General features: G+C 60.7%; 35 protein-coding genes and 2 pseudogenes (1 of these 37 running past the window's edge). 19 read left to right on the top strand and 18 right to left on the bottom strand.

The window, feature by feature from the left end; translation table 11 throughout:
* The 3 genes from ACP7BV_RS03100 to tssK form a co-directional block, all read right to left on the bottom strand.
* Positions 1 to 2,093: type VI secretion system Vgr family protein (locus tag ACP7BV_RS03100; protein WP_426101386.1), on the bottom strand; the 2,093-nt coding region annotated here is incomplete at its 3' end.
* Positions 2,093 to 2,857, bottom strand: coding sequence for a type IVB secretion system protein IcmH/DotU (gene icmH / locus ACP7BV_RS03095; protein WP_426101384.1), 765 nt, complete (start codon positions 2,855 to 2,857; stop codon positions 2,093 to 2,095). The genes icmH and ACP7BV_RS03100, both read right to left, overlap by 1 nt.
* A gap of 17 nt (positions 2,858 to 2,874) precedes the next feature.
* Positions 2,875 to 4,215: a type VI secretion system baseplate subunit TssK gene (gene tssK, locus ACP7BV_RS03090; protein ID WP_426101382.1), complete on the bottom strand. Its 1,341-nt coding sequence runs from the start codon at positions 4,213 to 4,215 to the stop codon at positions 2,875 to 2,877.
* 229 nt (positions 4,216 to 4,444) lie between these two features.
* On the opposite strand from tssK, the gene ACP7BV_RS03085 reads away from it, so the two are divergent.
* The 9 genes from ACP7BV_RS03085 (at position 4,445) to ACP7BV_RS03045 (ending at position 14,863) form a co-directional block, all read left to right on the top strand.
* Positions 4,445 to 5,080, top strand: a complete 636-nt coding sequence (locus tag ACP7BV_RS03085; RefSeq protein ID WP_426101380.1) for a tetratricopeptide repeat protein — start codon at positions 4,445 to 4,447, stop codon at positions 5,078 to 5,080.
* 39 nt (positions 5,081 to 5,119) lie between these two features.
* Entirely contained in the window at positions 5,120 to 5,629 is a 510-nt protein-coding gene (gene tssB, locus ACP7BV_RS03080; RefSeq protein WP_426101378.1) for a type VI secretion system contractile sheath small subunit, read from the top strand.
* Positions 5,630 to 5,631: 2 nt separating this feature from the next.
* Entirely contained in the window at positions 5,632 to 7,116 is a 1,485-nt protein-coding gene (tssC, locus tag ACP7BV_RS03075; protein ID WP_426101376.1) for a type VI secretion system contractile sheath large subunit, read from the top strand.
* Between the two features lie 27 nt (positions 7,117 to 7,143).
* A complete protein-coding gene (locus ACP7BV_RS03070; protein ID WP_426101374.1) occupies positions 7,144 to 7,635 on the top strand; it encodes an Hcp family type VI secretion system effector in 492 nt (163 codons plus the stop codon).
* Positions 7,636 to 7,671: 36 nt separating this feature from the next.
* Positions 7,672 to 8,163: a type VI secretion system baseplate subunit TssE gene (tssE, locus tag ACP7BV_RS03065; protein WP_426101372.1), complete on the top strand. Its 492-nt coding sequence runs from the start codon at positions 7,672 to 7,674 to the stop codon at positions 8,161 to 8,163.
* Between the two features lie 2 nt (positions 8,164 to 8,165).
* Positions 8,166 to 10,010, top strand: a complete 1,845-nt coding sequence (gene tssF, locus ACP7BV_RS03060; protein ID WP_426101370.1) for a type VI secretion system baseplate subunit TssF — start codon at positions 8,166 to 8,168, stop codon at positions 10,008 to 10,010.
* Positions 9,974 to 11,059 carry a type VI secretion system baseplate subunit TssG gene (tssG, locus tag ACP7BV_RS03055; protein ID WP_426101368.1) on the top strand — a complete coding sequence of 362 codons (1,086 nt, stop codon included), beginning with the start codon at positions 9,974 to 9,976 and terminating at the stop codon, positions 11,057 to 11,059. The genes tssF and tssG overlap by 37 nt, the downstream gene beginning before the upstream one ends.
* 86 nt (positions 11,060 to 11,145) lie before the next feature.
* The gene (gene tssH, locus ACP7BV_RS03050; protein WP_426101366.1) at positions 11,146 to 13,809 is read left to right on the top strand and encodes a type VI secretion system ATPase TssH; all 2,664 of its coding nucleotides are present in this window, start codon (positions 11,146 to 11,148) and stop codon (positions 13,807 to 13,809) included.
* A gap of 73 nt (positions 13,810 to 13,882) precedes the next feature.
* Positions 13,883 to 14,863, top strand: a complete 981-nt coding sequence (locus ACP7BV_RS03045) for an alpha/beta hydrolase family esterase (protein ID WP_426101364.1) — start codon at positions 13,883 to 13,885, stop codon at positions 14,861 to 14,863.
* A gap of 79 nt (positions 14,864 to 14,942) precedes the next feature.
* On the opposite strand, the gene tssA is transcribed toward ACP7BV_RS03045, so the two are convergent.
* The 7 genes from tssA to ACP7BV_RS03010 are packed head-to-tail and all read right to left on the bottom strand — an operon-like array spanning position 14,943 to position 24,131.
* Positions 14,943 to 15,965, bottom strand: a complete 1,023-nt coding sequence (gene tssA / locus ACP7BV_RS03040; RefSeq protein WP_426101362.1) for a type VI secretion system protein TssA — start codon at positions 15,963 to 15,965, stop codon at positions 14,943 to 14,945.
* 27 nt (positions 15,966 to 15,992) lie between these two features.
* On the bottom strand, positions 15,993 to 16,763 hold the full coding sequence (locus tag ACP7BV_RS03035) for an OmpA family protein (protein ID WP_426101360.1): 771 nt from the start codon (positions 16,761 to 16,763) through the stop codon (positions 15,993 to 15,995).
* Between the two features lie 3 nt (positions 16,764 to 16,766).
* Entirely contained in the window at positions 16,767 to 17,753 is a 987-nt protein-coding gene (gene tagF, locus ACP7BV_RS03030) for a type VI secretion system-associated protein TagF (protein WP_426101358.1), read from the bottom strand.
* On the bottom strand, positions 17,753 to 21,589 hold the full coding sequence (gene tssM / locus ACP7BV_RS03025) for a type VI secretion system membrane subunit TssM (RefSeq protein WP_426101416.1): 3,837 nt from the start codon (positions 21,587 to 21,589) through the stop codon (positions 17,753 to 17,755). Before tssM ends, tagF begins: the two co-directional genes overlap by 1 nt.
* 29 nt (positions 21,590 to 21,618) lie before the next feature.
* Positions 21,619 to 23,004: a hypothetical protein gene (locus tag ACP7BV_RS03020; protein ID WP_426101356.1), complete on the bottom strand. Its 1,386-nt coding sequence runs from the start codon at positions 23,002 to 23,004 to the stop codon at positions 21,619 to 21,621.
* A gap of 45 nt (positions 23,005 to 23,049) precedes the next feature.
* A complete protein-coding gene (locus tag ACP7BV_RS03015; protein ID WP_426101354.1) occupies positions 23,050 to 23,313 on the bottom strand; it encodes a PAAR domain-containing protein in 264 nt (87 codons plus the stop codon).
* 17 nt (positions 23,314 to 23,330) lie between these two features.
* The gene (locus tag ACP7BV_RS03010) at positions 23,331 to 24,131 is read right to left on the bottom strand and encodes a M15 family metallopeptidase (protein ID WP_426101352.1); all 801 of its coding nucleotides are present in this window, start codon (positions 24,129 to 24,131) and stop codon (positions 23,331 to 23,333) included.
* Between the two features lie 284 nt (positions 24,132 to 24,415).
* On the opposite strand from ACP7BV_RS03010, the gene ACP7BV_RS03005 reads away from it, so the two are divergent.
* The 6 genes and pseudogenes from ACP7BV_RS03005 to ACP7BV_RS02980 all read left to right on the top strand — a co-directional run bounded on the left by ACP7BV_RS03005 (position 24,416) and on the right by ACP7BV_RS02980 (position 35,230).
* Positions 24,416 to 25,222: a hypothetical protein gene (locus tag ACP7BV_RS03005; RefSeq protein WP_426101350.1), complete on the top strand. Its 807-nt coding sequence runs from the start codon at positions 24,416 to 24,418 to the stop codon at positions 25,220 to 25,222.
* Between the two features lie 58 nt (positions 25,223 to 25,280).
* Positions 25,281 to 28,073 (top strand): annotated as a pseudogene (locus ACP7BV_RS03000) (type VI secretion system Vgr family protein); the annotation flags it as partial.
* A gap of 105 nt (positions 28,074 to 28,178) precedes the next feature.
* Positions 28,179 to 30,296 carry an HET-C-related protein gene (locus ACP7BV_RS02995; RefSeq protein WP_426101414.1) on the top strand — a complete coding sequence of 706 codons (2,118 nt, stop codon included), beginning with the start codon at positions 28,179 to 28,181 and terminating at the stop codon, positions 30,294 to 30,296.
* A gap of 849 nt (positions 30,297 to 31,145) precedes the next feature.
* Positions 31,146 to 31,775, top strand: a complete 630-nt coding sequence (locus ACP7BV_RS02990) for a hypothetical protein (RefSeq protein ID WP_426101348.1) — start codon at positions 31,146 to 31,148, stop codon at positions 31,773 to 31,775.
* A gap of 1,048 nt (positions 31,776 to 32,823) precedes the next feature.
* The gene (locus ACP7BV_RS02985) at positions 32,824 to 33,453 is read left to right on the top strand and encodes a hypothetical protein (protein ID WP_426101346.1); all 630 of its coding nucleotides are present in this window, start codon (positions 32,824 to 32,826) and stop codon (positions 33,451 to 33,453) included.
* A gap of 598 nt (positions 33,454 to 34,051) precedes the next feature.
* Complete coding sequence (locus tag ACP7BV_RS02980) at positions 34,052 to 35,230, top strand: hypothetical protein (protein ID WP_426101344.1); 1,179 nt, start codon at positions 34,052 to 34,054, stop codon at positions 35,228 to 35,230.
* 200 nt (positions 35,231 to 35,430) lie between these two features.
* On the opposite strand, the gene ACP7BV_RS02975 is transcribed toward ACP7BV_RS02980, so the two are convergent.
* From ACP7BV_RS02975 to ACP7BV_RS02965, 3 genes and pseudogenes are all read right to left on the bottom strand, one after another.
* Positions 35,431 to 36,282, bottom strand: a complete 852-nt coding sequence (locus ACP7BV_RS02975; protein ID WP_426101342.1) for a hypothetical protein — start codon at positions 36,280 to 36,282, stop codon at positions 35,431 to 35,433.
* A gap of 677 nt (positions 36,283 to 36,959) precedes the next feature.
* Positions 36,960 to 37,193, bottom strand: a pseudogene (locus ACP7BV_RS02970) (KGG domain-containing protein); the annotation flags it as partial.
* Positions 37,194 to 37,425: 232 nt separating this feature from the next.
* Positions 37,426 to 38,376, bottom strand: coding sequence for a DMT family transporter (locus tag ACP7BV_RS02965; RefSeq protein WP_426101340.1), 951 nt, complete (start codon positions 38,374 to 38,376; stop codon positions 37,426 to 37,428).
* 156 nt (positions 38,377 to 38,532) lie between these two features.
* Between ACP7BV_RS02965 and ACP7BV_RS02960 the strand changes: the two genes are divergently transcribed.
* From ACP7BV_RS02960 to ACP7BV_RS02950, 3 genes are all read left to right on the top strand, one after another.
* Complete coding sequence (locus ACP7BV_RS02960; RefSeq protein WP_426101338.1) at positions 38,533 to 39,771, top strand: ABC transporter substrate-binding protein; 1,239 nt, start codon at positions 38,533 to 38,535, stop codon at positions 39,769 to 39,771.
* Positions 39,772 to 39,847: 76 nt separating this feature from the next.
* Positions 39,848 to 40,873 carry a LacI family DNA-binding transcriptional regulator gene (locus ACP7BV_RS02955; RefSeq protein WP_426101336.1) on the top strand — a complete coding sequence of 342 codons (1,026 nt, stop codon included), beginning with the start codon at positions 39,848 to 39,850 and terminating at the stop codon, positions 40,871 to 40,873.
* Between the two features lie 98 nt (positions 40,874 to 40,971).
* Positions 40,972 to 42,339 (top strand): GH1 family beta-glucosidase, encoded by a 1,368-nt coding sequence (locus ACP7BV_RS02950; protein WP_426101334.1) that lies wholly within the window; start codon positions 40,972 to 40,974, stop codon positions 42,337 to 42,339.
* Positions 42,340 to 42,390: 51 nt separating this feature from the next.
* Here the strand turns inward: ACP7BV_RS02950 and ACP7BV_RS02945 are convergent, their stop codons facing one another.
* Together ACP7BV_RS02945 and ACP7BV_RS02940 are read right to left on the bottom strand one after the other, a co-directional pair.
* The gene (locus tag ACP7BV_RS02945) at positions 42,391 to 43,680 is read right to left on the bottom strand and encodes a hypothetical protein (protein ID WP_426101332.1); all 1,290 of its coding nucleotides are present in this window, start codon (positions 43,678 to 43,680) and stop codon (positions 42,391 to 42,393) included.
* A gap of 26 nt (positions 43,681 to 43,706) precedes the next feature.
* Complete coding sequence (locus ACP7BV_RS02940) at positions 43,707 to 46,124, bottom strand: catalase (RefSeq protein ID WP_426101330.1); 2,418 nt, start codon at positions 46,122 to 46,124, stop codon at positions 43,707 to 43,709.
* A gap of 193 nt (positions 46,125 to 46,317) precedes the next feature.
* Here ACP7BV_RS02940 and ACP7BV_RS02935 point away from each other — a divergent pair, with 193 nt between their 5' ends.
* Positions 46,318 to 46,806 (top strand): GNAT family N-acetyltransferase, encoded by a 489-nt coding sequence (locus ACP7BV_RS02935; RefSeq protein WP_426101328.1) that lies wholly within the window; start codon positions 46,318 to 46,320, stop codon positions 46,804 to 46,806.
* 6 nt (positions 46,807 to 46,812) lie between these two features.
* Here ACP7BV_RS02935 and ACP7BV_RS02930 read toward each other — a convergent pair whose 3' ends face one another.
* The 3 genes from ACP7BV_RS02930 to ACP7BV_RS02920 all read right to left on the bottom strand — a co-directional run.
* The gene (locus ACP7BV_RS02930) at positions 46,813 to 47,193 is read right to left on the bottom strand and encodes a hypothetical protein (RefSeq protein ID WP_426101326.1); all 381 of its coding nucleotides are present in this window, start codon (positions 47,191 to 47,193) and stop codon (positions 46,813 to 46,815) included.
* Between the two features lie 46 nt (positions 47,194 to 47,239).
* On the bottom strand, positions 47,240 to 47,995 hold the full coding sequence (locus ACP7BV_RS02925; protein ID WP_426101324.1) for a YoaK family protein: 756 nt from the start codon (positions 47,993 to 47,995) through the stop codon (positions 47,240 to 47,242).
* A 68-nt stretch (positions 47,996 to 48,063) separates the two neighbouring features.
* Positions 48,064 to 48,715: the final stretch of a L,D-transpeptidase family protein gene (locus tag ACP7BV_RS02920; protein WP_426101322.1), read on the bottom strand. It continues 1,004 nt past the right edge of the window; the window shows 652 of its 1,656 coding nt (coding positions 1,005-1,656); the start codon falls outside the window, past its right edge — the gene reads right to left on this strand; it ends in the stop codon at positions 48,064 to 48,066.

The following is a 48,715-nucleotide window of genomic DNA, read 5'->3' as shown; positions in this document are numbered from 1 at the left end:
TCGCTATCGAGTTCGCGCTCGCCCGGCTTGGCCTTGCTGGCATCTTGCCCGCCAACGGCGCCCTCATGCTTGCCCTTGGCCTTGGGATCAATCTGTTCGATAAAGGCTTCATGCGCCTTGGCCGCATCCTTGCTAAACAAGGCAGCCTGCTCGGTGGCCGTGTCGCCCAGCAGTTTGCCCAGATCGTGCGCGCTGTGGAACTGTGACAGCGCCTGCTCGGTATCAAGCTGGGTCGAGGTCACGCCGCTGCCTTGCTGCGGGCGCGCCGTGGTCGACAACAGCACGCCGTCGCCGCCGCGCACCACGCCCCAGGCGTCGGTGCGCAGCTCAAAGCCGCTGCCGCGGTACGCGCCGCGCTGGGCGGAGGAGGGCTGCTGGGCGATCAGGTAACCCAGATTGAGCTGGGTCGCCGCCGTGCTGGTTGCCAGCCGCGTGCGCACCTGGCCGGGCGTGTCGTCCAGCTGCCACTGATTGAACCCGGCGCCGTCAAAATTATGACTGTGGATACCAGACAGCACGCCCGCGTGGTTGGCGCCCGAATCGACGCCGGCCGCGAACGGCGGCGCGTCCGCGCCGGTATATAGTTGGGCCACCACCAGCGGGCGGTCCATGTCGCCTTCGATAAAGTCGACCAGCACTTCGGTGCCGATGCGCGGGGTGAACTGCGAACCCCAGTTGGGGCCCGCTAGCGCTTCGGCCACGCGCACCCAGGTGCCGGACGTTTCGTCGCCCGGCGCATTGCCCTTGCTGTCGGTGTTGTGGCCCATGCCGCCGGCGTTGGCGCCCTGGCCGCGCTGCCAGGCAAACTGCACCCGGACCTGATGGTCGCGCACTGTCGTTGAAATGGCGTCGCCCAGTCCCACCACCAGCGCCGTTTGGGGACCGAGCGCGGTGCTGGTGTGCGGGTCTGCCATCATGCGCGGCACGATCGCCACCACATCGCGCACGCAGGCAAAGGTATTGCGGTAGGTGCCCGCTTCGACGCCCGTATCGGCCGCACCTTTTACCTGCGACTGAAAATTATTGCGCGCTTCATGGCGGACCGAGAGGACAGTGAACGCGGCGTCCGGATAGCGCTCGTGCTGGCTCAGCGTAAAGGCGTGGCCGGCGGCCAGGCGGCGCACGGCGCCGGCGCCTTCGAACACCTTGTTTTCCAGTTCCAGGGCCTGCAGCATCAAGGCGCTGTGCGGGTCGGCCGCGCCGCTGTCGCTGGCAATGCGCTCGCCACTGCCGTCATAGATCGCCAGCGCAGGCAGTTCGCCAGCGTCAAGGCTGGACTGCTGTTCCGCTGCGGGGGCCACCAGCTGCAATGGATCCCAGCTGCTGATGCTGACCGCATTGGCCTGCATTTGGCGCCGCGCGCTGAATTTGTCGATTGCGTCGTCGGTGTCTGTCGCGCGCACGCCGTGAAAGCGGATGGTGTCGCCGCCGGGTGTGGCCGGCGCTTTCGCCTTGCTGTCGAAGATGACCAGCTTGTGCTTGGCTTGGCCGTCGCCGGCCGCGTCGTCGTCGCCTGCCTGGTCATGCTCGAAGCGCCAGTTCAAGCCCTCCGAGGCCAGCAGGCGCGTGATGAATTCCAGGTCGCTCTCGCGGTACTGGGTGCAGATTTCCCGCTGCGCCAACGCCTGCGTGACGTCGAATTCAAAGCGCACCTGCGGATAGTCGGCCAGCAGTTCTGTGATGATCTCTTGCGCGTTCTTGTCCTGGAAAATATAGCTGTCGCGGCGATGGCGCAGCAGCGAAAAGGCCGGCTCCAGGCGCAGGCGATAGCGCGCCACGCCGCCGTCGGCGCCGAGCCATGCGGCCTGCGTGCACAGGCCGTGCCACGCGCGCCGGCTGCCGTTTGGCTGCAGCAGGGAGATGGTGAGTTCCTCGCCAATGAACAGGTCAAGCTCAAGATCGGTCGACACGCTCAGCGCATCGACATCGAAGGCGAACAATTCGTTGACCGCTTCGCGGCCGCTGAATTTTTCGGCCATCAGCGATTCAGGCAAGGCTCGGTCCTGCGCGCTGGCCAGCGTGACCAGGCGTGCATGCTGGCTTAGCCCGGTCCCGAACAGGCCCAGGGCGGAGAATTCGGCCAAGCCGTCCATCAGGGCAGTGTGATGGTCAGGTTGGCAGCTTTCGGGGCCAGCTTGACGACGTCGTCATAAGCAATGAGCGTGTGCTCGGTACTGCGCGAGAGCGAAGCGCGCAGCCCGATATAACCCAGTATGCAAATGAGCCCGAACACCGAGCACAATACCCACAGCGGCAAGTCGCTGCGCAGCTTGTGGATGATCTGGTCCGGGCGGTCGGCGAAAGGCGCAAAACCGCCGCGCTTGCCCTTCATGCTGGCTATTTCGTCGCCCAGGCGCGCGGTGAGGTAGTTCAGCTTTTCGGTGCCCTCGATGATGTACTTGCCCTGAAAGCCGAGCAGCAGGCACATATGGAAAACTTCGAGCGCATGCAAATGGGCGCTGCCGCGCGCGCGCAGCGATTCAAGCCGGTTGAAAAAATTTTCACCGGCCAGTTGGTCGCCGAACAGGGTCAGTTGCAGCGGCCGGCGCGACCAGTCTTCGCGAATTGGAAACTGCGAGCGCAAAATGATCTCGTCAACGGCGGCGCAAAATGCATACTTCGATGCGTCGATGTCATCGGCCGATGCACCGTGCTTCTTGGCGCCGCGACCAAATTCGTCGAGGAACTGCGCCATCTTCTGCGCAAAATCCGCGTTGTCCTGCGGGCCGTTGCCGTTCTTGAGCATGAACAGTGCATAAAAACCGTCATACATCAGGTCGAGCAGCGTTTGCGGCGCGGCGCTTTGCGATGGCGCTTGCGGCGCGGCGCCGATCAGGGAGGGTGCGTTCGAGGTCATTGAAAATAATCCTTGGGTCAGGAAGTCACGGCAATCAGCTCAAGCGACAGTTCGCGCATGCCTGACGGGACATAGATCGAAATCGATTGCGCCTGCAGCATGCGTTCATACATCTGGCCTTTCGCTTCGATCGTGAAGTAGACGGTGTCGGGCCGCACCGGCACTGCGGCAGGCACCTGCGGCGCGTGCGACAGGCGCACGCCCGGCATGGCCGAGAGAACGAATTTTTCCACATCGTCCGGCGCGCCGATCTTGAAGCGCATCGGCACCACGTCCACCAGTTCAACGGCCGTCATGTCGGCCGACACGGCCACATAGAAGGCCGTCTTGTCGTCGATTTTACCGGAGTCGAGCATGCCGATGTAGTAGCTCGGCCTGACTTGCGTCAAGGCAATAGCGAAGTATTTGGACGAGATGACGGTGTCCAGCAGTTCGCGGATGATCAGGTGCAGCTTGGCAAAGCACGGTCCCGGATCGCTGTGCAGATAAGGCGGCAAATCGGTCAGTGTCCAGCTCTTGGAAAACGTCATCAGGCCGCCGGCTACGCCAAGCAGTTGTTCGTACAGGCGTTCTGGATGGAGTGCCGGATGGTGAAAGTAGTGCGCCAGCGATGCGTAAGCCGAGCTGGCCGTATGCAGCAGCCAGAATGACGACATGTCGCCGGAGCGAAATTCAATCACGTTCTTGCTCGGCTCGCGATGGTGGCCGTACAAGGCGCTGACCTTGGCCTGCAGCGCGTCGATCAGGCGGCGCAGTTGCAGGAACAGGATGGGCGCGCCGCGAATCGACATGCTGGGCGGGACGAACGCCGGATCGAGCTCGAAGCCGCCGGTGGCCACGCGGCGCAGGCGCAGCAGCGGGAAGTGCACGTACGAGTCGCGCGGCTCGAATTCCGACACCAGGCGCACGGTTTTCTTCAGATACGCCAGCTGGGCTTGCGCGGCCTGGGTGTACAGGTCGGGCGTGTCCATGTTCGCTTGCACGAAGCGGGCCGCGTTCATCGACTGGCCGGTTTGACCGAAATTGCCGCCGAAAGGCTTGAAGGCGGGCAGGGCGGCGTAAAACGTGACGGTCTGCTGCGACTGCAGCAGTTCCGACAGATCGACCGTGTCGGGCAGTTCGTCGGCGCCCGGCGCGTCGTACAGCTCGCCGTCCTGGAAACGCAGCGACAGTTCCATCACGCGCAGCGCATTGTTCGACAGCGCGTCGCGGTCCACCTGCAAGGTGTTCACGCCCCAGGCGTAGGGGTGAAGCGCCTTGACGCTTTCGTTCAGGCGGTGTTCGTGGTACTGGTCTTGCTGCTGAAAATGCTGGGGGCGCAGGAACAGGCCCTCGCCCCAAAGTACTTTGCTCGTCATGACGTTTGCATCCTTCTATTTGTCTCGGTGGCAAGTATGCCCGACGTTAATTACTGAAACAATAACATTTCCTGAAGAAATTAGCACTGAAAAAACGAAATCAATCGTGCGCAGTGAGAATTGGTGATTTTCAATTGATTGTATTAATCTTTGATTATGTGATAACGTGTCGCCAGAGTAAATATTTCAATTAAAACATTGTTTCTTTGTTACTGTTTCTGAGGACTGCATGACCACCCTGACTACCCTGTACCGTTTCCTGGGCAGCGCCGCGCTGATCGCCAGCCTGACTGCCTGTGCCACCAACACTGCCACCCCGTCCGCCGCCGCCGCGCCCAAGCTGCAGGACATGTTGACCAAAGCTTCCGAAGCGGCCAGCGCCGGCCAGAAAGAGCAGGCCATCACCCAGTGGAAGGCAACCGCCGCCGCCTACCCGACCGACAAGACCGCCTGGGGCCATATCGCCAAGGCGAAATTTGACGCGGCCCAATACGGTGAAGCCATCGTCAATGCCGAAGAAGTGCTGGTGCGCGACCCCAACGACAAGCAAGCGAGCAGCATCATCGCCACCAGCGGCCTGCGCCTGGCCACCCGCGCCTTGAGCAACCTGAGCCGCCAGAACGGTTTTACCGGTTCGCTGCAAAAGGAATCGATGGAACTGGCGCGCGTGCTGCGCGACAGCCTGGGCAACGATATTTTGTTCAGCCCGCCCCCAGACAAGATCACGATCAAGGATCCGAAGCCAAAGGCCAAGGTCGTCAGCGATGCGCCGGCCAAGGTCAAGCTCGCCGAGCCGCCGAAGGTCAAGGAAAAGCCAAAGGCCGACGACTGCAAGGCCGGCGACCCGTTTTGTGCGTTGAAGTAAACACCGTTTAACGATTCCATCCACCTAGAGGGGAAAATTATGTCCAAGTCAGAGAGTGTCCAGAAGCGCCTGCAAAAGGTTCGTCCACCACGCGTGCAGATGACGTACGACGTTGAAATCGGCGACGAGACCGCGAGCAAGGAACTGCCTTTCGTTACCGCCGTCGTCGGCGATTTCGGCGGCAATTCGGAAGTCGAGCAAAAGCGCCTGAAGGACCGCAGTTTCGTCGGCATCGACCGCGACAATTTTGATGAAGTGATGAAGGGCGTCGCCCCGCGCGCCGCCTACCAGGTGCAAAACACGCTGTCCGACGAAGGCGGAAAATTCGGCGTCGACCTGACCTTCAATTCGCTCGAAGATTTCCGTCCGGAGTCGATCGTGGCCCAGGTCGAGCCGCTGCGCAAACTGCTCGAAGCGCGCACCAAGCTGGCCGACCTGCGCAACAAACTGGCCGGCAACGACAAGCTCGAAGACTTGCTCAACGACGTCTTGCACAGCACCGAAAAAATGGCAGAACTCGGCCAGGCCACCACCAACAAGGAAGATTGATCATGTCCGCTCAAATGAACCAGGCCGCAGGTGCGGCGCCCGCAGCCGAGTCGGCACTGCTCGACCAGATCGTTGAACAGAGCAAGGTCGCCAAGTCGAGCGTCGAACATGAGCGCGCCAAGGATTTGATTTCCGAACTGGTGCACCAGGTCATGGACGGCACCGTTGTCGTTTCCGACAACTTGGCCGCCACCATCGACGCGCGCGTCGCTGAACTGGACCGCATGATTTCGGCGCAGCTGTCGGCCGTCATGCACGCCCCGGAATTCCAGAAATTGGAGAGCAGCTGGACTGGCCTGAACTACCTGGTGAAAAACACCGCGACCGGTCAGAACATGAAGATCAAGATGCTCAACGCGACCAAGAAGGAACTGGTCAAGGACTTCCAGAGCGCGCTTGAATTCGACCAGAGCACGATGTTCAAGAAGATCTACGAAGAAGAATTCGGCACCTTCGGCGGCGCCCCGTTCGGTACCATCCTGGGCGACTTCGAAATCAACCGCCAGCCCGAAGACATGTACTTCATCGAGCAGATGTCGCACGTGGCCGCCGCCGCGCACGCGCCGTTCATCTCGTCGGCGTCGCCCGAGCTGTTTGGCCTGGAGACCTACAGCGACCTTGGCAAGCCGCGCGACCTGTCGAAGGTCTTCGACACCGTCGAATACACCAAATGGAAGTCGTTCCGTGAATCGGAAGACTCGCGCTACGTCGGCCTCACGCTGCCGCGCTTTCTGGGCCGCCTGCCGTTCAACCCGGCCGATGGCGCCACCACCGAAGGCTTCAATTTTGTTGAAGACGTCGACGGCACCGACCACCACAAGTACCTGTGGTGCAACGCTGCCTACGCCTTCGGCACCAAGCTGACCGGCGCGTTCGAAGACTTCGGCTGGTGCGCGGCGATTCGCGGCGTTGAAGGCGGCGGCCTGGTCGAAGACCTGCCGACCCACACCTTCAAGACCGACGAAGGCGAAGTGGCGCTCAAGTGCCCGACCGAGATTGCCATCACCGACCGCCGCGAGAAGGAATTGTCGGACCTGGGCTTTATTTCGCTGGTCCACTGCAAGAACACCGACTACGCCGCCTTTTTCGGCGCCCAGTCGGCGCAAAAGGCCAAGAAATACCAGTCTGACGCGGCCAACGCCAACGCGGTTCTGTCGGCCCAGCTGCAGTATATTTTCGCCGTCTCGCGCATCGCCCACTACATGAAGGCGATGATGCGCGACAAGATCGGCAGCTTTGCCGCCGCCTCCAACGTCGAAGACTTCCTGAACCGCTGGCTGACCCAGTACGTTCTGCTCGACGACAACGCCAGCCAGGAACAGAAGGCCCAGTTCCCGCTGCGCGAAGCATCGGTGCAGGTGTCCGAAGTGCCTGGCCGTCCCGGCGTCTACCGCGCCGTCTCATTCCTGCGTCCGCATTTCCAGCTTGACGAGCTTTCCGTTTCACTCCGACTGGTCGCGGAGCTGCCTGCTTCGACCAAAAAGTAATATCCATAAACCACTGAAAGGAACACCATGGCAATTGACGTCTACCTCCAAATCGAGGGTATCAAAGGCGAATCGACCGACTCCACCCACAAGGACTGGATCGAGTGCAAATCGGTCAACTGGCACGTGCTGCAGCCTAAGTCGGCTACCGCATCGACCGGCGGCGGCCACACTGCCGAGCGTACCGAGCACAAAGATATCGTGATCGACAAACTGGCCGACCTGGCAACCCCTCTGCTGCTGCAGAACTGCTCGTCCGGCAAGACCATCCCTAAGGCAAAGCTGGAATTCCTGCGCGCCGACGGCAAGGGCGAGCGTATCAAGTACTTTGAAATCGAACTTGAGAACGTGTTGATCAGCAGCGTGGCGCCATCGGTGCAAGCTGGCGACATCCTGACCGAAGCACTGTCGTTGAAGTACTCGAAGGTCAAGTGGAAATACACGCAGCAAAAGGTCGGCGGCGGTTCGGGCGGCAACACGTCCGGCGGCTGGGACTTGGCAGCAAACAAGCTGGCTTAATCTAGTTGGCTTAACGAAGCAAGAAACGGGGTACCGATGAAGGGTTTTACGCCTGGACTATTTGACCGGCTGCTCGATGTGCCGGTCAGCGGTGCCACCAGCGGCTTGGTCGCGCGCATGAATATCGAGGACTTGAAGGACTCGGTAGCGCGCGATCTCGAGGCGCTGCTTAACACGCGCACAGTTATCCCGGAAGAGATCCTGAAGCGGTTCCCCGAATGTGGCCGTTCCATCGTCACCTACGGCCTGAATGATTTTGCAGGCCGTTCCCTTTCCAGCACGGACGACCGCGCCTATATTTGCCAGTGCCTGGAAAAGGCCATTGCGCGTCACGAGCCGCGCCTGCGCAACGTCAAAGCGTCGCTCGAACTGCGGGAAGATTCAGTCAATCGCTTGAATTTCGCCATTACCGCACTGATGGTCGTCAGCACGTCGCAAGAACCGGTCAATTTTGACGCGGTCCTGCAGCCATCTAGCTTGCATTACACAATCAGCAAGGCGCGCCGAACTGCGTCTGCGGGAGCCTGAGTTTGGAACAGTTATTACCGTATTACGAAAGGGAGCTTGGATTTTTGCGCCGCTATTCGCGCGAGTTTTCAGAACGCTACCCAAAGATCGCCGGCCGCCTGTTAATTGGCGGCGAGGTGTGCGAAGACCCGCACATCGAACGCATGATCGAGTCCTTCGCGCTGCTCAATTCCCGCATCGCCAAGCGCCTCGACGACGATTACCCCGAATTTACCGAAGCGCTGTTCGAAGTGCTGTACCCGCATTATCTGCGCCCGTTTCCATCGTGCTCGATCGCGCGCATGGACTTCAGTGGCGCAGCAAGCCAGCTCACCACCGCCAGCGTGATCCCGCGCTCAACCCAGCTCACCACACGCCCCGTGCGCGGCGCCGCATGCACGTTTCGCACCGCCTATCCGGTGACGGTGGCACCGGTGGCGCTGACCAATGCGTCGTTTTCAGCCATCATCGATACGCCCGAAGCGGTGCGCGCGCCGCAGGGCGCCACATCGAGCGTGAGCATCACCATCTCCAGCACCGCCGAACAGGTGTCGGTCTCGCAACTGGCCCTGGGCAAGCTGCGCGTATTCATCGACGGCGAGCCATCGTTTTGCGCGGCCCTGCGCGACGCACTGTTCATGCGCACCGTGGCCGCCTACGTCGAAGCGGACGACAACGGCCGCTGGGTCGCGCTTAACGCGATTCCGGTCAGCGTGGCCGGCTTCGAGGAAGACGAGTCGCTGATCGACTTTTCTGCTCGCTCGCACACGGCATACCGTCTGCTGACCGAATACTTTTGTTTCCCCGAAAAATTCAATTTTTTCGATCTCGACCTGACCAGCATGGGCAACGTCTTGCCGTCGGGGGCGCGCTCGATCACGCTGCACCTGGCGCTGTCGGGCATGCGCACCGATTCGAACAATGCGCGCATGCTCGGCACGCTGGGCACCAACAACGTGCTGCTTGGCTGCACGCCGGTGGTCAACCTGTTCCGCCAGCGCGGCGAACCGATCCGCCTGACGCACACCACGGCCAGCTACCCGGTGCTGGCCGACGCGCGCCGCGCTTTTGCCTACGAAGTGCAGTCGATCGACTCGGTCAAGCTGGTGCGCCAGACGCCGCAGGGTGAATCGATCGTCCAGTTCCGCCCCTTCTATTCGCTCAAGCACGGCCAGACGCCGGAAAAAAGCGGCCACTATTACGTGATGCGGCGCGACGAAACGCTGGGCGAGCGCAGCCCGGGCTTCGAAACGCAAATATCGATCGTCGACATCGACTTCGACCCGGCCGAGGTGGAAACCGACACCCTGAGCCTTGAATTGACCTGCACCAACCGCGACTTGCCGGCTTCACTCGCGTACGGCCTGCGCGGCGGCGACTTGTTCCTGGAAGGCGGCTCGAGCGTGCGCGCAATTACCTTCCTGCGCAAACCCACCCCGTCGCAGCGCTTCGAGCGCGGCCGCGGCGCGCACTGGCGCCTCATTTCTCACCTGTCGCTTAACCATTTGTCGCTGGCCGACGGCGGCCTTGACGCGTTTCGCGAAATGCTTACGCTGTACGACTTGCCGCGCTCACCCTCGTCGCAGCGCCAGATCGGCGGCATCGCCGCCATTGCCCACAAGGCGGCCAACGCCTGGCTGCCGGGGAACCCGTTCGCCTGCCTGGTGCGCGGCGTCGAAGTGCGCCTGACGATCGACGAGGAAGCGTTCGTCGGCAGCGGCATCCATGCCTTTGCCCACATCATCGAGCGCTTTCTGGGCTTGTACGTGCACGCCAACAGCTTTGCCCAGCTGGTCATGGTATCGAATAAAACCGGAGAAGAGTTATTGAAATGTACGCCACGAAGCGGCGATTTGAGCCTGCTGTAATCGAGCGCCTGTTCGAGGAACCGTACCGCTTCGAATACTTTCAAGCGGTGCGCATGCTCGAACTGTGGCTCAAGCGTCACGGCACCGCCCAGCAGGGCCTGGTGGCAAACTTCTTGCGCTTTCAGAATTCGACCTCGCTCAGTTTTCCGGCCAGCCAGCTCGAAGCCATCAAGACCGAACCGAAGAACCTGCCCAGCGACCCGCGTTCGCTGGGCGAGGCACTCAAGTCGCACACGCTCAAATACATCCGCGTCACGCCCGCCTTTATGGGCCTGTTGGGCGGGAACGGCGCGCTGCCGCTGCATTACACCGAGCGCATCGCCGCGCACGTGATGTACGAAAAGGACGAGGGCCCGCGCGCTTTTCTCGATACTTTTTCTAACCGCTCGCTCGCCTTGTTTTACGAGGCCTGGCGCAAGTACCGGCTTGAGCTCAAATACCAGCTCGACGGCAAGGATACGTTTTTGCCGCTGCTGCTCTCGCTGGCGGGCCTGGGCAACGAGTCGCTGCGCAAGCGCCTGACGGACGACGATGGCGGGGGCGTGCTGGACGAATCGATCGGCTACTTTGCCGCGTCGATGCGGCACCGGCCGGCGTCGGCGGTGCAGATCTCGCGCGTGCTGGGCGAGTATTTCGGCCAGCCGGTAAAAGCGGTGCAGTTCATCGGTTGCTGGTATGACGTGCCGCCAAGCCAGCAGACCATGCTGGGCGGCCTGAACGCCACGCTGGGCGCCGGCGCCATGTCCGGTTCGCGCGTCTGGCAGCGCGACTTGCGCATGCGCCTGGAGATCGGCCCGCTCGACCGCCAGAGTTTTGACGCTTTCCTGCCGGGCGGGAAAGCGGCGCGTGCGCTCAAGAGCATGCTGACGATGTTTACCGGCGTGACCATCGAGTATGAAATCCAGCTGGTGCTGCGCGCCGCCGACGTGCAGGGCGCCTCGCTGGCGGAACAGCGCAGCGGGGGCAGGCTGGGATGGGACAGTTTTCTGGTTACCGGTGCCCAGACCGTGGACCGCAGGGACGTCTGTTACGAAATTCACGCAGTCTGAGTGGCACAGTAAGTTGCACAATAAGTTGCACAACAAGCTAACAGTATTAGCTACCAATACAAGCACAACAAAAAGAGGAATCTTCAATGAGCATTAATCTGAAAACGCTGATCGGCAAACTGAACGACACCAGCCGCACCGCGGCCACGCGCGCGGCCAGCATCTGTGTCTCGCTCGGACAGTTTGAGGTGGACCTCGAACACCTGTTCCTGGCGCTGCTCGAGCAGCCCAAGAGCGACTTTGTGCTCATCGCGCGCAACATGGGCATCAGCGTGAGCATGCTGGAAGCGGACCTGCAGTCCGAAGTGCAGCGCCTCAAAGCGGGCAATTCACGCACGCCGGTGTTTTCGGCGCGCCTGCCCAAGTTGTTTGAAAACGCGTGGCTGATTGCTTCGCTCGACATCCAGGCCGGCCGCGTGGCTGAAATTCGCAGCGGTCACCTGCTGCAGGCCATGCTGACCGACCCGGAACTGGCGCAGCTGGCCTACCGCGGCTCCAAATTGTTTGACAAGTTCGACGTCGAGCAGATCAAGCACAAGCTCGACAAGGTCGCTGCCGGTTCCCAGGAAGAAGTGGCGAAAGCGGTCGTGGCCGACGTGGAAGAAGGCGGCGGCGCCGACCCGGTGGGCGAGATGGCCTCGCAAGGCGCTTCCAAGACGCCGGCGCTGGACCAGTTCACCACCAACCTCACCCAGCGCGCGCGCGACGGCAAGGTCGACCCGGTGATCGGGCGCGATACTGAAATCCGCCAGGCGATCGACATCCTGATGCGCCGCCGCCAGAACAACCCGATCCTCACCGGTGAAGCGGGCGTGGGTAAAACGGCCGTGGTGGAAGGCCTGGCGCTGCGCATCGCGCAAGACGACGTGCCGGACGTGCTCAAGGGCGTCGAGATCCACACGCTGGACATGGGCCTGCTGCAGGCCGGCGCCAGCGTCAAGGGCGAGTTTGAAAACCGCCTGAAAAACGTGATCGACGAAGTCAAGAAAAGTCCGCACGCGATCATCCTGTTCATCGATGAGGCGCACACCATGATTGGCGCGGGCGGCGCGGCCGGCCAGAACGATGCGGCCAATTTGCTCAAACCGGCACTGGCGCGCGGCGAATTGCGTACCATCGCCGCAACAACCTGGGGCGAATACAAAAAGTATTTTGAAAAAGATGCCGCGCTGGCGCGCCGCTTCCAGGTCATCAAGGTCGAAGAGCCGAGCGAAGAACTGGCCTGCGCCATGTTGCGCGGCATGGCCCCGCTGATGGAAAAACACTTTGGCGTACGCGTGTATGATGAAGCCATCACCGAAGCGGTCCGCCTGTCGCACCGTTACATCATGGGCCGCCAGCTGCCGGACAAGGCGATCAGCGTGCTCGATACCGCCTGCGCCAAGGTCGCACTGGGCCAGAACGCCACCCCGGCGCTGATTGAAAACCTCACCCGCAAGATCGAACGCATCGACGTCGAAGCAGGTTCGCTCGAGCGCGAGCAAACTTCCGGCGGCGCGCACGCCGCGCGCCTGAAGGACTTGGCCGCCGAACGCGCTGCCGCCTCCGAGCAGCACACGGTGCTGTCGGCGCGCTGGGAGCAGGAAAAGGCGTTGAGCGCAAAAATCATGGATGGACGGCGCACCCTGGAAGCAGGCGAGGGCGAGGGCGGCGGCGCCATGCAGGGCAAGGATATCCAGGCGATGGTGGCCGAACTGCGCACGCTGCAGGGCGAAACGCCAATGGTGCCGGTGCAGGTCGACGGCCACGTGGTGGCTGAAATTGTCGCCGGCTGGACCGGTATCCCGCTGGGCAAAATGGTCAAGGATGAAATCAAGACTGTCCTCAAGCTGAAAGACTTGTTGGAAGAGCGCGTGCTGGGGCAGTCGTATGCGATTGAAGCGGTTGCGCAGCGCGTGCGCACCTCGCGCGCCAACCTGGACGATCCCAACAAGCCGAAAGGCGTGTTCCTGTTCGTCGGCCCGTCCGGGACCGGCAAGACCGAAACGGCGTTGGCCCTGGCCGACGTGCTGTATGGCGGCGAGCGCAAACTGATCACGATTAACATGAGCGAATACCAGGAAGCGCACAGCGTGTCGGGCCTGAAAGGCTCGCCACCGGGTTACGTGGGCTATGGCGAAGGTGGCGTGCTGACCGAAGCGGTGCGCCGCAATCCCTACAGCGTGGTGCTGCTCGATGAAGTCGAGAAGGCCCACCCGGACGTGATGGAGCTGTTCTTCCAGGTGTTCGACAAGGGTGTGATGGATGACGCCGAAGGGCGCGAGATCGACTTCAAGAACACGATCATCATCTTGACGTCGAACATTGGCTCGAGCGCGCTGATGAATGCGTGCCTGAACAAGACGGCGGAAGAACTGCCGGCGCCCGAAGCGCTGGAAGAAATGCTGCGTCCACACTTGATGAAGCAGTTCAAGCCGGCGTTCCTGGGCCGCCTGAAAGTGATACCGTATTTTCCGATTACGGACGATGTGCTGGTCAAGATCATCAAGCTCAAACTGGGCAAGATTCAGGAGCGCATCGCGATCAACCACAAGGCGGAATTTAGCTACGACGAGGCGCTGGTGGAAGGCGTGCTGGCGCGCTGCACCGAAGTGGACTCGGGCGCGCGGAATGTGGACAACATCCTGAACGGGACGCTGTTGCCGGAAATTGCGGAGTCGGTGCTGGCCAAGATGGCGGAAGGGACCGTGATGTCGAAAATCAAGGTCAGCGCCAACAAGGAAGGCAAATTCAAGTACACCATCAAGTAACGGGAGTTGGCATGCGCTGTCGGCAGCGGCGCATGTCGTTCAATCCAAAACCGTATTTCACTGCGCCACACCGATGAGGGTTCGCACAAAAGCCGCCTTTCTGTTTGCCAGCCTGCTGGGCTGGCAAGCGGCGCACGCCGCGACCATTTCAAACCACGACCTTGTGCGTCCGGAAGGCGTGCGCCACTTCCGCGTCTTGCAACCGGATGGTTTGGCGCCGACTCTGCGCCCGGTCGTCATTCTCCTGCATGGCCATGGCGCCAGCGCGGCATGGATGCTGGGGCAGGAATCGTTTGGCGCCTTTCGCTCGCAGGACTGGGCCAAGCTGGCCGAGAGCAGGAAAGTGATGCTCATTGCACCCGACGGTACTAATGCGAGCAACGGCAAACAGGCTTGGAACGATTGCCGCGCCGATGCCACGACCAATGCACCGGTCGATGACGCCGGTTTCCTGTCCGTCCTGATCGATCGCGCAATTGCCGAGTTTGGCGCGGACCCGAGGCGCATCTATCTATTCGGTACGTCCAACGGTGGCCGCATGGCCTACAGGGCCGGCATCGAGCTTGGCCCCCGCTTGGCGGCCATCGGCGTGCAAAGTAGCCTGATGGCCGCGCGCAGCAGTTGCAAGGCGCCGACGCCTCCACTGCCGGTATTCATCACCCATGGGACTGCCGACAAGATTGCGCCGTACGGCGGCGCTGTGACCGCGTTCGGGCTGACGGGTCGTGGCAGCGGTCTTTCGGTCGATGAGTCGGTAGCCGTATGGCGCACGCTTGCCGCTCTGGCGGACGCACCGGTTAGCTATCGCTACCCGCACCTACAAGCGGGCGACCCGACCAGTGCTACGCGGCTGACCTGGGGCGCCGATCCGGCGCAGCTGCAAATGGAATTGCTGCGCATTGACGGTGGCGGGCACACCGGATCGTCACGGACGGAAGACCTTACCTGGCTGCTGCGCAAGCTGTTGGGGGAGATGAATCATGACGGGAATACGCCTGAAGCCGCGTGGCGTTTCTTTGAGCATAAGCGCGTTCAGGCTGTTAAGCCCCAGTAAGGCAGTTCGTTGAGAATACCAAGCCATCGCATTCTCAACAAACAGTGCTGACTCTGGCAAAAAACTGCCATCTAAGCGCTTACTCTTGCGGTTTAATTCCCAGCAGCTCTTCAATATGCGCCATCGACGCCGGGTCCTTGACCACCGAACGCAGGAACGCGGCCAGGTCCTGGTCGCCGGCGTCTGCCGCCTTGTCGGCAAAATACGACACCGGGCTATGCGGCTCGGTACGGCGGAAGAAATCGGCCACGGCGCGAAGCTGGCTCAGCGCCTGGAAACGGGTATGAATCGCACCGGGAGGGCCCATGTGAACACTCTGGCTGACATGCGCACTGCCATCGCCGTTTTCAGGCGAACCAGGGTTTTGCGTAACTGGTCCCTCAGTAACGGGCGAAACGGGGCCGGTAGCGGGCATCAGGCGCGCCATCGAATCGAGCGCGTCGCGCGCACTGGCAAAGCCGGGACTGTCCTGGCCCAGACGCTCGTCCGCCGCTTTTTCCAGCTTTTGCAGCGCTTCCATGCAGTACTGCGCGTCAGCCGCAAAGGCGGTGCGAAAGGGCGTCGAATTGGCGCGCTTGGCGTTCTCCAGATCCGTCAGCTTCATGTCGCCGTTCGGGTTCTTGCGCGCCGTTTCAAAGTCGATCGACGTGTACTTGCTGCTATTGCCGTCGGTGACAGGCATCTCGCGCAGCATTGCCGGCACGCGCGCCAAGATCCAGGCCAGGTTGCCGATGCGCTGGTCATGGTCGTCGCCATCGGACTCCGGATACAGTCCCAGGTCCCAGAATTTGTCGAGCAGCCCGGCAATCACCAGCAAGCCTTCGGCCAGGCCGCGCATGCGGTACTTCTTGGCGCCGGCTTCGGCCAGCCACACGGCCAGGCGCAAGTCCTTGCTCTTTTGCTGCAGCAGCATGGAGCACTTCTTGACGACGAAGTCCCAGTCGGCTTCCTTGATTTCGGTGACCCATTCGCCCTGGTCGAGCGAGGCGTCGTCAAACTTGCGGGCCTGCGTAATGGCGTCGAGTTCGGGCGAAAACGACAAATCGTCCCCGGCCGGCTTGTCGTCGCGGATGGGGTTTAACAGCTGGTCGGCTAAAAACATGGTGTCCTTGTATGCGTAAAGCGGCGCTTACTGCGCCAGGCGGAATTCAATGCGGCGGTTGCGCATGCGGCCCTCGACGCTGTCGTTGGGAGCGATCGGGCGGTCCGGCCCCTGGCCGGAAGCGGTCATCAAGTCGCTCTTGACGCCCATGCTGGCCAGATAGGACTTGACCGCTTCGGCGCGTGCCTGCGACAGGCCCTGGTTGGTGGCGCGCAGGCCGACGTTGTCGGTGTGGCCGATCAGCTCCATCTTGTGTTCCTTTTGCTTGCGCAGCAGGCCGAACATTTCGTCGAGGATGGCGCGCCCGGCCGGGGTCAGCGTCGCCTTGCCGCTCTCGAACTCGATGGTGTGCTTCTTGAGGAATTCATCGATCGCGTTCTGGTCGGCGCCGGCCGAGACGCGCAGGCCGTTGCTGATCGTGTAGGTGGAATTGAGGCTGGCCTGGGCGCCTTCACCGAGCTTCTGGCGCACCGCTTCCGTGCCCACTTCACCTTTCATGCTGACGGTGCTGCCGTCGATCTTCAGTTCGCCATGCGTGATCTGCTTGAGTTCGGGCGTGATCAGTTTGTCGACATAGGTATTCCAGTTCGGCGGCGCGGTGACGGCGCCGACGGTGATCTGGTCGACCACGATGTCGTTGCCGTACACGGCGCGCAGCTTGGCCAGTACGCTGGCCTTGCTGGCTTCGTCCGGCACGGTGCCGCTGACAAGCACCTGGCCGGGCTGCGGCGCGGCGTTCTGGGCCAGCGCGCCGCCGGCGATGGCGAACAATAAAACGAGGGTGGCTAATTGGCGCATATTTCAGTTTCCGATGAACGCCGCGCGCAGGGAGTCGAGCGCGGATTTGAGTGACAGGGTGGACTGGCTTAAGTAGGAGGACAGCTTTTTGATGGCGTAGTCGTCGTTGACCTGTTCTTCGACCCAATCGAGTTCGTCGAAGGTGATGTGGCGTTCGGCCGCGGCCACCGGGTCCATGATGGCGCTGAGCGTTTCGGCCGAAGCGCCGCTAAAGCCGAGCACCAGCACCGGTTTACCGCCGATGCGAGTGATGAACAGGGCCAGCTCGAAGTCGGCGCGCGCCAAAAACGGCGTGATCAGGTGCATCCAGAACGCGGCCACCAGGTTGCGGTACATGGGGTCGTTCGGCAACGGCAGCAGCAGGCTTTTTTCAAGCCGGCTCGAGCTGCTTGCCATCACCGGCTGCAGCAAAAAGCCCAGCGCGAGCAGCACCTGGCGCACCGAACCGGTAAAGTCGGACTGCGCCAGCATGGCGTCGAGCGAGCCGATGGTGTTCATGTCCAAGAAATCCTGGAACGCGGCGTCGTACGCCGTCGAGCGCAAATCGAGGTCGATGACATGGCTGGCAGCTGCCTGCAGCGGCGCGGTCGCGTCGTCGGCGCTGATGACGTTGTTGCTGAGCGATTCGAGCCGGTTCCACAGGCGGTTGAGCACCAGCGGCGCGTCGGGCACGAAGGTGCCCGGTTCGGCAATTTCCATCGTGCTCATCATCAGGAACGGGAAGCGGCGGCTCGACTGGTCGCTGCTGGCCACGATGTGGCCGGCGATCGCATGCCGGCGGCGCGGACCGATAAAGGCAAAATGCAGCGGCTGCACCGAGTCGTAATGGAGCTTCCAGCGCGCGTCGCTGCTCATCAGGTCCATCGCAAAGGCGAGCCAGTCGTCGAGCACCTTGATCAGGGCCGGATTGTCGCTGCCTTTGACGAAGTCGCCGCGGCTGGGAATTTTGCCGAAATAGCCGACCGCAGTCGGTGTTGGGGTACGGGTCATTACGCGCCTCCCTTCGCCGGTGCTGCGGTCGCGGTGGGCGCAGGCGCTACGCCAATGATCGACTCGGGCAGTTTCAGGTTCTTGAATCCTGGCGTGGTGGTGGCGGCCGCGCGCACCGGTGCACTCGGTTGTTGCGTGCCCATGATCTTCACGTTGGCCGAGACGGAAACGCCCGCGCTTTCCCATGTCAATTTAAAGGCGCCGCCGTCCAGGCGTTCGCGCTTGGCCGTTTCGATCATGCGTTTGAGACCAAAGGCACCGGCCTCGTTGAGCACCACCACGGTGCGCCCGTCAGGGGTAATGGCGGTAATGCGGCAGCCAGGCTGGCCTTGCGCATTCGGGAAGACCATGTGCACCCAGGGTTGCGGCTGGCCCTTCCAGCGCAGCGACTGGCCGTCGATTTCAAGCGTGAACTCGGTCGCGCCCGTGGCGCCCAGCGCCTGCAGGTCGAACATGGTCTGCCTTTCGGTGCTCGGAGCGGCGGCCGCCACGTTGGCGACGCCGGCCGCGCTCAGCGGCGCGATCCAGCCAGGGAAGGCGCTGAGCACTTGCGGCGCCAGCGTCAAGCCCATGTCGGCCCATTTTTTCGCTTCGATCTCGTCGCCGCGCCGAAACGCGAGCGGACCGACGGTGGTGGTGAAAAAGTTCGCGATCGCGCCCGACGGCCCGAAGATCAAACCGATTTCCTCGTTGCTCGCCTCGGAGCCGGCAGCCGACGAGAACGGGAACTTGGTGCCGACGCCCTTCTGGAACGGCTGCAACACCTGCGCGCGCCAGACCTTGTCCATTTCAATCTCGGTCGGCTTGATGATGACGGCGAACGACTGCATCAGCGGACGCACCAGGATCGGGCGGATCGCCAGTTTCTGGGAATCGGTCATCCCGGTCAGCATCTGTTCGTCGACGAACTTGAGCGCCTCGTGCAGTTCGGAGTCCTTGCCGTCGAGCGTTTGCTGCATCAGCAGCTTGGCGCCCGGACCCGGGTCGCCCTGGTTCTTGATGGTGTTAAAGCGGGTGCGCAGCTTGGACAGTTGGCCCATGTAGCCGCCCATCAGCGAGGCGCCCTGGTCGGACGCCACCACCATGCGCGCCACGCCGGCAAACTCGCGCCCCACGGGGCCGAGCGGCAGCGGCGCGCCGTTCGCCGCCTGCGGGTTGGCCGGGATGTTGACGTTCAGCTGCGCCGGTTTCTGGCGCAAGATGACTTCCTTGAACCAGCCCGCCACGCCGCGCTTGGCGCGCTGCAGACCGGCGCCAACCAGCGACGGATTGTCCCACGAGGTCTGTTCGTAGACGGTCGCGATCAACTTGTTGAGCGGCGAGGTTTGCGGGTCGCCCAGGCGGTTCATGGCGATGGCGGCGGCGTCAAAGCCTTGCAGCTCGCTGATCGTCACGCCCTGCACGAACATTTGCCACTGCTTGACGTAGTCGGCGGTGTACATGTCCATTAAGGCCTTCTGGATCTGCTCCGGGCTACCGCTGACGGTCAGGTCGTCGCTGGTGGCGGTCTTGAGGACCCAGTCGGCGCTTTGCAGCTCCTTGTTGGCCACTTCTCGGAAAGAATCCTGCACATACTGCAGCGCCTCGCGCGTAAAGCCGCCCGGGATGGCGTGGCTGCCCAGGATCAGTGTCTTGTCCTGGTCGCCCACGATGGAAGCGACCGTCATCGGCTTGAACAGCGTTGCCGCGCGCGCCTTGACGTCGGAGTAGGCGCGTTCGCGCGCCGGCATGCCGCGCACCACCTTGCGCAGGTTGTCGCGCGTGGTGTCGATCAGGGCCAGCTTGGGCTCTTTGATGGTCGGCCACGAGGTGTCGCTGGTCTGGGCGATGTAAAACGAGATGATGCGCTCGGCGTGGCGGATCATGTCTTCGCGCGACATGGCGCCGCGGTTGGCGTCCAGCCAGCCGCGCCAGAAGCGCGTGAGCTGGTCGTTCAGGTGGCCGCCTTCGGCGCGCGGCTTTTCGCTCAGCATCAGGTACGTCTTGAGCGCGTTGTAGGCGTCTTCGGCGCTGGTGGGCGAAGCGTCCTTGAACAGCATGCTGGTGGTGGGTGCGGCGATCAATGGCGACACGGCAGCGGCTGCGATGGCGGTGGGCGAACCGGCGGCGCCCGGCTCGGGCGGGCGCAGGGCGTCGGCGCCAAGCTTGGCGGTCGGTTGCAGCTGCGCCGCGTTGTTGTTGACTTCACCGAGGAAGGTCTCGAGCGACTGCGTGACCGGCTTTAACATCACCTCGCGCACGCCGGCAAAATATTCTTCGCGCAGTTTGCGTTCCAGCAGGTCGCCCTGGTACAGGCCCATCGACAGCGACAGTGGCCGGTCGTCGCGGAATTTTTCCAGCTGTTCGATACGGTCTTGCAGCACCTTGAGCGCTTCAAAGCGCGACTGCAAGTCGGTGCGCTGCTCTTGCAGCTTGACGGCTTGCTTCAGGTCCGCTTCGACGTTGGCAACCAGTTGGCGGTTGCTCATGTACGACCAGCTCCAGCCGCCCAGCGTCAAGCCCACCAGCGCGGTGGCGGCAAAGAAGGCGGCGTAGCGCAGGCGTGTCTTGTTCGGGCTTGCGTACTGCGCGACCAGGTCCTTGTCGGCGAAGATCACCTTGCGGAACAGGTTGAGCAAAAAGTAGCCGTGCTGATTGTGCGCGGCTTCGTGTTCAAGCGGCTGCAGCTTGATGTCGAAACGGTCCGCCACGCGCTTGGACGAGGCCGATACCGACTCGCCTTCCTGCAGCGCGCTGGTGAAGTAAAAGCCGCGGAACACCGGCTTGAACTGGAACGGGTTTTCCTCGAACAGCGTGGCGATGAAGGCGCGCAAAGGCGCTTTGATGGCCGAGAACTCAAGCGGGAACGTGAACACGCCTGGGGGCATGCGTTCGCGCCACTGCAGTGCCATATTGGCCTGGCTCATGTCTTTCAAGCCGTCGTACAGTTCGTCGAAACGCTTGTCGAACTGGTCGAGCACCTGCTGGTTGCTGGTCACCTGGCTGTAGGGCAGGGTGGCGCCCCAAGCGCGGTCGCGCTCACCGCGTTCGGCATCCTGGAAAAATTCATTGAAGCCGGTGATCAGGTCGGCCTTGGTGAACATCACGTAGACCGGCGCGTGCACTTCAAGCTTTTCCGTCAATTCCTGCACCCGCATGCGCAGGTTCTTGGCCAGGTTGATGGCAAACTCGGGACGGTTGCCGGTCAGTTCGGCCACGCTGACGGCGATGATGATGCCGTTGATCGGCGCCTTTTTGCGGTATTTCTTCAGCAGGCTCAGAAAACCGAGCCACTCGGCGCGGTCTTCGTCGGCCACCGAAAAGCGCCCTGCGGTATCGAGCAGGATGCCGTCGGTGGTGAAGAACCAGTCGCAGTTGCGGGTACCGCCAACGCCTTGCACGATTTTGCTGTCGGCGAAAGGGAACTGCAGGCCCGAGCTGGCGATTGCCGTGCTCTTGCCAGCGGCCGGGTTACCGATAACCATGTACCACGGCAGTTCGTACAGCGCGGCGTCGCCGGAGAGCTGGCCGAGCTTGGAACCCTTGATGGTGGCAATCGCGTCGAGCATGCGCTTCTTGATGACGTCATATTCCTGGCGCTGGGCCGGATTGGCGGGCGCATTATTGAACTGGGAGTCGAGCATGCCGCCCAGTGCGGCGGCATTCTTGGTGCGGCGCCGGCGGCGCCACAGCCAGACCATGATGCCGATGGCGAACGCAATGGCGAGCACGCCGAATGCATAGGACATCGGCACCTCGAGCAAGGCGGCGCCCAGCAGCAGGAGGGCGGCAAAGGCCAGCCAGCCGATTACGAGCAGGCTTGTGCGGGTTGTCAGAAACTGCCAGGTGGTTCGCATCATCGTTGGTAACTCGCTTGGGAAAACATTCAGGACAAAGCCGCTGCAGGCCGCACCAGGACGGCGCTGCGACGGTATGGATCTTCGTTGCTAATACAAAGTACGGGTGCTGCAAGTTCGATTGCGTGGTGATGCGCCACGGCCAGCGCGGTGACAAAGGGCACCGCGCCGCAGGTGCCGCAGGCGCCGCCCACGCGCACCACATCGGTGTCGGGGTCCAGGTGTGCCAGCGCGACCGCCGTCATGTCCATCAGTTCGAGCACGCGGCTGGTGCGGTGGCCCGTGTCGGCCACCAGCATGGCGACTTGTCCGGCTTCGGCCCCGCCGCTGGAGAGCACTTTTCCGGTCATCGTCACCAGCAGTTTGGCGTCCGCTTTTTTTGCTTCGTCGGCCGAATTGTGGCGCGGCGTGTCGGCCTCTAGGTCGAGCATGGCGTAGACGGCGCCGTCGATGGCCTGGACCTGGCGCAGGTCGGTCAGCAGCAGGCCGGCCGCGCCTTCGCCGGGGACCAGTCCTTGCGCACGGGTGGCGGTAAACAGCGTGTTGTTCGCTTCCCATTTGCTGATGCTGGCGTCGGCCAGAGCGGAGGCGCCGGCGACGAGCATGCCAACCACCGGCAGGCCACTCAGCATGCCCTGGTGCGCCAACCGGCCCAGCACCGCCGACGGGCTGGCGGCGCGCGGGTCGCCCGGCACTTCGGCTGCCAGCGCGATGCGCGCCAGCGGCCAGCCGCGCTGGCTGACCACGTGCTGCAGCCACAGGCCGCCGGCGCGGCGCTGTTCGAGCGTCCAGTCGGACGGCAGGATCGGCAGCAGGTGCAGCACGGGCGGCAAGCCTTCGGCCGGCATCAGGCTGCCGGCGGCGGCGCTGGCCAGTTCGCCCGCCACGGCCGTGGCCAGGACCAGGGCGCGCCACTGGGGCTCGTCAAAGTCGAGGTCAGGACCGCCTTTCTGGGTGAACCATTCTGTGACTTCTTCCTGCAAGCCGGCGTCGTCGGCTTCTTCGACCCGCGCCGTCATGACGGGAAAGCCGTGCTCGTCCACCAGTTTTGGGTCCAGCTCGGCGCGCGCCTTGTGCTCGAGGATGGCGCCGGACAGTTCGTCGGCGCGCGCGCCGTGGGCCGTGCGCAGGGATACCGCCACCAGGGCCAAAGGCGCTGCCTTGGGTGCTGGCGGGGCTGCCGGTTCGGCGCTGGCCGCAGCCGCCGCAGCGACGGGCGCGGCGGCAATCGCATCGATCAATTTGCGCCCGAGCCAGAACGCCAGCAGCAACGCCAGCGGCAGCATCACCAGATACAGCACCAGGTCCTGCGTGGCCGGCATGCGGTTGGTGGCGCGCCAAAACCAAATGGCGCCGCCCCAGCTCAAGCCAACGGCAAGCAGGACCAGCAAAGTGACCTTGATCCAGGTACGCATCAGGCAGGTACCTTACGGCGCTCAGGCGCAATGCCAGGCAGCGGCTCAGACATGGTCCACCGTCGCTTGCTGGCCGGCGATGAGCAGGGCGCCACAGGAGACCTTGTCGCCGTGGCGCGCGGCCGGCTTGCCGTCGACGATCATGGTCATGTCGCCGCTGGCAATGGTGCCGTTGCCATGGATCGGGCAACTGGTCTTGTCGCCCACGCGGGCGATGCCGATGCCGCCGCTGTCGCTGTGGGTCGACGCTTCGAGCACGCTGCCGCCGTGCGAAGTCTTGTCGCCTAATCTGATCAATGGTCCTGGCATGCTGCTCTCCGATTCAATTATTTATGTCGCTTCATTACGCCGGGCCGGCGCAATTCCGTGTGTCCAAAGTCCATCATCTTCCAGCGACCGCCCCAGGTCAGTCCGAATGATTCGGCCACCTGCCCGTACAGTTCGTAGCCGCGCATGGCCCACGGGTCCTTCTCGGTAATGACGATCTTGCCGTTGCGCAGGAACGCGCAGTCGGCCGCCAGGCCATACTGGTGCCAGCTCTGGAAGGCGGCCGCATTGGTCACGCTCGAACCCATCGCGGCCAGTTTGTTCTGGCGCTCCGGACTGCGGTAACCTTCCAGAATTGCCATATCGTAACCGTGTGTTTCTTTCATTACTTTAAATACTTGCAACAGTGTTTGCGTAAATACGGGGTCCATCTCGTCCCATTTCCGGCTTGCCGAGACCAGCATCGGGCGTTCCTGTTCCACTTCCACCGTGGCGAACACGGCCGGCGGGAGGGCGGGCGGCGGCACCAGTTGCTCGCCTTCGATCAAGGCCACCACCTGGCTGTTGGCCTCGTGCGTGCTGGTGCCGTAGCCACCCAAGGTCATGTCGAATCCCAACACGACGGCAAGCGACGGCGGGATCAGGATCAAGGCCACGCCGCCAAGGCAGAGTAAATAGTGCTGCCGTGCAAACGCCATGACATTGCGCAATGAATTGCGTCCCGACTGCTGTATCTTTACAACACCTTCACCCTGACGGCGCGCAAGCTTGCCCAAATTTTTGTGCGCGCGCAAGCCGACGCCGGCCAAAGTGGCCAGGAAAAATTCGCGTCCCGCAGGGAACAGGAATAGCCAGCTCACCAGGCACGCCAGGAAGAAATATGCTGCTACCGCAAGCAAGAACACGTGGACCTCTTCAATTCGTTTATGCGATACTGCGAAAATTGCCTATTAGTATAACTTGAAGTTCTGATAATCTTAAGTCCAATTGAATGTTAATTTGTGTTAGTTTTCGCACAGTTGAAATTCTACCAAGCGCATGGATTGTGTGGATAGCGTAAAGTTATGCAGAAATTAACAAGGAGCACATTTTGCAACATAGCGATGAACGTCCGCCGACCTCGGGTCGGCCCAGCCTACTTTCGATGGATCAACAGGCTGAAGCGGATCGCCACCGGATACTTAGCGGGCTTGACAGCAAGCCTGCCGGCACCACGGCCGGCGCCGGAAAGTCGCGGCGCGGCATGTACACCTGGCTGGCGGCCGGGGTCACCGTCTTGGCGCTGGGCGCCGGCAGCTCCCTGTGGCTGATGAGCGAAGGCGAGAAGGAAATCGTGGCGGCCGGCAGCGCGCCGCTGCCGGCCGCGGCGTCCTCTGATACGGCCACGACGAGTGAAGCGCCCATGCGGGGCACGGCAGTCGACGTGCCCGCAGCTGCCATTTTGACCGACGTGCCAGCGAGTGCCCCAAAGGCAGATACGGCGGCGAACAAGCAACAAGCCATTGACGAATTGACCAAAATGCTTGAGCACGGCATGCCCGCGTCGCAGGCGAAGGACGGTACGGCGAGCGCGTCGGCGGACGCTGCGCCGGCCGCTGTAACGCGCCCCGCCGCGCCTGCGCACGCCGTCAAGCCGGTGCGTCCGGTTGCGAAAGCGGTTCCGAAAAAGCCTGTGGTGCTCGCCCCCGCGTCGAACGTGACGCCGCGTCCGCGTCATGCGGCCGTAACGCCGCCGAAAAAGAAAGTCGAACCGAAAGCAGCGGTGCCGGTTGACAACGACGTGGCCCTGCTGGCGGCCCTGGTGGCGCACTCGAAAGCGACCCAGCCCAAGACCGGCACCGGCGTCGCGGCCAAGCTCCAGCAGTGCAAATCGCTCGATTCCGCGGCCGAGGCAAGCCAGTGCCGGGCGCGCATTTGTGCGGGTGCCAAGAGTGAAGCCGCATGCAAATAACGAACCCGGTACGCACATTTTTGCGCTGCCAACATCAAGAATGTGAATACGGACCACAATGACGACCCTGACCGAAAAAATTACCGCCGTGCTGTCGCAGTTTTCCAGTGCCAGCCGCCTGTACGCATTGACGGTGGGCGGCGGCGGCGATCATGGCTCCGGTGGTCTGCTGGTGGAGGCCTTTGCCGCCGACGACGCGGTGCAAGGCATTGGCGGGCGCGACGTGATTGTCGTTTCCACCGATGCCCACATTGCGCTGGCGCCTTTGCTGGGCCAGTCGGCCAGCCTGGAGGTGAGCCTGGCCGACGGCACCCGCACCAGCTTTGACGGCGACATCAGCGAAGTGGCCATGCTGGGTAGTGAAGGGGGGCTGGCGCGCTATCGCCTGCGCCTGTCGCCATGGTTGTGGCGCTTGAGCCAGGTGCGCAACAGCCGCGTGTGGCAAGACAAGTCCGTGATCGAGATCGTCGAAGACGTATTCTCGGCATACGGCGCGGTGGCCAAGTGGCGCTGGAGCGACGAGGCGGGCCCGTTCATGGCGGGCGCCGCCGAGCGCAGCTACTGCTGCCAGTACCGCGAGTCCGACCTCGACTTCGTGCGGCGCTTGCTGACCGAAGAAGGCCTGGCGTGGCGCTTTGAACAGGGCGACGACGGCGCCGGCGCGGTGCTGTTTGCCGACACCGCGCAACTGAGCGCGATTCCTGAAGACCCGAGCAGCAAGGCTGACGGCGGCATCCGCTTTCACAATGTGCGCGCCGGCGAAAAGCAGGATACGGTGCAGGCCTTGCGCTCGCAGCGCCAGATCAGCGCATCGCTCACCACGGTGCTCAGCTACGACTACAAGGCCAAGCAGGCGGTCAGCGCAAGCGTGCCGTCGCGCCTGCAAAACGGCAGCCAGATTCCCCAGCTTGAATCGTACGATGTGCCGGGCCAGTACGCTTACGCCAACTCGGCCCAGGCGCAGCGCTATGCCGAGTTGCAGATGCAGGGCAAGGAAGCGCGCGGCCACCTGTGGCGCGGGCGGTCCACGCTGCGCACGCTGCGCGCCGGCACCCGCTTGACGATCCTCGATGCACCGCTTAAGCAACTGGGCGAAGCGGCCCCGTTTGCCGTGCTGCGCGTGACCAGCGTGGGCGTAAACAATTTGCCGTCGCCGGCGCAGCAGGCCTTGGCCGAGCTGTTTGGACCGATACCGGAGCTGCTGCAAGAGATCGTGCGCGGCAAGGGGCCGGAGGAGTTTGCACTGGTGGTCGCGCAGGCGCGCAAGAGCGGTTATGCGAATTATTTTGAGGCAGTGGCGGCCGACGTGACGTGGCGCCCGCAACTTGAGGGCAGCGACGGGCGCGGCCACCATCGCCCGACGGCGCCGGGCGCGCAAAGCGCGATCGTGGTCGGACCCGATGGCCATGACCAGGCCAGTGGCGCCGACGAATTGTATTGCGACCGGCTGGGACGGGTGCGCATCCGCTTTCACTGGCAGGACAAGGGTGACGCCACTTGCTGGGTGCGCGTTGCGCAGCGCTCGGCCGGGGGCGGAATGGGGAGCCAGTTCCTGCCGCGTATCGGGCAGGAAGTGTTCGTCCAGTTCCTCGAGAACGATATTGACCGGCCGATCATTGTCGGCGCCTTGTACAACGGGCAGGGCGAAGGTGGTGTTGCGCCCACGCCTGGCGGTGCGGCCGAGGGTGACGACCAGTCGGCGCGCTTTGGTCCCGCGCACGACCATGCGCCTTCTGCGCAGGGCAATGTGGCCGGTGGTAACAGTCCGTTGTGGCACGGCGCATCTGCGGAGTCGAAAGGCCATCGCAACGGCGCCGCACAGTGGGGCGTGCGCAGCAAGGAGTTTGGCGCAAACGGCTACAACCAGTTGCTGTTTGACGACACCGATGCGCAGGGGCGCATCCAGCTCAAGAGCAGCCACGCGGGCAGTGAGCTCAATCTTGGGCATCTGGTGCACGGCGCGGATAACTATCGCGGCAGCTTTCGGGGCAGCGGAGCTGAACTGCGTACCGATGCTTACGGTGCGGTGCGGGCCGGGGCGGGGTTGTTGATTACGAGTTACAAGACGGCGCACGCTGCTGCCAGCCGTGATCCGGTGGGGGACAATGCGCCGGGGATTGCGATGCTCAAGCAAGCAGTGACGTTGGCCAAGACCTTCAGTGATGCGGCCGTGACGCACAAGACCGTAGGGCTCGCGTCGCACGCGGGTGCGGCCAAAGCTAACGTAAGCACGCTTGATATCAAAAGCGCGCCGTTAACAGCGTTGATGAAGTCGGTCTCGGGCATGGTGGCCGCAACTAGTCTGCGCGACGCCAAGGGCGACGCCGAGAAAAAAAATACCAAGCCTCGCGAGTCCACGCTTCCTCAATCGACGGACGCGATCATTGCGATTTCCGCACAGGCGGGTTTTGGCATAACGGCGGGGCAGAGCGTGCAGCTAGCCAACGGTGAAACTGTCACGTTGATGAGCGGGAGAGATACCCAGTACTTCTCCGGCGGCCAGATGCGTGTGCACAGCGGGCAGGCAATTGGCATGCTCGGCGGCGCAGTGGCAGCCGGTGAGGGCAATCTCGGTTTGCAGATGATTGCCGCCAGAGATGCTATCGACATCCAGGCGTTGGCTGATACCCTCACCGCGCAGGCGCGGGATGAGGTCAGTCTCGTGAGCGTCAATGCGCATGTCGACTGGGCCGCAGCCAAGAGCATCAGCTTGTCGACTGCGGGCGGCGCGAACATCACGATTGACGGTGGAAATATTACTGTGCAGTGCCCCGGGAAAATCACCATCCACGCAGGCAAAAAATCGTTCGATGGGCCTCAGAAATCGAGTTACAAGCTTCCTGTGTTGCCAGTTGTTGCGGTCGAACTCGCAGTGGCGCGAGTCCTGAAAAGCACCTTCGCCTTTGATCAGTTGACTGCGGCAGCGAAGAGGCTAAACAAAGCCGAATTTGTCGGGATGCTGGTCCACGTTTTTGGTTTCGATATCCCAGCACCGATCTATCTCAAGTTGCAAGATGGACTAAAAAAAGGAACGATACCTAATCCTAAGATCGTGCTGATGACCGGCGGGCATTACCCGGCCTCCTTCGACAACGAAACGCGCATCATCATGGCCCATCAAGTGGCAGCCGATCGTGCGGTGAAAGACAACGAAGAGTCGGGCGAACTCCTCATTGCGCTAATCCACGAATTTGGACACTATATTGACGTCGTATTGCGGGAGGATCTTGCGGACAAGGACGAGGACGGCAAATCGACAATCGCACGCGACTCCGAGAAGGAAGAGGGCGCTGCGTTCGCTTATGAAGTCGCGTTCTTTGATTACCAAAACACTCACGAAACTATCTATGCTTCGTATTCATCCCCTCAGTACAAGGGCCCGCTAAAGATAAACTATGCCGACATACGCCAGGAAATCAAGCGCGTTCAGGCTCAAGATGCCCAACGTCAAGATGGTGCCGAAGGCCGGGTATCATTCTTCGGGGCGGGGTATGGTGAGAATTACAAGGACCATCCGTTGACATCGTTTGGCCATCGGTCGATTGAGCTCGCTTTACGCGCAAGTCATACTAAATTTCGCAATGACATTCTGCTGAAAAGGATCTATTTTGGTAATTGGTTACGCGATTATTCGCAAGTGTTGGACCCGGCCATTGTACGCAAGGCCGGGGAGCCGCTGGAGTTCCCGAAACTTGCTAGTCGCGAAAACTTGACAGCATTGGTCAATATCATGGCGTTTATTGAATTCGTCGGAGAGGAATCACGCGAAGACATTAAGTTGTACGCGGTCACTCGCGAGCGCCTAGGGGTCTATAAACCGGTCGAACATATCGATAATCCGACGAGTGCGAAAAAATCGGCGCCGGATCCAAAGACAATTGATACGGATTTCGATCCACCGGCAAAACCTGAAAGCCTTACAATCGATCCGACGACTTCAATGAAGCGGTACATTTCTACGTCGCGCGACTACATGCGCAAAGAAATCAATACCGCAGTGGCCCTCGGCCCAACATCGGAAGGTTGTCGCCATCTGGGCGCAGGATTGCACGTACTTGAAGATTATTTCGCGCACAGTAATTTCGTCGAACTCTCTCTTCGCAAGCTTGGGCATACAAATGTGTTGGCTTGGACAGCTACAGCGCCATGTATCCACAAGATACCAATCGTAACAGGAATGTTCAATCCCGACGATGTTGTTGCAAGTACTGCGGGAACCATCGCAGATCTTCTATTCAAGGTCGATTGGGAGTATGATCCGAAAGACCCGACGGCACACACGCCGGCTGATAGAATTGTCCTAATCATGCTGCGCGAACATAATTATCATGAATGGGTAACATATTACCTGTGGTATATCGAAGGTCGCGCTTACGTTTACAATATGCGTGGAATGGAAACAAAAAGGAAGATTTTTCATTACACTTTTGGCTTGTTAATTAATATCCATAACTGGGTATTCTCGACACTCTTGCATACCGTCGGAAACAGCGTGGATGATTCACAGACATTACTAAAAGGTTATCCAGGCGAGCACAATTCCACTGATCCATCGCACTCCCAGCTTGCAAAAGACCATGATAATCATCCGTTCCACACGCTCGCCGCAGCATTGGCCAAACATGCGGTAGCAGATGTAGGCAATGTTCTGGGCGCTAACTGGTGGGACGGGCGCAAGGACGCCGATCCGGCGGCAAGGGCGGCCTCATATTTAGTGCACCCTTATGATTGCCACTGGCAAGATGAAATTGTTCGCGACTGGGCGCTTCGACACCCGGAGCAAATAAAGCAAGGTGGGGATCCAACTTTGTGGCATACGCTTAAGCGACAGCACGAGAAAGAAGTGCGGAAAAAAATCGAAACTATACGAAAGGATAGTGCTTCAACCTGGGATTACGTCAACAAGTACTATGAAGATCTGTTCGGCGAAACGAATAAAGTCTCGCCTAATTTTGGTAAGAGCAAAGTCCTTCCTGCTCCACCGAAGCCGACGACTCCTTTGAGATTTACGTCAGCACAGCCTAATGCAACTGTGCCTGCCGTAGCTAAAACAGCAGCACATGGAAAGCCATAATGGAACAGCAAGGGGTTTCTGATCTAATCTATTAAAAAGGCAGAAAAATGTCCACGAGTTATCTAAATCACCATGAAAGATGACGCGATTTATTTCTTAGATAAGAAGGTGCAACTGGGGGGGGGCTTTGGAGAGTTGGAGAGCTGCTATTTCGGCGCCCTCAAGGTGTACAAAGAACAAAGTCGGTACCATTATGTGCACTTGGGATAGCCTTGGGTTAGAAGTTGGTACCGAAGACACGCAAAAAACGGTGGGATTTGAGAATCTTTATATCTCTTTTCCAGACTTTTTGACTGATCCAAATACCGTGCATTACGCCGCGCTACCTCCCCAGTCGCGTTTCTCCGGGGAGCTCACATTCGATGGCGCTGTTATAAATCAAAACACCGGGTTCGATGAGGTACGTTCCAATCGCAATAGAAACGTTCGCTGCGGGACATTGGACTGTTCAACACCGCATGGAACATTCTCCGATAGGGTGCTGTTATTTTTTCACCTCAAGGGAACCAGGATGACCGATACGGTTGAAAGCATTAGTTTTTCATTAAGAGAACCACCCGACGGTTGACGTCGGCGAGTGCCCAACGGGCTGCAGACTAAGGTTGGCATGCCACTAGCCCTCCGCTTAGAATGGAAGCAAAACCAAATTTTTCAGCTGAGTGGCGTGCAAGAATCCGACGATATTGCCAAGATGGGCTTGTCCACCGCTGATTAATGTTTCCAATTGACATGCGCTCTGGATCACACCAATACGCAGACTGATCTGTAGCGCCTGCTGCCCAGGAATGGCAAGGATGGCGCCTCCGCTCTGATACTACATTAGCGAACCAACTTATTGACGAGGAAAAAATGTTAAAGAGTCATTTATTAGGAATCATGTTCTCCCTCATGCTGATGGGATGTGATGCCCAGAATCCTGTCGCCGCTATGGCGGATTCGCCAAAACCAACTACTGCTCGGGCTAGTATTGCCATCAGCATGAAAGATGACGGGATTTATTTTTCAGATAAGAAGGTGCGGTTGGGTGGTACCTTGGAGAGTTGGAAAGCTGCGATTTCGGCACCGTCGAGGTGTACAAACGCAAAGGTGGGGGCCGTGTTGTGCATATGGGATAGCCTTGGCCTAGAGGTTGGTACTGAAGACAAGCAGAAAACGGTGGAATTCGTAAATCTTTTTATCTCTCTTCCAGATGATTTCACGGACCCACATACCGTGCACTACTCCGGGCTACCTCCGCAGGCGCCATTCGCCGGAAAGCTGACATTCGACGGAATTGTTATCAACAAATACACTGGCTTTGATGAGATAAGGCCCAAGCTTAATCGGAATAGATATGTACACTGCGGTACACTTGATTGTTCTACTCCGCAGGGGAAATTTTCCGATGAGGTGCTTTTATTTTTTCACCTCAAAGGAACCAGGAAGACCGATGCGATCGAAAGTATCGGTTTTTCTTTAATAGACCATTCTGCCAAATGACGTTGGCGTTTGTACAAAGCGGCAGAATGCATCAGATATACCACGTGCGACCAGCACGGTAAATTGTAGATCGCAGTGGCGTAGCAGGCTGCATCGGATTGAGCGGCAGGTTTTTTAACTAGGTCATACGAAGTATTTGTAGGCGGAGAAATGTTAACGAATTATCTATTTGGAACTTTGTTTTCCCTCATACTGATGGGATGTGATGCCCAAAAGTCTCTTGCCGCGGTAGCGGAGTCACCAAACCGAAGTACTGCTCAGGCTGGTATTCCCATTAGCATGAAAGATGATACGATTTACTTCTCGGATAAGAAGGTTCAATTGGGCGGAACCTTGGAGAGCTGGAAGGCGGCGATTTCTACGCCGCCAAGGTGTACAAAAGCAAAGGTCGGTGCCATTTTGTGCATATGGGATAGCCTTGGCTTAGAGGTACCGAACAGACACAGAAGACGGTGAAATTCGTAAATCTTTTTATTTCACTTCCAGAAGATTTTACTGACCCAGATACCGTGCATTACGCCGGTCTACCTCCTCAGTCGCCTTTCTCCGGGAAGCTGACATCGACGGCGCTGTTATAGACTGAAACACCGGGTTCGATGAGATACGTACCAAGCTAAATCGCAATAGAAATGTTCGCTGCGGGACAATGGATTGTTCGACGCCGCATGGAACATTCTCCGACAGGGTGCTGCTATTTTTTCACCTCAAAGGAACCAGGAAGACCGATACGATTGAGAGTATTGGTTTTTCGTTAAGAAATCCGTCCGAGGAATAGCGTTGGAGGGCTGCAGAGTAAGATCATGCCGACTCTACCTCTAGGCTTGGACTGGACGCAAAGCTAAAATTCTTCAGCTCGCTAGTGAGCAATAATTCGACAATATTGCCAAGATTGGCTTGTCAAAGCTGATTAATGTTCCAACTTTGGCATGCGCCCGGGGTCCACGCGCGTACACAGGCTGATCCGCAGCACCCGCTGCATAGGAATAGCAAGGATTGCGCCGCCGGTCTGATACCACAGTAGGCCCCAACTTATTGATGAGGCAGAGATATGGCAAAGAGTCATCTATTTGGAATCATGTTCTCCCTCATACTGATGGGATGTGATGCCCAAAAGCCATTTTCCGCCGCCGCTGATTCGTCAGAATCAACTACTGCTCTTGCTGGTGTTTCCATTAACATAAAAGATGACGGGATTTATTTCTCAGATACGAAGGTGCAGTTGGGTGGTACCTTAGAGAGTTGGAAAGCTGCTATTTCGGCGCCTTCAAGGTGTACAAACGCCAAAGTCGGTACCATTTTGTGCACGTGGGATAGCCTTGGGTTAGAAGTTGGTACCGAAGACACGCAAAAAACGGTGGAATTTGTGAATCTTTATATCTCTATTCCAGAGTTTTTGACTGATCCACATACCGTGCATTACGCCGCGCTGCCGCCCCAGTCGTCTTTTTCCGGAAAGCTAACATTCGACGGCGCTGTTATAAACCCAAACACCGGGTTCGATGAGATACGTTCCAAGCTTAATCGCAATAGAAACGTCCGTTGCGGGACACTTGACTGTTCAACGCCGCATGGAACATTTTCCGATAAGGTGTTGTTATTTTTCCACCTCAAAGGAACCAGGAAGACGGATGCGATTGAAAGTATTGGTTTTTCGTTAAGAGACCAGTCCGATGAATGACTCCGGCAGGCTGCAGGGTGAGGTCTTCCCGACTCTACCTCGCGGCTTGGAACGGAAGCAAAGCGAAGATTTTTCAGCTTACTAGTTGGCAATAACCCCACAATATTGCCACGGTCAGCTCGTCCGTGGCTGATTAGTGTTCGTACTGCGGCATGCGCACTGGGTGAAAGGAACTCGGAAATTGCGGTAGTGAGGATGGATGGCGATTTTACGCGCGCTGATGGTGCGCAACGAGGCCGCAGCCTGTTCGGACTTACGCACATGAGCTGCGCAAGAATATTTAGCGTAAGCTTTTTGGTATTACTGGTTGGATCAGGCCAACGACGCATTTGCAGAGTGCCATTGACAAGCTTGGAGGTCCTCAGAGTTGGCAAGCAATTCAAAAGCAGGCGGATACCGATGCCAAGCTCCTATCCTGCTGCGATCCCCCACGTGGAAATATCTGACGCGCCGGCGCTGCAGCGCCTGGTAATTGACGGAAAACGAGCAGATCGTTCGAAGTATCCGAGGTGTGTAAATGGAAACTAATGATGCCGTAGGGGACGCCAAATTTCGGCCAAGCTTGGACTTGCGCTGTGCGGTTCTTAATGAGGCAACAATGAAAAAATTGATTCTTCCACTTTTTCTAATATGTGGGGCTTTCGTCGCCAGCAATGCGCAGTCCCGGCCGCTCTGTGAGCCGACCGCCGCCGCAGGTAACCCCACATGGACGCGCGTTTATGTAAAACCCGTGGACCTCAAAGCCGGAGGCACATTGCCCGGTCTTGACGGCTCTCGCGTTGTTGCCACCGATGCGTGGAGGCCGGCTCCAGGGGAAGGGCGTGGCAAAAGCTTGCCTTGGCAATCGCGGGTCAATTGGGACGCCTATCCTCAGCCGTTGGCAGACCTTACATCCTCCATCATCTATGTTGATGCGGACGACAAGGGCGTGAAATACCCTTGTCGAGTTGAGGCGAGAGACTTAACCGAAACGTCCCGGGAGCGTCGGGATAAAGCCGGACAGTTGGTCCGTCCTGGCGCTGCTGACGTTCGCGTGTACGAGCTCACGAAGATCTTCTATGACCAGCGTTCACGTATCGCGGGCGTGGCGCAATTCGTCCTCGATGACCGCCATTTGGCCCTCAAGCGTGAAAAAACGGAGTGTTTTCACTATAACCGAACGGATGGTTTTTTGGGCGCCGCACCTGCTAGCGCGGAGACATGTACCGCATCGTCCCCAGAGCAGATCGAGGAACGCTACGTGTACACAGAGGCCGGGAAACTATTGCGGAGGATTGACGTCGAGAAAAGCATGCCTGGATTGGATGGCAAGCCGTTTGTCGTAAAGCGGGCCGGTGTTGTCGTGTATGGCGAGACCGGTCAGCCTATTGCAGAATATGCCGAGACCGAAGAAAACAAACGCTACCGCCGTAGCCTTGCGGCGAATGATGATTTGACCAGATACGCCGGACTCAAGGTCATAGCGTCCGCAAATGAGATTGATACTGTAGCCGCCCAGGGCGGTACTCTGCTCGGTTTTTGGCAAATATACTCGCTGCCAACCAAGGTCGCCAATGCAAACGATGGTGTGTACGAGAGCAAATATTCGGTGGCAAGGGGGACCAGGACGCACATCACGTCGGCGGACAAGGCAAGGCTTTGGGCAGCTTTACAAAAGCAAGATCACGACCTGATGCTGGACGCTCAAGGAAAATTCTTGCTAGTACCCGAGGCGACGCCGGCAGTATGGAAAAAATGCATTAACTATCGCGTCAATACCGTCGAAACATGCCCTTGATTTAAGACCGCATCGGCAGTTTGAACTTGTGATGAAATCCCACCGTTTGCCTGGGGGCGCACTCTCGGGGGACGTCCATGCTTAACTGGCTATATGAAGGCCGATGGGCGAGCCGCGAACGTTTGAAGCATCATTGTCGTTGGGATAGCAGGCGCATTGATTCACGACCAAGTCCGGGTTCTACACACAGTCCGGCCGGCTCACTGACCCTTCAGGCGCTCCACGTCGCTGAGCGCTCCCGCCAAACCGAGTCTGTGGGCTTCCTTGTAATACGCAAGTGCTTGCTTAATTGCTCCTGCCCCGCCTTCGCGCTCCGCCATTTCGCCAAGATGGTGGTGCGCCAGGGCATTGCCTCCAGCAGCACCCTTGAGGAAAGCAACACGCGCCTCCTGGGTCTTGTTTTCAAGTAGCATGAGTGCGCCGTAATTGGTCATCGCATTGGCTGAGTTCGCATCCATGGCAATCGTGAGCCAATGGACTGCTTCTTTTAGTAAGGCGGCGCGGTCATATTTTCCGGGGGGCATGCCGTATTCCTTCTGCAACCGCAGGCAGTCAATCATCTGCACGTATTGTCGCCCAGCGCGCGATGCCGTCTCGGCGCTTTTGTCGATTGCGTAGGCTTGTGTAAAGTAATCAGCTGCCTCTTGGGACAACACCAGCGTGCCCTCGAGCTGATCGGGATAGCGGGGCCGCAGCGGCGAATATGCGCGACCGAGGTTAAACAGCGTCGGATTGTTGAAGCCCATCGACAACGCTTTCTTGAAGCTGGCAATGGCTTCCTTGCGATTATCCTGATCGAGCGCCATGATGCCCATGTTGTGCGCGGCCCTCGCAGAGCCCAGTGCCAGTGCCTTGTCGTACCACTCCTTCGCCTCGTACAAGTCGATCGGCACGCCGAGTCCCAGGTGCTGGGCTTTGCCAATCAGAAAGTTTGCCTCGGCATTGCCGGACGCTGCATCCTTATAGGCGCGCGCCTGAAAAGCAGGATAGTTTTTATCGAGCAGCAATTGTTCGAGCGGGGAGACAGGACCTGCTTGCGCATCAACATGCACTACCAATGCGAACAAACGGCAAAAGGGAGGCCAGGAGAGGGCGGAACGACATCGGGAACATCAGCATCCTTCATTGAAATTTCGGTGGGTAACGCTAAATTGCATGCTCGTGAGCGGAATTACACCAGGGACGGTTGCACTTCGCACGTTCACATTGCTACATCAGCACTTTATCCTAGAAGCCGCGCGCCAGGTTGGCTTTTAGGCAATTTTCTCAGCTGCCGATCCGTTTCCAAAACGACGTCAATATTTTTATATTGGATTGATTCCGATGCCGTTCGAGCTGCACAATGGGGTTAACGATTTCATCTCAAAAGCAAATAGCCCACACGAGGTGGGCTATTCTTGCTGCTCAAGCACCCTTGGGCGCCTGTAAAAGAGCCGGCATCACCCGGCCCCAGGAGGAAAGCTTACTTCGACTTCGAGCCCGATGAACCGCCAGACGACGACTGCGATCCGCCGGATTTGCCACCGGACGAGCTCTTGCTGTCGGAGTCGCTCTGCTTGTTGCCGCCCGAGCTTGAACGCGACGAGCCGCTATCCGAATCGCTTGCCTTGCTGCCGGACGATTTCGACGAGCCGCTGTCCGAATCGGACTGCTTCGACCCGGCCGAGCCACCCGACGAGCTGCGCGAGCCGCTGTTCGAATCGCTCTGCTGGCTGCCGCCGTGGCTCAGCTTGCCCGCTTCGCGCGCTTCTTCCGACGTGAATTCGTGGGCGTTGCCCGAAGCGTGTGCTGCACGGCCGCCTTCAGCGGCGATTTCGCGTTGCTTTTCAGGATCCATCGATGCGAAACCGCGGTTGCTGGTGTCGCCGCTCTGGTTGTTGCCGCCCTGGTTGCCGCCGCGATTGCCCGACTCTTTGTCCGACTGGTTATTGCCTTTGTTGTTACCGCCTTGATTGGTAGCCATTATCGTTCTCCTAGTATTTATGTTGAGTAGAGTTACTGGAACTAATCGTTTCAGCTTTTTCGCACCGTTGTGTGTTCGTTGCGAGAGACTTCATAGTAGGCGAGCGCGGCAGAATGTTAAGTCGGCGGATAGCCAGTGCGTATGTAGGATGAGATAACGTAGTTTGCTGCCTGTAGACCTACGAAATTAAAGGATGGAAATGATTGATTTTGGAAAGAATTTCATGGAGAAATTATGCCGCGACGGCAGGAGCATCCTCCATCGCATGCAACCGCACCGCCCAGACCACGCCGACGATCAACAGGCACACGGCCGCCAGCTCCAGCGGGCGCGGTGTCTGGTGCGCATGAATAAATCCGTACAGCAGCGCGAATAGCGTTTCAAACAAGATCAGTTGGCCGGACAGCGTGACCGGCACGCGGCGGCTGGCGATGTTCCACAAGTGGTTGCCGATCACCGATGCACCCAGCGCGAGCAGGGTGTTGGTGACCCAGAACACCGTCCAGTCGCGCCCGCTTGCAGCGGCGCCGGCACCGGTAATATCGCCATGAAAAACGGCCAAGCCCGCCAGTCCGATCAGCACCGCAATCGCACCGCTGGCCAGGCCGTACAAGGCCGACCATTCGGCGCTGGTGAACTGCGCATTGCGCTTGAGGAAGCGGGCGTTGTCGACGGTGTACCAGCTCCAGCACAGCAGCGCTCCGGTCGCGCACGCCAGTCCCAGCAGCGTGCGGCCCAGGTCGGCGTTGATTGCCCGCGCATGCTGGAATACATCAATGTTGATGCACGCAATGCCCGCCGCGACCACCAGCAGCGGCAGCGCCAGGCTGCGCAGCGCAACGGCGCCATGATCCTTGCGGCCCATCAGCGTCACGGCAATGGGCAGCACGCCGATGATGAGCGAGGTCGGCGCCACGCCCGCCAGCTTGACGCCCAGCGCGAGCAGCATGTAATAGACGATGTTGCCGGCCAGCGCGTGGCGCAGCAGGGCTGCATAATGGCTGCGCTCGAGCCGCCCGAACAAGCCGCGCAGGCGGGGCAGCATCAGACCCAGCGCCCCGTACGCCGTGTAGCGGCCCACGGCCAGTTCCACCGGCGAAAACGCGCTCTGCAGTTCCGGCACGATGAACACCATGCCCCACATGGCGCCCGCCACCAAACCGCACACTACACCTGTCCACATCGTCGCTGTTCCAAAGGGCAAGGGCAATAGTGTCGCACACGGCCTTGTCGCGCGCCGCGTTGACACTTAAAATCAAAAAATGCTATAGTCAAAGAGTTAAATTGGAAACCCTTCCAACCTTCAAGCAGGCATAGACCAGCTTACCCAGGAGACAAGATGTACAACGTATGTAAAGTCGCCGCCGTAGTCCTGCTGGCCTGCGCCGGCACGGGCGCGCGCGCCGCCGATCCCAAGCCCGACGTCATCCACTGGTGGACTTCCAGCAGCGAGGCGGCCGCCGTGCGCACCATCGCCGACGCCTACCGCAAGCAGGGCGGCGTCTGGAACGATGCGGCCATCGCCGGCGCCGACCAGGCGCGCGCCACCGCGATCAATCGCATCGTCGGCGGCAATCCACCGATGGCGGCGCAGTTCAACACCACCAAGCAGTTCACCGACCTGGTCGAGCAGGGCATGCTCAATAACGTCGACGACGTCGCCAAGCGGGAAGGGTGGGACAAGTTCCTGCCCGAGCCGATCCTGAACGTCATCCGCGTCAAGGGCCATTACTACGCGGTGCCGGTCAACATCCACATGCAGGCCTGGATCTGGTATTCGAAAGCCGCTTTCAAAAAGGCAGGCATCGCCAAAGAACCGGCCAGCGTCGATGAACTGTTCGCCGCACTCGACAAGATGAAGGCCGCCGGCATCGTGCCGCTCGCCCATGGCGGCCAGGCGTGGCAGGAAAACATCCTGTTCCTGGCGATGCTGGCCCATGTCGGCGGCACCGACCTGTACCTCAAGGTGCTACGCGAGCGCGACCCCGCCGCCATCAATTCGGAAGCCTTCAAGAAAGTGCTGAGCACTTACAAGCGCTTGCAGTCGTACGTCGACAGCGGCGCGCCGGGCCGCAACTGGAACGACGCCACCGCCATGGTCATCAGCGGCAAGGCCGGTTTCCAGATCATGGGCGATTGGGCCAAAGGTGAATTTTCAGCGGCCAAAATGACGGCGGGTAAAGAGTATGGCTGCGTCGCTGGCTTTAACGCCAGGTCGCCCTACCTGATCCAGGGCGACGCTTTCGTCTTCCCCAAGACGAGCAATCCGCAGCAGGTCAAGTACCAGAAGTTATTGGCCAGTACCATCGTCGCGCCCACAACCCAGGTCGCGTTCAACAAGCTCAAAGGCTCGATCCCGATCCGGGGCGACGTCGACGCTTCCAGCATGGATGAATGCGCGCGCACCGGCATCGCCATCATGAAGGACCGCGCGCGCCATGTCGGCATCGGCGAGGTCTATCTCACGCCGGACCAGAACGGCGCCATGCAAGACGTGCTGACGGCGTTCTGGAATACCAAAATGCCGGTCGAAAAAGCGCAAAAGGGGATCGCCGCAGCGCTCAGGAGCGAACAGTAAGCCAGGCGCGTACTTGTGGAGCATCGCCCGAATGCAGTATCCTTTGTCCTTCGATCATGGATGAATGAGCAAGCGCGTGGCGACTTTGAAAGATGTAGCATTGCTGGCCGGCGTGGGCTTGGGCACCGCGTCGCGCGTGGTCAGCGGCAAGGGTGCAGTCTCGCCCAAGACGCTGGCGCGCGTGCGCAAGGCAATCGAAGAACTCGACTTTCAGCCTTCCCACGCGGCGCGCTCGCTGATGTCCGGCACCTCGCAGATGATCGGCGTCTACATCCCCTTTTTAAGCGGGACTTTTTATACCCCCATTTTGCAGCTGGTCTATGCCGAACTGCGCGCCGCCGGCCTGAACATGGTGGTCGGCTTTGGCACCGGCAGCGTCGACGAACGCCGGCAGGCGGTGGAGGGCATTGATTTTCTCAATCAGCGCGGCTGCGACGGCGTGCTTGTGATAAGCAACGCGCTGCGCGAAGAAGACATCGCCGCGCTTGGCCCGCGCAAGGCGCGCCTGGTGCTGCTCAATCACTGCCTGCCGGGCATGGAGGAGCGCTGCTTCACGGTCGACCACAAGCTGGGCGGGCGCATGGCGGCCAGAGCGCTGCTGGACAAAAGACACCGCAGGATCGCCGTCATCGCCGGGCCCAAGTACGCCGCCGACAACGTCGAGCGCATCGACGGCTTCATGGACGAACTGGCGCAGGCCGGCATCGACACCGCCACCGTCTGGCTCGAGGAGAGCAACTTCGCGCCCGAGGGCGGCTGGGCCGCGGCCGACAAGCTGCTCAATTCCGGCTACGACTTTACCGCCGTGTTTTGCGCCAATGACGAAATGGCCGTCGGCGCGCTATCGTACTTTCAGCAGGCCGGCGTGGACGTGCCCGGCGCCGTCTCGGTGCTCGGCTACGACGACACCGACACCGCCAACTTCACCGCGCCGCGCCTCACATCCGTGCACATGCCCTGGACCGAGATGGCCCTGAACGGCTTGAACTGCCTGCTCAACCGCTGCTACGCCATGCACCGCCCGTTCACGCATGAGTACGCCGTCAGCGTCACCGCACGCGCCTCGCTGGCCAAGGCCAGGAGCACGCGCGCCACAAAATAAAAAACCGCCCGGTTCCGCTCGCGGGCGGTTTTTTTTGTGGTAAAGTGGAAGCGATTCCAATTTCTCGGCAGGCAACTTCCACCACCACGAACATGTCCATGACCAAACAACCTTCCGCACCGCACGGTTCCCTGTCGCGCGCCGATTTTGGCGCCGATTTTGTGTGGGGCTGCTCCACATCGGCATTCCAGATCGAAGGCGGCGCCAGCGCCGATGGACGCGTGCCATCGATCTGGGACACCTTCTGCCAGCAGCGCGGCGCCATCCGCGACGGCTCCGACGGCAGCGTCGCCTGCGACCATTTCAACCGCTGGCCCGAAGACATGGATCTTGGCCGCTCGCTCGGCTTGAACGCCTACCGCTTTTCGATTTCCTGGCCGCGCATCTTCAGCGCACGCGGCGCCGCCCCCAACGAGGCCGGACTCGATTTTTACTCGCGCCTGGTCGACGGCATGCTCGCGCGCGGCCTGGTGCCATGGGTCACGCTGTATCATTGGGACTTGCCGCAGTATCTGCAAGACGCGGGCGGCTGGACCAACCGCGACACCGTGGCCGCATTCGTCGAGTATGTCGACGTCGTCACCCGGCGCCTGGGCGACCGGGTCAAACACTGGATCACCCACAACGAGCCGTGGTGCACCGCCATTCACGGCAACCTCGATGGCATGCATGCGCCCGGCCTCAAGAGTTTGCCCACCGCGCTGCAGGTGTGCCACCACGTGCTGCTCTCGCACGGCTTGTCTGTCCCCGTCATCCGCGCCAATGTGCCGGGTGCCGCGGTCGGCATTGCCCTCAGCCTGCACCCGATCATGGCGGCCAGCGACTCTGCCGCCGACCAGCAAGCCGTCGCGCGCCATGACGCATTTCGCAACCGCTGGTTCCTGGACGCCCTGTATGGCCGCGGCTATCCAGTCGAGCCGCTGCAGATGATGGGCGCCGATGCACCCATCATCGCGCCCGGCGACCTGGCCGCGATCGCGGCGCCAACCGATTTTTTGGGCGTGAATTACTACTTCCCGGAAGTGGTCAAGGACGATGCCAACGCAGGCTTCTTGCGCACCTCCGTGGTCTTGCCCGAAGGGCGAGAGCGCACCGATTTTGGCTGGGAAGTGGCGCCCGAGGGCCTCACCGCGCTGCTGGCGCGCATCGCGCGCGACTACGCGCCGCCCGACATGTACGTGACCGAAAACGGCTCGTGCTATGACGACGTGGTGGGCGAGGACGGCAGCATCGACGACGGCAAACGCCGCGATTATCTGGTCCGGCACCTGGCGGCGGTGCGCCAGGCGCGCGACGACGGTGTGCCGGTAAAGGGTTATTTTGCCTGGAGCCTGCTGGATAACTTCGAATGGTCGGAAGGGTACTTGCGCCGTTTCGGTATTGCGTATGTCGACTTTGTCACCCAAAAGCGCACGCTCAAGGCAAGCGGCCAGTGGTACCGCGCGTTTTTGGGCGGCCAGGCATAGACGACGGGATCACGACAAAGCGGGGCAGCGTGCCACGACAGCTGCCCGCTTTTATACCCGGTACACCACCGCGAACCCGCCTCCCGGCGTTCTGAAATTGGTCGTCTGTCCCTGGTACACCCGCGCCGCCGTCCACTGCACTTTGCCGTCATAGCAATAGCAGCGGATGTCGAACTTGAGCTTCTCGGGCGCTTCGGCGGAACCCGCCATCCGCTGCGCCGGCGCCATGATCGCCTGCGCCACGTAGTCGCCGGCGAGAATATCCTGCCACGCGCGCTTGGTCAGCTTGTCGCCGCGATAGGCCGCGCGTCCGCCAAAGCCGGCGCTCGGCTTGAAGAACAAGCCGCGCCGCGCCGCCCACAGGCGCTCGGCCTGGTCGGCCTGCACCACTTCCGTGTGCGGAATGCCGGCCAGTAGCAGGGCGCGGGTAGCCTGCGGCACCCCCAGTTCCGTCAACTTGGCGTCGTCCGTCAGCAGCGCCAGATTGCGCTTGTCTGCATACAGCGCGTGCGCCTGCGGGTGCGGGGTGATCATGACCGCGTCAGCGAGGTAGGCGGCGCGCATGGCCGCGCTGTCGGGATGCTCCAGCGCGAAATCGGTCAGCCGGTTGTAGACCAGGTCCACGCTGCGGCCATCAATGTGCAGTCGCGTGCCATCCCATTGCAGGGCTGCGGGATCGGCGATGACGGCGTCAATGCCGCTGCGCGCGAAGAGCTGCTTGAACAGTAAAAATTCGGGATACAGGTACTGCGTCTCCGGCGCGGTGTCGACGATCGCGACCAGCCCGAGCGGCCCTTCTCGCCCCGCAAGGCGCCACTCTTGTAAAAACATGGCGATGATCTGCTGTTCGAAGCCGGCGCCGCCTTCGGATCCGTCCACGGCGCCTTGCGCGAGCGCGCCGCACGGGTCCTGTGCGCGTGCCAGGGCGGCGTTGAGCAGCGCGCCGCCCGCGTTGGTATTGATTTCAATGAGGCCGATGCGTTCGCCCTCCAGGTGGAAGTCGTAGCCAAAAAACACGCCACGCGCGCGCTGGGGGTGGCGGGCGATAGGCGCGGCCCCGGCCAGCACGTGCGCGCCGTACGAGGGCAGGGCGAGCACCGATTCCACCGCCCCGATCAACGCTTCCATCTGCAGCGCCTGCGCCGAGGACACATACACCGGCAGGGTCGAAAACAAATGCGGGCAGCGCTCGGCGATCAGCGCCGGCACGTCCGGCGTGCCGGGCGCCGAGCGCAAGGCCTGCGTCAAGGCGTCCAGTTGCAGGCCGCCGCAAAAGCAGTTACTGTTTAATTGTTCGGCCGCCTGGGCCGAACAATCCTCGTCACATGAAAGATTGGTCATGCGGACGATTCTAGCACCGCATGGCGCTACACTCGCGGCGGGTCGGTCTCCCTGGCGTACACCCGCTGCCCGGCCAGCACGTCCTTGAACATCTCCAGCCCGGCCGCGCTGTCGGCGCCATCGACGATGATCAGCCCCGGGTCATCCGTGTCGTCCGGCAGGTCGAGCGCCACGCCTGCGCTGACCAGGAGCTCCACGCCGCTGCCCACCGCCAGCAGGGGTTTGCCGTGCCGGTACTGCTCGCGCAGGAAATTGAGGACGTTGGCGTCCATGCCCAGGATGCCCGCCATTTCGCCGCCGTCCGGCACGATCAAGCCATCGTAGAGTACCGACGGCCCGGCCTCGAAGGTGATCTCGACGTCGAGCGGGCAGCCGTCGAGTGACGTAACGCGGCCCAGGCGCTGGCCCACCAGGCGCGGCACGGCGCCATCCTTGAGCAGGGAACCATACATGGCGCGCACCATGTCGCCATCGACTCCGTCGGCGACCAACAGCGCTACGCGCCGGGTACGGATGCCGCGCTGGCCCGGGCGGCTGAGCAGCGATAGCGACGGCGAGGGCGCATATTCGGGAATGGGCAGTGGCGTGGCGCGCGGCAAGGGCGCCGGCAACGGCATGCCCAGGCCTTCGGCAACCGCGCCTGCCAGCGCCAGGTCCACGTTGACCAGGCCGGCAAGCATGCGCTCGCGCACGGCGCGCACCTGCACCCGCGTGAGCTCAAAGCGGAATGCGTTGATGATGTGGCGCTGTTCGGGCGCGCTCTGGCTTTCCCAGAACAGGCGCGCTTGCCCGTAGTGCTCGCCAAACAGTTCGGGCTTGCCGCGCACTTTCGTTTCAGCCGGCACGGGCTGCGGAAAGGTGTTAAAGCCTGCCGTGCCGGCCTGGAACGGACAGCCGCCGGCCAGCGAATTGGGTTCGTAATTGACGCGTCCGCGGTTGATGGCTTGCCGATGAAAGCCCTCTCGCTGGTTATTATGCACTTGCGCAATAGGCGAGTTGATCGGTATTTCGTGGAAGTTGGGCCCGCCCAGGCGGCTGATCTGGGTGTCGATATACGAATGGTTGCGCCCTTGCAGCAACGGATCGTCCGTAAAATCAATGCCGGGCACCACGTGCGCAGTGCAAAACGCCACCTGTTCGGTTTCGGCAAAAAAATTATCGGGATTACGGTTCAGCACCAGCTTGCCAACAGGCAGCAGGGGCACCATTTCCTCGGGAATAAGCTTGGTCGCATCGAGAATGTCGAACGGGAAGCTGTCTGCCTGCGCCTGCGTGAAAATTTGCAGACCCAGCTCATACTCGGGAAATTGGCCTGATTCAATTGCTTCCCACAGGTCGCGGCGGTGAAAGTCCGGGTCCGCCCCGTTGATCTTGACCGCCTCGTCCCACACCACCGAATGGGTGCCCTGCAACGGCGTCCAATGAAACTTGCAAAAATGCGCCACGCCTTCCGCATTGACCAGCTTGAAGGTATGCACGCCGAAGCCTTGCATCATGCGATAGCTGCGAGGAATGGCGCGGTCCGACATGACCCACAACAGCATGTGCGTGATCTCGGGACTGAGCGAGGCAAAGTCCCAAAAGGTATTGTGGGCGCTGGACGCCTGCGGTATCGCGTGGTGGGGTTCGGGCTTAACAGAGTGCACCAGGTCCGGGAATTTCATGGCGTCCTGAATAAAGAACACGGGTATGTTATTGCCCACTAGGTCCCAGTTGCCTTCGTCGGTATAAAACTTGGTCGCAAAGCCGCGTACGTCGCGCGCCAGGTCGGCCGAACCCCTCTCGCCAACCACGGTTGAAAAGCGCACGAACACGGGCGTGCGTTTGCCGCATGCCGCGAACGGTGTGGCCCGGGTAAATTCGCACAAGTCCTGGTAGGACTCGAAATAGCCGTGCGCGGCCGAACCACGCGCGTGCACCACGCGTTCGGGAATGCGCTCATGGTCGAAGTGGGTGATTTTTTCGCGCAGGATGAAGTCTTCCATGGCCGTCGGCCCGCGCAGGCCGATCTTGAGCGAATCCTGGTTGTTACCCACCGGCACTCCCTGATTGGTGGTCAGGCGCTGGCCGGTGTCGTCGACCCGCACCCGGTCGAGCGGGCCGTTGAGCGGGTTCGCGCCCAGCTGGGGGTTGCCGTCGCCCACTTTGGGCGACGCCGTCGTTTCGGTACTGGTGCTGGCGGTGGCCAGCGGCGTGTCAGGGGCGTGGGTCTCGCCCTCGTGCGGCTCGCGCGCGGCGTCGCCGTATTCGAGTCCCTTGGTGCTGTTGTAAGGCATCTTGGCGGCGAGCGCGGCGTTGCCGACTACTTTTTCCAGCAACCGTTCGGCGGTCGGCTCGCCGCTGCCCACGCTGGCCGGAGGTTGACCGGTGGATGGGCCGGAAATGGTGCTCAGGACGGAGCCGGCGCCGTCAACCGGCGTGCCGTTGTTGTGACAATTAGCCATGCTGGACCTCTGTAGAGAAAAGAGGCGGACGCCCCTTTGGGTTGGCAAACGAAGCGGCGCCATCAAGACGCGTGCTTGAGTTTGCCTAAGCAGGCTCAGCCAGACTTTGACCTGTCATAAGAATGCAGCCATGCCGCTCGCACGGGGCCAGATTGCACTAGAATGAAATCTTGTTCTTATGAAAAGGATGCGGATGACACCGACGCAATGCACGCAGCACGATGCCGCCACGATCGCCATGTTAATCAGCGAGGCGAACAAGGAGGTGGCGGTCAGGTTTGGATTAAATGCCGACAATTGTCCCAAACACCCGTCGTTTTGCACCACAAGCTGGGTCGAGGCCGAGATGGCGCGCGGCGAAACGTATTTCATGCTGCACGACCCAACAGCCGGGCCGATCGCGTGCGTGGCATATGAAAGACCGGCGCCAGCGCGCGCTTACCTGAACCGCCTGTCGGTGCTGCCGCCGCACCAGGGCCAAGGTGCGGGCGCGCACCTGGTCGCGCATGTGGTGGAGCAGGCGCGCCGCGACGGCGTGGCATCGATCAGCATCGGCGTGATTGGCGAGCACCTGCATTTGCAGCGCTGGTACAACAAGCTCGGCTTTGTTGATGGGGAAACCAAGCGCTTCGCCCATCTGCCGTTTTCCGTCAAGTACATGACCCTGGCCGTGCCCGATTAGCGCTGATCACGTCACGGCGGCCTTGGGCTGGCCCACGATAATGGCGCCGAAAGCTGCCGCCAGCAGCACGTACAGGATGGCCAGCGGCCACAGGCGCGCCTCGGCACCGGCGGCGATGCGCACCAGGGCCATGCCGCCGATGCCGAAGTGGGTCAGGTTGCCCATCGCCAGCGGTCGGCCGAACACGCCGCCCACCAGGTGCGACTTGCTCATCCAGTTGGTGATGGCGCCACCCACGTACAGCGCCCCCAGCAGTTGCACGGCGGGCAGCAGGGCCGGGTGCTGCACCCCTTGCATAGTTCCGAGCAATTCTTGCGGGGCAAATATCAGCAACAGGCCGATCGTAGCCATGAAAGCGGCGCTGACGACCATTAGCAGTTTGCTCATGCAAAGTCCTTTACGGTAAAAAGTGGGAAGGCCCGGCAAGGCTGCATCAAAGCTTGCGCCGCCAGATGATATGCAAGTCGTCCACGACCGGCACGCTGGCCAGTCCCAGCAGCACGAGCGCCAGCGGCACCGTGGCGATATAGCCAACATGCTTGAAGCCCAGCGCTCCCGCCACGCCGCCGACAAAAAAGCACAGTACCAGCAGGCACAGCATTTTTAATCTGGGGCGGTTGACGGCCACCTTATCGCCCGGCGCATGGTTGCCGCGGTTGGGATAAACCAGCTTACCAAGTTCAATGCCGATGTCGGTCACGATGCCGGTGACATGCGTGGTGCGTATTTCGGCATTCGACAGGGAAGTAATGACGGCGTTTTGTAAGCCCATGATGAACGAGAGCAAGATCACCGTCACCGACACGAAGTAGCCGTCAATATCGGCCAGGCGCGCGCCCAACAGGCCAAAGCAGAGCAGCAGGCAAGCTTCCAGCAGCAGCGGCAACGCAAACTCGCTGTGCATCTGGCGCTGGCGCGAATAATGGACCAGCATCGTCGAACATGCCGCCCCGACAATAAAGGCGAACAGCGCGCCCAGCCCGGCCAGAGCAATATCGACCGTTCCCAGCGCCAGGTTGTCGGCCATTGAGGAAACAATGCCCGTCATATGGGATGTGTATTGTTCCACGGCGAGAAAGCCGCCGGCGTTGATCGCCCCCGCCACGAATGTCAGCGCGTAGCCGAGGTGGCGGTTGGTATGGGCCGTGCGCACCCGTCCGGTCAGCTTGCGCGAATAATTGATGGGCATGGAGTTAGGGGCGCCTGGCAGTTGACTGCCCCCATGTTACTCCATCGATGTTGTCGAAGCAGACTTACTTACTTGCTCAGCTGATCCGGCGCTGCGGCAGCGTTGCGCGCGCTCAGCAACTTTTCCAGCACCGGATCGCGCTTGTACACGTCCTGCGAAAAGATCGCATGGCCGTCGCGCCCGCTCACCGCGGTTGCGTAAAACAGCACCACAGGAATCGGCGTCTTCAGGTTAACCGTTTTTTGCGGGCCCGGCTCCATCGCCTTGCCGATCAGCTCCTTGGTCCATTCCGGCTTGCCTGCCAGTACAAACTGGGCCAGTTCCTGCGGCTTTTCCACGCGAATGCAACCGTGGCTCAAATCACGCCGCGTGCGCTTGAACAACTCGCGCGCCGACGTCGAGTGCAGATAAATATTGTCCGGATTGGGCATGGCGAACTTGACCGCGCCCAGCGCATTGCCGGCGCCCGGACGCTGGCGAATGCGGTACTTGCCTGCGCGCAGGTCGGCCATGACGGCCGCATCTACGTTGCGCACCGGTTCGCCTGCACCGCTTACTGCGACCAGTTCCATCTCGTTTTTGGCCAGATAGCTGCCATCCTTGGCAATCTTGGGAATCAGTTCCGCTTTTTGTATGCTCGGTGGCACGTTCCAGTAGGGATTGAATTCCAGGTAGCGCATGCTGCCCACGAACAAGGGCGTCTGGGTCTTGACGGCGGTG

Origin of the sequence: Massilia sp. TSP1-1-2 (assembly GCF_049896185.1) — a bacterium.
In the GTDB taxonomy this organism is placed as follows: domain Bacteria; phylum Pseudomonadota; class Gammaproteobacteria; order Burkholderiales; family Burkholderiaceae_D; genus Telluria_A.
Note: the sequence above shows the minus strand (reverse complement) of the source record. Positions and strands in the feature narration are given on the sequence as shown.

Coding starts and splice junctions, on each gene's coding strand:
- ACP7BV_RS02930 (WP_426101326.1), bottom strand. CDS start 47,193: ATGAGCAAACTGCTAATGGTCGTCAGCGCCGCTTTCATGGCTACGATC.
- tssM (WP_426101416.1), bottom strand. CDS start 21,589: ATGCGAACCACCTGGCAGTTTCTGACAACCCGCACAAGCCTGCTCGTA.
- tssH (WP_426101366.1), top strand. CDS start 11,146: ATGAGCATTAATCTGAAAACGCTGATCGGCAAACTGAACGACACCAGC.
- ACP7BV_RS03085 (WP_426101380.1), top strand. CDS start 4,445: ATGACCACCCTGACTACCCTGTACCGTTTCCTGGGCAGCGCCGCGCTG.
- ACP7BV_RS02965 (WP_426101340.1), bottom strand. CDS start 38,376: ATGTGGACAGGTGTAGTGTGCGGTTTGGTGGCGGGCGCCATGTGGGGC.
- tagF (WP_426101358.1), bottom strand. CDS start 17,753: ATGACCCGTACCCCAACACCGACTGCGGTCGGCTATTTCGGCAAAATT.
- ACP7BV_RS02990 (WP_426101348.1), top strand. CDS start 31,146: ATGTTAAAGAGTCATTTATTAGGAATCATGTTCTCCCTCATGCTGATG.
- tssK (WP_426101382.1), bottom strand. CDS start 4,215: ATGACGAGCAAAGTACTTTGGGGCGAGGGCCTGTTCCTGCGCCCCCAG.
- ACP7BV_RS03045 (WP_426101364.1), top strand. CDS start 13,883: ATGAGGGTTCGCACAAAAGCCGCCTTTCTGTTTGCCAGCCTGCTGGGC.
- ACP7BV_RS02985 (WP_426101346.1), top strand. CDS start 32,824: ATGGCAAAGAGTCATCTATTTGGAATCATGTTCTCCCTCATACTGATG.
- ACP7BV_RS03005 (WP_426101350.1), top strand. CDS start 24,416: ATGGATCAACAGGCTGAAGCGGATCGCCACCGGATACTTAGCGGGCTT.
- ACP7BV_RS02935 (WP_426101328.1), top strand. CDS start 46,318: ATGACACCGACGCAATGCACGCAGCACGATGCCGCCACGATCGCCATG.
- ACP7BV_RS03015 (WP_426101354.1), bottom strand. CDS start 23,313: ATGCCAGGACCATTGATCAGATTAGGCGACAAGACTTCGCACGGCGGC.
- ACP7BV_RS02945 (WP_426101332.1), bottom strand. CDS start 43,680: ATGACCAATCTTTCATGTGACGAGGATTGTTCGGCCCAGGCGGCCGAA.
- ACP7BV_RS03020 (WP_426101356.1), bottom strand. CDS start 23,004: ATGCGTACCTGGATCAAGGTCACTTTGCTGGTCCTGCTTGCCGTTGGC.
- icmH (WP_426101384.1), bottom strand. CDS start 2,857: ATGACCTCGAACGCACCCTCCCTGATCGGCGCCGCGCCGCAAGCGCCA.
- ACP7BV_RS02960 (WP_426101338.1), top strand. CDS start 38,533: ATGTACAACGTATGTAAAGTCGCCGCCGTAGTCCTGCTGGCCTGCGCC.
- ACP7BV_RS03035 (WP_426101360.1), bottom strand. CDS start 16,763: ATGCGCCAATTAGCCACCCTCGTTTTATTGTTCGCCATCGCCGGCGGC.
- tssE (WP_426101372.1), top strand. CDS start 7,672: ATGAAGGGTTTTACGCCTGGACTATTTGACCGGCTGCTCGATGTGCCG.
- tssB (WP_426101378.1), top strand. CDS start 5,120: ATGTCCAAGTCAGAGAGTGTCCAGAAGCGCCTGCAAAAGGTTCGTCCA.
- tssA (WP_426101362.1), bottom strand. CDS start 15,965: ATGTTTTTAGCCGACCAGCTGTTAAACCCCATCCGCGACGACAAGCCG.
- ACP7BV_RS02980 (WP_426101344.1), top strand. CDS start 34,052: ATGAAAAAATTGATTCTTCCACTTTTTCTAATATGTGGGGCTTTCGTC.
- ACP7BV_RS02995 (WP_426101414.1), top strand. CDS start 28,179: ATGCTGGTCCACGTTTTTGGTTTCGATATCCCAGCACCGATCTATCTC.
- ACP7BV_RS03070 (WP_426101374.1), top strand. CDS start 7,144: ATGGCAATTGACGTCTACCTCCAAATCGAGGGTATCAAAGGCGAATCG.
- ACP7BV_RS02950 (WP_426101334.1), top strand. CDS start 40,972: ATGACCAAACAACCTTCCGCACCGCACGGTTCCCTGTCGCGCGCCGAT.
- ACP7BV_RS02940 (WP_426101330.1), bottom strand. CDS start 46,124: ATGGCTAATTGTCACAACAACGGCACGCCGGTTGACGGCGCCGGCTCC.
- ACP7BV_RS02925 (WP_426101324.1), bottom strand. CDS start 47,995: ATGCCCATCAATTATTCGCGCAAGCTGACCGGACGGGTGCGCACGGCC.
- tssC (WP_426101376.1), top strand. CDS start 5,632: ATGTCCGCTCAAATGAACCAGGCCGCAGGTGCGGCGCCCGCAGCCGAG.
- tssG (WP_426101368.1), top strand. CDS start 9,974: ATGTACGCCACGAAGCGGCGATTTGAGCCTGCTGTAATCGAGCGCCTG.